Source organism: Neobacillus sp. PVCKKU3, from assembly GCF_058323225.1.
Genome location: NZ_JBLVQN010000041.1, coordinates 1 through 56,917, shown reverse-complemented (window position 1 = coordinate 56,917; position 56,917 = coordinate 1). Strand labels below are relative to the sequence as shown.

50 protein-coding genes and 1 riboswitch are annotated in these 56,917 nt (G+C 44.3%); of the genes, 42 read left to right on the top strand and 8 right to left on the bottom strand.

Translation table 11 applies throughout. The features are described from left to right. Positions 1-21: 21 nt before the first annotated feature. Positions 22-657: a nitroreductase family protein gene (locus ACNQGS_RS22900; RefSeq protein WP_378586212.1), complete on the bottom strand. Its 636-nt coding sequence runs from the start codon at positions 655-657 to the stop codon at positions 22-24. Between the two features lie 150 nt (positions 658-807). Here ACNQGS_RS22900 and ACNQGS_RS22895 point away from each other — a divergent pair, with 150 nt between their 5' ends. Then, entirely contained in the window at positions 808-1,149 is a 342-nt protein-coding gene (locus ACNQGS_RS22895) for a winged helix-turn-helix transcriptional regulator (RefSeq protein ID WP_378586209.1), read from the top strand. 114 nt (positions 1,150-1,263) lie between these two features. Here the strand turns inward: ACNQGS_RS22895 and ACNQGS_RS22890 are convergent, their stop codons facing one another. Continuing rightward, the gene (locus ACNQGS_RS22890) at positions 1,264-1,401 is read right to left on the bottom strand and encodes a hypothetical protein (protein ID WP_491489355.1); all 138 of its coding nucleotides are present in this window, start codon (positions 1,399-1,401) and stop codon (positions 1,264-1,266) included. 21 nt (positions 1,402-1,422) lie between these two features. Continuing rightward, positions 1,423-1,506, bottom strand: a riboswitch (cyclic di-GMP riboswitch). Positions 1,507-1,833: 327 nt separating this feature from the next. Between ACNQGS_RS22890 and ACNQGS_RS22885 the strand changes: the two genes are divergently transcribed. The 3 genes from ACNQGS_RS22885 (at position 1,834) to ACNQGS_RS22875 (ending at position 6,357) form a co-directional block, all read left to right on the top strand. Beyond that, positions 1,834-3,120 (top strand): LysM peptidoglycan-binding domain-containing protein, encoded by a 1,287-nt coding sequence (locus tag ACNQGS_RS22885; RefSeq protein ID WP_491489354.1) that lies wholly within the window; start codon positions 1,834-1,836, stop codon positions 3,118-3,120. Between the two features lie 178 nt (positions 3,121-3,298). Next, positions 3,299-4,048, top strand: a complete 750-nt coding sequence (locus ACNQGS_RS22880) for a cytochrome c oxidase assembly protein (protein WP_491489353.1) — start codon at positions 3,299-3,301, stop codon at positions 4,046-4,048. A gap of 113 nt (positions 4,049-4,161) precedes the next feature. Beyond that, on the top strand, positions 4,162-6,357 hold the full coding sequence (locus tag ACNQGS_RS22875) for a heavy metal translocating P-type ATPase (RefSeq protein ID WP_491489352.1): 2,196 nt from the start codon (positions 4,162-4,164) through the stop codon (positions 6,355-6,357). A 148-nt stretch (positions 6,358-6,505) separates the two neighbouring features. On the opposite strand, the gene ACNQGS_RS22870 is transcribed toward ACNQGS_RS22875, so the two are convergent. Continuing rightward, a complete protein-coding gene (locus tag ACNQGS_RS22870) occupies positions 6,506-6,658 on the bottom strand; it encodes a hypothetical protein (protein WP_491489351.1) in 153 nt (50 codons plus the stop codon). An 830-nt stretch (positions 6,659-7,488) separates the two neighbouring features. Here ACNQGS_RS22870 and ACNQGS_RS22865 point away from each other — a divergent pair. The 4 genes from ACNQGS_RS22865 (at position 7,489) to ACNQGS_RS22850 (ending at position 12,827) form a co-directional block, all read left to right on the top strand. Further along, positions 7,489-8,394 carry a LysR family transcriptional regulator gene (locus ACNQGS_RS22865; RefSeq protein WP_491489350.1) on the top strand — a complete coding sequence of 302 codons (906 nt, stop codon included), beginning with the start codon at positions 7,489-7,491 and terminating at the stop codon, positions 8,392-8,394. A 197-nt stretch (positions 8,395-8,591) separates the two neighbouring features. Next, positions 8,592-9,107: an acyl-CoA thioesterase gene (locus tag ACNQGS_RS22860; protein WP_491489357.1), complete on the top strand. Its 516-nt coding sequence runs from the start codon at positions 8,592-8,594 to the stop codon at positions 9,105-9,107. 29 nt (positions 9,108-9,136) lie between these two features. Beyond that, positions 9,137-9,499, top strand: coding sequence for a hypothetical protein (locus ACNQGS_RS22855; protein ID WP_491489349.1), 363 nt, complete (start codon positions 9,137-9,139; stop codon positions 9,497-9,499). A 268-nt stretch (positions 9,500-9,767) separates the two neighbouring features. Further along, positions 9,768-12,827, top strand: a complete 3,060-nt coding sequence (locus tag ACNQGS_RS22850; protein ID WP_491489348.1) for an efflux RND transporter permease subunit — start codon at positions 9,768-9,770, stop codon at positions 12,825-12,827. 142 nt (positions 12,828-12,969) lie between these two features. Here the strand turns inward: ACNQGS_RS22850 and ACNQGS_RS22845 are convergent, their stop codons facing one another. Next, positions 12,970-13,287 carry a hypothetical protein gene (locus ACNQGS_RS22845; RefSeq protein ID WP_491489347.1) on the bottom strand — a complete coding sequence of 106 codons (318 nt, stop codon included), beginning with the start codon at positions 13,285-13,287 and terminating at the stop codon, positions 12,970-12,972. 276 nt (positions 13,288-13,563) lie between these two features. On the opposite strand from ACNQGS_RS22845, the gene larB reads away from it, so the two are divergent. From larB to ACNQGS_RS22790, 11 genes are all read left to right on the top strand, one after another. Then, positions 13,564-14,322 carry a nickel pincer cofactor biosynthesis protein LarB gene (gene larB, locus ACNQGS_RS22840; protein ID WP_491489346.1) on the top strand — a complete coding sequence of 253 codons (759 nt, stop codon included), beginning with the start codon at positions 13,564-13,566 and terminating at the stop codon, positions 14,320-14,322. After that, entirely contained in the window at positions 14,319-15,311 is a 993-nt protein-coding gene (gene larC, locus ACNQGS_RS22835; protein ID WP_491489345.1) for a nickel pincer cofactor biosynthesis protein LarC, read from the top strand. The genes larB and larC overlap by 4 nt, the downstream gene beginning before the upstream one ends. Before the next feature lie 596 nt (positions 15,312-15,907). Next, positions 15,908-17,242, top strand: coding sequence for a gluconate:H+ symporter (locus tag ACNQGS_RS22830; protein ID WP_491489344.1), 1,335 nt, complete (start codon positions 15,908-15,910; stop codon positions 17,240-17,242). A 334-nt stretch (positions 17,243-17,576) separates the two neighbouring features. Further along, positions 17,577-18,398, top strand: coding sequence for an ATP-dependent sacrificial sulfur transferase LarE (gene larE / locus ACNQGS_RS22825; RefSeq protein WP_491489343.1), 822 nt, complete (start codon positions 17,577-17,579; stop codon positions 18,396-18,398). Positions 18,399-18,441: 43 nt separating this feature from the next. Next, entirely contained in the window at positions 18,442-20,214 is a 1,773-nt protein-coding gene (locus ACNQGS_RS22820; RefSeq protein ID WP_491489342.1) for a PrpR N-terminal domain-containing protein, read from the top strand. Between the two features lie 286 nt (positions 20,215-20,500). Next, the gene (locus ACNQGS_RS22815) at positions 20,501-21,856 is read left to right on the top strand and encodes a four-carbon acid sugar kinase family protein (RefSeq protein WP_491489341.1); all 1,356 of its coding nucleotides are present in this window, start codon (positions 20,501-20,503) and stop codon (positions 21,854-21,856) included. 53 nt (positions 21,857-21,909) lie between these two features. After that, positions 21,910-22,917, top strand: a complete 1,008-nt coding sequence (gene pdxA, locus ACNQGS_RS22810; protein ID WP_491489340.1) for a 4-hydroxythreonine-4-phosphate dehydrogenase PdxA — start codon at positions 21,910-21,912, stop codon at positions 22,915-22,917. Between the two features lie 106 nt (positions 22,918-23,023). Beyond that, positions 23,024-24,277, top strand: a complete 1,254-nt coding sequence (locus ACNQGS_RS22805; RefSeq protein WP_491489339.1) for a nickel pincer cofactor-dependent isomerase, group 22 — start codon at positions 23,024-23,026, stop codon at positions 24,275-24,277. Positions 24,278-24,422: 145 nt separating this feature from the next. After that, positions 24,423-24,908 (top strand): DUF456 domain-containing protein, encoded by a 486-nt coding sequence (locus tag ACNQGS_RS22800; protein WP_491489356.1) that lies wholly within the window; start codon positions 24,423-24,425, stop codon positions 24,906-24,908. A gap of 169 nt (positions 24,909-25,077) precedes the next feature. Further along, a complete protein-coding gene (locus ACNQGS_RS22795; protein ID WP_491489338.1) occupies positions 25,078-25,377 on the top strand; it encodes a hypothetical protein in 300 nt (99 codons plus the stop codon). Between the two features lie 129 nt (positions 25,378-25,506). Continuing rightward, positions 25,507-25,755: a hypothetical protein gene (locus tag ACNQGS_RS22790; protein WP_378586165.1), complete on the top strand. Its 249-nt coding sequence runs from the start codon at positions 25,507-25,509 to the stop codon at positions 25,753-25,755. 66 nt (positions 25,756-25,821) lie between these two features. On the opposite strand, the gene ACNQGS_RS22785 is transcribed toward ACNQGS_RS22790, so the two are convergent. Next, positions 25,822-26,532 carry a DUF421 domain-containing protein gene (locus ACNQGS_RS22785; RefSeq protein ID WP_491489337.1) on the bottom strand — a complete coding sequence of 237 codons (711 nt, stop codon included), beginning with the start codon at positions 26,530-26,532 and terminating at the stop codon, positions 25,822-25,824. A 311-nt stretch (positions 26,533-26,843) separates the two neighbouring features. Here ACNQGS_RS22785 and ACNQGS_RS22780 point away from each other — a divergent pair, with 311 nt between their 5' ends. Further along, on the top strand, positions 26,844-30,773 hold the full coding sequence (locus tag ACNQGS_RS22780; RefSeq protein ID WP_491489336.1) for a PAS domain S-box protein: 3,930 nt from the start codon (positions 26,844-26,846) through the stop codon (positions 30,771-30,773). A 12-nt stretch (positions 30,774-30,785) separates the two neighbouring features. After that, positions 30,786-31,013: a hypothetical protein gene (locus tag ACNQGS_RS22775; protein WP_491489335.1), complete on the top strand. Its 228-nt coding sequence runs from the start codon at positions 30,786-30,788 to the stop codon at positions 31,011-31,013. Positions 31,014-31,096: 83 nt separating this feature from the next. Here ACNQGS_RS22775 and ACNQGS_RS22770 read toward each other — a convergent pair whose 3' ends face one another. From ACNQGS_RS22770 to ACNQGS_RS22760, 3 genes are all read right to left on the bottom strand, one after another. Next, the gene (locus ACNQGS_RS22770) at positions 31,097-31,363 is read right to left on the bottom strand and encodes a hypothetical protein (protein ID WP_491489334.1); all 267 of its coding nucleotides are present in this window, start codon (positions 31,361-31,363) and stop codon (positions 31,097-31,099) included. A gap of 3 nt (positions 31,364-31,366) precedes the next feature. Beyond that, on the bottom strand, positions 31,367-31,561 hold the full coding sequence (locus tag ACNQGS_RS22765) for a hypothetical protein (protein WP_491489333.1): 195 nt from the start codon (positions 31,559-31,561) through the stop codon (positions 31,367-31,369). 191 nt (positions 31,562-31,752) lie between these two features. Continuing rightward, a complete protein-coding gene (locus ACNQGS_RS22760; protein WP_491489332.1) occupies positions 31,753-32,142 on the bottom strand; it encodes a hypothetical protein in 390 nt (129 codons plus the stop codon). Between the two features lie 520 nt (positions 32,143-32,662). Here ACNQGS_RS22760 and ACNQGS_RS22755 point away from each other — a divergent pair. From ACNQGS_RS22755 to ACNQGS_RS22655, 21 genes are all read left to right on the top strand, one after another. Further along, entirely contained in the window at positions 32,663-33,292 is a 630-nt protein-coding gene (locus ACNQGS_RS22755) for a 4Fe-4S single cluster domain-containing protein (protein WP_491489331.1), read from the top strand. A 5-nt stretch (positions 33,293-33,297) separates the two neighbouring features. Continuing rightward, positions 33,298-33,750 (top strand): hypothetical protein, encoded by a 453-nt coding sequence (locus tag ACNQGS_RS22750; RefSeq protein ID WP_491489330.1) that lies wholly within the window; start codon positions 33,298-33,300, stop codon positions 33,748-33,750. A gap of 15 nt (positions 33,751-33,765) precedes the next feature. Next, the gene (locus ACNQGS_RS22745; RefSeq protein ID WP_423799839.1) at positions 33,766-34,494 is read left to right on the top strand and encodes a ComEA family DNA-binding protein; all 729 of its coding nucleotides are present in this window, start codon (positions 33,766-33,768) and stop codon (positions 34,492-34,494) included. A 67-nt stretch (positions 34,495-34,561) separates the two neighbouring features. Further along, positions 34,562-36,253: an AAA family ATPase gene (locus tag ACNQGS_RS22740; RefSeq protein WP_491489329.1), complete on the top strand. Its 1,692-nt coding sequence runs from the start codon at positions 34,562-34,564 to the stop codon at positions 36,251-36,253. A gap of 20 nt (positions 36,254-36,273) precedes the next feature. Then, entirely contained in the window at positions 36,274-36,480 is a 207-nt protein-coding gene (locus ACNQGS_RS22735; protein ID WP_423799837.1) for a DUF2997 domain-containing protein, read from the top strand. Positions 36,481-36,655: 175 nt separating this feature from the next. Next, positions 36,656-36,814 carry a hypothetical protein gene (locus ACNQGS_RS22730; protein ID WP_213143942.1) on the top strand — a complete coding sequence of 53 codons (159 nt, stop codon included), beginning with the start codon at positions 36,656-36,658 and terminating at the stop codon, positions 36,812-36,814. Between the two features lie 182 nt (positions 36,815-36,996). Continuing rightward, positions 36,997-41,715, top strand: a complete 4,719-nt coding sequence (gene essC, locus ACNQGS_RS22725) for a type VII secretion protein EssC (protein WP_491489328.1) — start codon at positions 36,997-36,999, stop codon at positions 41,713-41,715. After that, positions 41,708-41,959 carry a ubiquitin family protein gene (locus tag ACNQGS_RS22720; RefSeq protein ID WP_491489327.1) on the top strand — a complete coding sequence of 84 codons (252 nt, stop codon included), beginning with the start codon at positions 41,708-41,710 and terminating at the stop codon, positions 41,957-41,959. The genes essC and ACNQGS_RS22720 overlap by 8 nt, the downstream gene beginning before the upstream one ends. A 31-nt stretch (positions 41,960-41,990) precedes the next feature. Further along, positions 41,991-42,293 carry a WXG100 family type VII secretion target gene (locus tag ACNQGS_RS22715; protein ID WP_491489326.1) on the top strand — a complete coding sequence of 101 codons (303 nt, stop codon included), beginning with the start codon at positions 41,991-41,993 and terminating at the stop codon, positions 42,291-42,293. An 18-nt stretch (positions 42,294-42,311) separates the two neighbouring features. Then, the gene (locus ACNQGS_RS22710; RefSeq protein WP_491489325.1) at positions 42,312-42,617 is read left to right on the top strand and encodes a WXG100 family type VII secretion target; all 306 of its coding nucleotides are present in this window, start codon (positions 42,312-42,314) and stop codon (positions 42,615-42,617) included. Between the two features lie 124 nt (positions 42,618-42,741). Continuing rightward, positions 42,742-43,479 (top strand): hypothetical protein, encoded by a 738-nt coding sequence (locus ACNQGS_RS22705; protein ID WP_491489324.1) that lies wholly within the window; start codon positions 42,742-42,744, stop codon positions 43,477-43,479. Positions 43,480-43,483: 4 nt separating this feature from the next. Next, complete coding sequence (locus ACNQGS_RS22700) at positions 43,484-44,788, top strand: hypothetical protein (protein ID WP_491489323.1); 1,305 nt, start codon at positions 43,484-43,486, stop codon at positions 44,786-44,788. 45 nt (positions 44,789-44,833) lie between these two features. Beyond that, positions 44,834-45,076, top strand: coding sequence for a hypothetical protein (locus ACNQGS_RS22695; RefSeq protein ID WP_491489322.1), 243 nt, complete (start codon positions 44,834-44,836; stop codon positions 45,074-45,076). Between the two features lie 26 nt (positions 45,077-45,102). Continuing rightward, the gene (locus ACNQGS_RS22690) at positions 45,103-45,408 is read left to right on the top strand and encodes a WXG100 family type VII secretion target (RefSeq protein ID WP_491489321.1); all 306 of its coding nucleotides are present in this window, start codon (positions 45,103-45,105) and stop codon (positions 45,406-45,408) included. A 13-nt stretch (positions 45,409-45,421) separates the two neighbouring features. Next, the gene (locus ACNQGS_RS22685; RefSeq protein ID WP_491489320.1) at positions 45,422-45,727 is read left to right on the top strand and encodes a WXG100 family type VII secretion target; all 306 of its coding nucleotides are present in this window, start codon (positions 45,422-45,424) and stop codon (positions 45,725-45,727) included. 34 nt (positions 45,728-45,761) lie between these two features. After that, positions 45,762-47,036, top strand: a complete 1,275-nt coding sequence (locus ACNQGS_RS22680) for an FHA domain-containing protein (protein WP_491489319.1) — start codon at positions 45,762-45,764, stop codon at positions 47,034-47,036. A 142-nt stretch (positions 47,037-47,178) separates the two neighbouring features. Next, positions 47,179-47,949 carry a PP2C family protein-serine/threonine phosphatase gene (locus ACNQGS_RS22675; protein ID WP_491489318.1) on the top strand — a complete coding sequence of 257 codons (771 nt, stop codon included), beginning with the start codon at positions 47,179-47,181 and terminating at the stop codon, positions 47,947-47,949. 15 nt (positions 47,950-47,964) lie between these two features. Next, positions 47,965-49,653 carry a serine/threonine protein kinase gene (locus tag ACNQGS_RS22670; RefSeq protein WP_491489317.1) on the top strand — a complete coding sequence of 563 codons (1,689 nt, stop codon included), beginning with the start codon at positions 47,965-47,967 and terminating at the stop codon, positions 49,651-49,653. A gap of 12 nt (positions 49,654-49,665) precedes the next feature. Then, positions 49,666-50,574 (top strand): hypothetical protein, encoded by a 909-nt coding sequence (locus ACNQGS_RS22665; RefSeq protein WP_491489316.1) that lies wholly within the window; start codon positions 49,666-49,668, stop codon positions 50,572-50,574. Between the two features lie 221 nt (positions 50,575-50,795). Continuing rightward, positions 50,796-56,531 carry an Ig-like domain repeat protein gene (locus tag ACNQGS_RS22660; RefSeq protein WP_491489315.1) on the top strand — a complete coding sequence of 1,912 codons (5,736 nt, stop codon included), beginning with the start codon at positions 50,796-50,798 and terminating at the stop codon, positions 56,529-56,531. A gap of 21 nt (positions 56,532-56,552) precedes the next feature. Next, the gene (locus tag ACNQGS_RS22655; protein ID WP_491489314.1) at positions 56,553-56,870 is read left to right on the top strand and encodes a hypothetical protein; all 318 of its coding nucleotides are present in this window, start codon (positions 56,553-56,555) and stop codon (positions 56,868-56,870) included. The last annotated feature ends 47 nt before the right edge of the window (positions 56,871-56,917 follow it).

Below are 56,917 nucleotides of genomic sequence, written 5' to 3'. Positions count from 1 at the left end.
CACGCCTTACCGTCTCACTCATTAAACAAACTCTATTAAGTCCTCCAAAGGAATCCGTGTGGTTTTGAATGCTGGTGCTGCTGCTTTTCCCAGTGATATTAGAATCATTGGCATGTAGCGGTCGGATACTTGGAACTTATCCATGAATTTTTGTTTGTCAAAGCCGCCCATTGGGACCGTGTCGTAGCCTTTTGCTTTGGCAGACAGCATTAGCTGCATCGACACTAGGCCTGTATCAAAAGCCGCGATATTTTTGCGAACTTCTTCGGGTAAGTTAGAGTACAAGCTGTTTGAACCAGTAATTAGACGGTGCATGTTGGCTTCATCCATATATCCGGCTTCATTAGCACTTCGGTACACCTTCTCAATATTTCTGTACATTTCCTTATCACCCAAAACCGCAATCACGGCTGAAGAGGTTTCGACCTGCTCTTGATTGTTTGCAATCTGCCGGAGCTCTTTCTTCATTTCTTGGTCCTCAATCACGATAAATCGCCAAGGCTGGAGATTGCTTGAAGAAGGAGCCAGGATAGCCTCATTTAAGATTTCTTCAATTTCCTCTCGGGCTATTTTAAAAGCAGGATCATATTTTCGAACAGAGTGACGTTCTCTGATTACATCGCTAAAACTTTGTGCATTCATAGTTGCAGTGGACATTCTTATTGCCTCCTTTTGAAAAATAAAACTTACTAAAAGTAAGCATTTTTTAGTTCGTGTTTTAGCTTACTATTAGTAAGTAAATGAGTCAAGCAAAAACTATTGTGATATAATGTGAAAATATTGGTGATAAGCAAATGAGGTAAGGAAATGGAAAAATCAAACTGTAGCTGTACTGAACAAGAGATAAGTAAAATCTGCAAGGATTTCCATGGGACGATTGAATTTATCGGAAAACGGTGGATGGGGATTATTATTTATCAATTGCTGAATGGGCCGAAACGTTTTCATGAGCTTGTGGAGAACATTCCTGGCATTTCTGACAGGCTTTTAACCGAACGACTGCGCGATCTTGAAAAAGAAGGCTTAGTCATCAAAAAAGTCCTTGTCCCTTCACAAAAGAAAGTCGAATATGAATTAACTCCAGCAGGCAAGGAACTTGAGGCGGTTATCACTTCCATTCTCCACTGGGTTAAAACAAGGCAGAAGTGAGGCATGGGGACGGTTCTTGTGCCTCATTAATGCACAAGAACCGTCCCCCAACTATTTTTCCAAATAAAAAAGGGCAGCAATAACATGCTGCCCGTAGCTTCGGATATCGAGTATCTACAGTTGGTTTGAGACTATCGTTAGTAATGCACTAAGAATAATCGTGGCAAAAACAATAGAGACATATACAAGGTTCTTCTTCATCTTTTTCCTTCTTAGTACTTCCTCCGGTGTAAGCCAGTAACTCTTTGACATCAAAATTCCCCCTATATATTTGATGGCAGCTGGCTGGCCTTGTTCATAACAGAGGCCCCTATAGCTTTGCGTCATCACCTTTCAGTGATTTTGCCCTTACATAGATTAATGGATTTTAAAGAATTTGTCTAGATTTGTCGAATTGAAACAGGGGAATGAAACATGGGGACGTTTCTCGTGCATCATTTCTGCTCGTTTTGACATACAAGAACCGTCCCCAAGCCTTTACCTATTCCTCTATGAATCATCCATTTTAAGAGTCCAGTTGTTAAGAAAACATGGAAACTAGTCCAATATCATCTATTTTCGACTAATTATGACAGTTTTGCGACAGAAATTGATGCTTTATGACGATTACTATAGAGGGGGGAGTTCGTTGAATGTTGTGCATTTAGTAAAAAAGGTATAGAGAAAATTCCCCAGCAAAAACGATTGATTTTACTATCTAGAGAGAGAAATGGAGACATGATGATTTTGACAAAAGAATTTGTTCTTAATGGGGAAATAGCACTTAGCAGGAAAGTAACGCATGGAAATAGCAAGAAAACACAAAACGTGCCAGCCTTCACTTCAAGGATGGAAAAACGAGCATATTATAAAAGCATTCAGTTCGATCTTCGAAATGTATTAGATGTCAAAGGGTTTCTAAAAGATATTCGGGCAAATTGGAATACATATGTATCACAGGTTAGCGAGTGGATTCAAAGAAATGTTGTAAAAAAGCTCGTCGTGACGGGCATTTTTACCGTTGTTCTTGGCTTGTATACAAGTGCGGCGAATGCGGCATTTATTCAAGAATACACCTATCAGGTGAAAACTGGGGAAAACATTGAAACGATAGCGGCAAAACATGGCGTCACCGCTCAGGAAATTTTAGATGCCAATGGGATTTCTTCTATTGAAGGCAAGAAGATTCTATTGCCAATCGTAGAAGACAGGACTGTTACCGCCACAACACTGAATGTCCGTTCCAGGCCGAACACGGAAAGCAGCATTCTTAGAACCTATAAAAGAGGGGAAGCGGTCAAGGTTGTATTCATCGAAAACGGCTGGGCGGCTATCCTGATTAACGGACGCGTTTGTTATGTGAGTGCTGCGTACCTTTCACAAAATCAAGTTGTCGCACCTCAAGCAAAAACGATGTATGTGACGGCCACATCGTTAAGAGTTAGAGAAGGGGCTTCAATGAGCAGTGCTGTAATCGGTTCGTTAAAATTTAACGAAGGAGTGTCCGTGGTCTCAACCTCATATGGCTGGGCACAAATTCAATACAATGGCAAAACAGCCTACGTAAGTGCTGCTTATTTAACTAATAACGCACCTACTATGGCAAATAATGAGCCTAGTAAACCTAACAGTTTAACGACAAGTTCATCTGTGTACGTGATTAAGAGCGGTGATACTTTTACGAAAATCGGTAAAGCACTTGGGGTTTCAGTGGCAACCATTCAGGCACTAAATCCAACAGTGGACCCAGTAAAGTTGAAAATTGGCCAAACCATCAACATCCCTGACACAACTTCCACCGCACCTAATCAAATAAGCGTCACCGCTCAAATCGGAGGGGTACACCCAAACGGAGTCTTTCGTTTCAACACCCCTGATGGCCGCACCTATAGTGCAAAAGCATCAGGCAACATGATCAATGAATTATTTAACCGCCAAGGAGAACATTCCACATCAATTGACCTTCAAGCAGCACTTCAATCAACAGAGTAAACCCTCCTCCCCCATGTTTATATATATGAGGCATGGGGAAGGTTCTTGTATTTCAAATTGGAGAATCAGCCAAAAGTTAATTGGAAAACAGGCTGAAAATGAGGCAAGAACCGTCCCTATGATTACTTAATTGCGATTAAGGTCATTTGTTGGCCTCTTTTTGCTTCGAGGGTAAGGGTTGCTTGTTTTCTACGCATTGATACTCAGCTATTTTACAGACATCAAATTGTATCATAGGCAACCGCTCGTCTTTTTCCTTGGTATGGGATTGTTATTCTTAGTCCTTGGCAGTCCTTTAGCACCCATCAGTCATCTTTCCTTTAGTTTGCACATGATTCAAATGAGCATTTTATATTTTGTTGTCCCGCCCATTCTGTTAAGAGGGATTCCAGGTCCTTTGTTTCAAATCATTTGGAAAGATACACTACCACCAAAAGTGAGCAAATGGTTTCTCTCCCCAAGACTGGCGTTAATTGTTTTTGCGGTATTATTTTTGATGTACCATTTGCCGGTTGTTTTAAACACTTTTTCAAAAAATCCCTTTATTCACAATGGATATATATCGTTCCTATTGCTGTTGTCCTTCGGTATGTGGCGGCCAATTGTGTCGCCAGATCCTAAACAGCGCTTCAGCAAGGGTGAAAAGAAGCGATATGCCGTTTTGAGTGGTTTGCTTTTAATGCCTGCGTGTTTATTATTTGTTTTTAACGCCGTCACAGATGGAATCACGAACCCTTTCCTTTCTCAGCTGACAGCTCATCTTTGCTCCCCTTCTCAAGACATTTCACAATATATACTCCCCTCTCTGTTTAATTCAAAGTACGATCAAGCGATGGCAGGATTTCTTATGCTGGGAATTCACAAAATGAGTTTAATGGTAACCTCACGGATGGCAAACGAGGAATCCAAAAACCTTGGTGATAGATGAAAAATGGCCGTACTTTAAATGAAGTTCGGCTTTTTCATTACTTTATTCTAAAGTGTCCCTATTTTTAATAGAATATATTAATTTGAGGGAATTGAAAGTGGTGAACATAGAGGATGAAGGAAACAGCCCATATAGAGATTAGTGGGATGTATTGTGCCGCCTGCTCCGCCAGAATCGAAAAAGTTGTCTCCAAAATAGATGGGGTCGAGGAAGTGCAAGTTAATTTGACAACGGAAAAGGGGCGCATCACATTCAGCAACAATCGGACAAGCATTCAGGAAATTATCAATAGAATCATTAAAATTGGGTATGATGCAAAAATAGACCGGCAGAATCATTTACAGTCCGAGTTGGAGAAACGGAAAGAGATGACGGTTCTCAAGCGGCATTTTTTTGTCTCGGCCTTGCTTACTATACCCTTGGCGTGGGCGATGTTTGCCCACTTTACATGGGCTTCTTTTATCAAAGTGCCAGAGCTGTTTCTCCATCCCCTTTTCCAATTTGCGATTACTATTCCGATACAATTTGTCATCGGGTTTAAATTTTATGAACGGGCATGGAAAGCACTGAAAAGCGGCAGTGCGAATATGGATGTTTTAGTGGTGTTGAGTACGTCAGCCGCCTTTTTTTACAGCCATTATTTAACGTTCACACATTTAGATAGTCCGGAACATCCAGTGTTGTATTATGAAACAAGCGCTTTTATCATTACATTTATTTTATTAGGAAAATTTCTTGAAGCCCGAACAAAAATGAGAACCACACAGGCGATCAAGCAGCTTTATCAATTGCAGACGAAAACGGCCACCTTGTTTTTGAACGGAAAGGAATCCCCATCCCCTGTTGACCGGCTGTCTCCGGGGCAAGTGATTATCGTGAAATCAGGCGAAAAGGTCCCGATTGACGGGCAGGTGATTGAAGGGAACTCGATGGTCGACGAGTCTTTATTAACTGGGGAAAGCATCCCTGTCGAAAAAAGCAACGGCCATCATGTCTATGCCGGGACCATCAATCAGAACGGCACTTTAAAAATAAAGGTCACAAAACGGGACTCTGAGACGACGTTGTCGCAAATCATTCGGATTGTCGAGGAGGCGCAAGGTTCTAAGGCGCCGATTCAGCATATCGCCGATAAAGTGACCGGCATTTTCGTCCCAATTATTATTTTGATTGCGCTGCTTACGTTTGTGCTGTGGTATTGGATGCTCCAGCCGGGGGTTTTAAGTGAGGCGCTAGAAAAGATGATCGCTGTTTTAATTATCGCCTGCCCATGCGCCTTGGGACTGGCAACGCCTACTTCTGTCATGGTAGGAAGTGGACGAGCCGCCCAGTCGGGGATTCTTTTTAAAGAAGGGAAGTTTCTTGAATTACTAGGGAAGAGCACTACTGTTATATTGGATAAAACCGGGACGCTCACGGAAGGTGAGCCGCATGTAACGGATGTGTATGTAAACCATGTTAGCGAGGGGGAGTTCTTTGCCATTATCGGTGCGGTGGAGGGATCTTCGGGGCACCCAATCGCGAAAGCTATCGTAAGCGAAGCACGAAGGAGGGGAGGAAGACTCCTAAATGCAAACGGGGTTGTAGCAATCCCAGGTAATGGTATTAAGGCGTATGTGGACGGAAAAGAAGTGTTGATTGCCAATCCAAGTTATTTTTTAAAAAATAAACTTTTCATCCCAGTAAGAGCGGGCCGAGAGATTGCAAGGCTTGAACAGGAAAGAAAGACGGTAATGGCAGTCGCGATTCACAATCGATTTGCCGGGCTTGTTGCCGTTGCCGATGAAGTAAAACAAGCCTCCAAAACTGTGGTTTCTGGCCTCAAAGGGATGGGACTGGAAGTCATCATGCTGACAGGCGACAACCTTGAGACCGCCAAGGCGGTTGCGAAAAAGACTGGAATTTCAAAGGTGAAAGCAACAGTCACACCGCAGGAAAAAGCGGAAATCATCCGTGCGCTGCAGAAAAAAGGACAGAAGGTAGTAATGGTGGGGGATGGAATGAATGATGCCCCGGCCTTGACCGTCTCCGATGTCGGCATCGCCATGGGGACCGGCTCCGACCTTGCCATCGAATCCGGCGACGTTACCATAATCAAAGGAGATTTGAGCAAGGTGGTCGAGGCAATCCAAATCAGCAAAGCCACCATGACCAACATCAAACAAAACTTCCTCTGGGCATTCCTATACAACATCATCAGCATCCCATTCGCCATGCTCGGCCTCCTAGCCCCATGGCTCGCCGGCGCCGTCATGGCCTTCAGCTCAGTCTCAGTAGTACTAAACGCCCTTCGACTAAACAGAATGTGAAGCATGGGGACGGTTCTCGTGCATCATTTTCAGTGCGTTTTCCTGATGAAGCATGGTGAAGCACAGAGAAGGTTCTCATGTCCTAATTTCAAAAGCAGCTTGCCTCCATAATGGGCGAGCTGCTTTGTTTATTGCATAAAGAATAAGTTTATTTTTTATTGACTTGGCGTCCGCTCTTTTTCTGGCTCTGTGAACTGGTGTTTCCGATTTGAAATTCATTACCTAATTCAATATCGTTCCTTTTATCTTGTTTCTCAATTTGTTCTCTTGTTTGATCCCGTTGCATTCCTTGACTAGACACGATTCATTCCATCTCGCTTTCCGATTAGTCTGTTTAAATTCGCAAATATTGCATGAGAAAAAGGGGGTACTGAATAAAACAATTCAGTATCCCTTTTTTGTGGAAAATACAGAAGAAATCTTGGGTGGGTCTGTTCCGAAGATCTTTCTGGTCTCACACAACTATTATTATGAACTCAAAAGTAATTTTATATTAGGTCATAGGGACGGTTCTCATGCATCATTTTGCAAGCAGCTTCCTTACATCTTAGGCAGGCGACTTTTCACCATAAAGGAAACACGAAATTTGCGAATCCAATTTCCAACAAATTTTTTATAGTGTTCTTTATGAAAACCCCTACATTACAATCATCATTACGATTCCAATCAATCGTTTGAGCAAATGACAAATATTTTAAAAGACTTTTCAGGGAAATATAGCTGTAATAGGTATCCTGAGGTTTTTAATCAATCGTCTGAGTAGATTTCGACGGAAGGATTTTAGTGAAAAATGTTTGTTTATTGAAGGCGAAAGGCAATAAGTAAACTATTTCCCAAGCAATTTTCGACGAATTTTTCAATTACATACAAGGAAGAATGTGATATCCAAGGCGGTTTGAAAGGAATTCAACCAAATGATTGGCTGAAAATGAAAATCGGGAAACCTGTAAAAGTTTCCCGGAAAGATAGAATAGATTGCATTAGATTGCTTCACTGAAAACAGCAATTTTTGTGGCACAAGAACCCGTCCCTATGCAGCACCCGTCATTTTGATGCACAAGAACCGTCCCCATGCATCAATTTGTGGTAAACTATATAATATTTTAAATTTATGTAAGGTGTTTGATGTGCTTGGAGTTTAAACAGTTGGAGTGTTTTATTGAGGTTACACGGACGGGGAGTTTTACGACGGCGGCGGAGAATTTGTTTATTACGCAGCCGGCGCTGAGCAGGATTATTAAGTCGTTGGAGGATGAGCTGGGGACGCCTCTGTTCATTCGGACGAGGAAAAAGCTGGAGCTGACGGATGCGGGGCGGGTTCTCGTCAAACATGCCGTAAAAGTCGAGGAGCAGCTGCAGCTATTAAGCGAAGAGCTTGATACCGTGCTTAAGTTAAAAACGCGTCATGTCCGCATCGGGCTTCCGACGATCACCAATTCGATTTTTTTCTCGCAGCTGATTGCATCGTTCCATCAGGAATATCCAGAGGTGACCTTCCAATTAGAAGAGGATGGGTCGAAACGGATAGAGGAGAAGATTATCAATGGTTTACTCGACTTTGGAGTCGTCGTTCTTTCTGGGGAAAATGATCTTCTGGACAAATATATGTTTGTAAAAGAAAAACTGAAACTGGTTGTTCCTCCGTCACATCGTCTGGCCGCCAAAAAAGAAGTGTCACTGCAGGAACTGAAAGAAGAAAGCTTTATCATGTTTAATAAGGATTTTGAACTGCGAAATCTCGTCATCACGGCCTGCAGGGGGGCTGGATTTCAGCCGACGATAATTTCTGAAACCTCCCAGTTGGACTTTATTCAGGAATTGGTTGCCTACAATATCGGGATTACGTTACTGCCTGAGACTACTTGTTTGGAGTTGAAAAATGATTTTAAAACCATTCCCGTCACCAATCCGATGATTGAATGGAATCTCGCGCTGATTTGGAAAAAGGATGAGCACCTATCGAAGGTTGCCAAAGAGTTTATCCGCTTTGCGAGGGTAAAACTGGCGAAGGAAAACCCCTCCACTGGCAATTATTAGAAAGCTTCCTCTTGTAAAAGGGGAAGCTTTTTTTGGTTCCACCTGACAGGAAGCGCATTCATACGGTTTTGTTATGAACACCATGTTCTATCGGCATTGTATATTACCACAGTGGCCGTATTATAATTACCATGTTAAAAATTTAATGCATAAGAGGCGCATGCTTCAAAGGCATTTTTATATATAGGGTGATGGAAATGCAAGCAAAGAAAGTGAAAGAAACACGTGTTGTTCAAACCGACCAAGTGCTCATCAATGATTTGAACAACTACCATACATTATTCGGCGGCGTTCTAATGAAGAAAATGGATGCCTGTGCAGTGCTTTCTGCCCGCAGACATACACGGATCAAGGAATGTGTGACAGCTTCCACGGACTCCGTCAATTTCATTGAACCAATTCGCGTCAGTGATTCGGTCTGCATCGAATCCTTTGTCAGCTATACAGGAAAAAGATCGATGGAGATTTTCTGCAAGGTGGTTGCTGAGGATTTGGAAACAGGAAACCGAAGAATTGCTGCTACGGCGTTCTTTACGTTTGTACCTTTAGATGAAAACAAACGGCCAACCGAAGTGCCAGCGGTAATTCCGGAAACAGAGGAAGAGAAATTTCTTTTTGAAACAGGCAAAGAACGCGAACAAATCCGCAAGCTGAAAAGACAGCAAAACAAAGAACTCGTGTCTAAACTGACAGTAGATAAGCCATGGGATTAATTTAATACGAATCAAGGGGGAGAAATAGCATGGTCATCGTTTCTAGCTATAACGAATTAAAAAATGTGCAATCGGCTATCGAAAAATTAAATGCCTCGATTTATCAAAAATTTATCAATATCATTAAACTGACTCGCCAATTTCATTATGGATATCAATATATGGGTTCATTAATCATGGACGAAGATCCAAATCAATTCCAGCCAATGTCCCAAGATGATTACGTCTTATCAGTTTACAAAAAGGAAATCGATAAACTCAAAACTGACAACAAATTCCTAGACTTAAAACAACTCCTAAAAAGCCACCAACAATTAGGCTACGTAAACATAAGCAAACTAGCCCTAGGAGAAAACCCACAAGCCCTAGTCGGCCCAACCGTCCTGCGCTAGTGATGCATGGGGACGGTTCTCGTGCCTCACCTGCCACATCCCACAATTGAAAAAAATAACCCTAGACTCCTTCAGCCTTCAGGCTGGGGGAGTTTTTTTCGTACACCGATTTGATGCAAAAGAACCGTCCCCATGCCTCATTCCCTCTAGGTCTGAGGTCTTAGTTACAATTACAGCAGCTGCCCGAGGTTGATGGAGGGTTGGAAACCCTATAATAAAAAAGGTAAATACATCCAAATGCATTTGATTATAAAGGGGAAGAGTGGTTATGAAATCGTGGATTAGGTTTTCGTTAAAGAATGCAGGGGTTATCTTTATTGCTATGCTTATGGTGTTGGCAGGGGGGATTTATTCTGTTAAAACGATGAAAATGGAGTCGATGCCGAATGTTGACATTCCGTATATCGTTGTCCAGGTTCCGTATGTTGGCGCTACTCCGGAGCAAGGATTAGAGGATATCGGCAAGCCGCTTGAAGAAACACTATCGGGAATTAAGAAGCTTGATAACTTATATATCGAAGCTCACAGTAATATGGTTGTCGGAATTCTCGAGTTTGAGATGAGCAAGGATATGGATGAAGCCGAGAAGGAAGTCACAACAGCGGCCTCAACGATCAAGCTGCCTGCCGGTGCAGAAAAACCGGAGATTCTAAAGGATGGCCCTTCCGCCATGCCGGTCTTTACCTTTGCGCTGTCGTCGGAAACCGCCAATCAATCTGATCTGACACAATATATCAACGAGCGGATCAAGCCGGCATTGACCGGAATTGACGGAGCTGGGACAATCGATATTTCCGGTGAAACCGAAAAGGAAGTCGCCATCAAGCTCGACCCGGAAAAAATGAAGCAGCACGGTGTGACCTATGAAACGGTCAAGCAAACACTGCAAGCCCACCATTTTTCATTCCCGGCGGGGCAGGTCAATATCAACGATAAAACATTCAACGTGCAGGCCAATTTCAAGCTCGATTCAGTTGAGGATGTAAAAGCAATTCAAATCTTGGCACAAGGGCCAACGGGCGCGGTCGAAAAACTGCAGCTAGCTGACATTGCCGACGTTTCTTACACAAACAAACAAGAAATGGTGTATACCCGTCTCAACGAAAAGCCAGCTGTCCTTGTGGAAATGAAAGCACTGCCTGGCGCCAATACTGTTGAAGTCGTTTCGCAGGCAAAGGAAAAGCTGGATGCATTGGATCCTCCAGATGGCTACACCTTAACGAAGTTATTTGATACATCAAAAGAAGTGAAAACATCTGTTGATGGCATGCTTCGTGAGGTATTGCTGGGAACGTTGTTCGCCGTGATTGTCACGTTCTTATTCTTGCGTAACATCAGAGCAACGCTGGTGGCCGTGCTTTCCATCCCACTGTCCATCCTGGCCTCGATGATTACGCTGAAGTATTTTGATTATAGCTTAAACATGATGACACTCGCCGGAATCGCCGTGGCGGTCGGCCGCGTCATTGATGACTCGATTGTAGTCATCGAAAATGTGTACCGCCGCACATTAACTAGCCCGAACCGAAATGAAAAGCTAGTGCTGACAGCGGCAAAGGAAGTCGGCGGAGCCATCACTTCGTCGACACTGACGACGATTGCCGTCTTTGGCCCGCTTTCCTTTGTCCCTGGAATCATCGGCCGGTTCTTTGCCCCGTTCGGCATTACGGTCATCGTGGCACTCGCGTTCTCACTGATCGTGTCATTAACCGTCGTGCCGCTGTTGGCAAAATTGTTTTTACTCGGGATCAAACACAAAGAGGTCAAGGAATCGATTTTTGAAAAAGCCTACCGGCATACGCTTACATGGGTGTTAAATAAACGGGCAGTCACCATTATTCTGGCTGTTGTCCTGTTTGCCGGGTCACTTGTCTTGGTTCCGCTGATTCCAAAGAACTTCCTGCCGCAGGAAAAAGCGGTATCGTACCGTTTGACAGGAGATTTACCGGCTGGAACTTCGCTGGAAAAATCAAACCAAATAGCTGTAAAGATGGAAGAAATCCTTAAGCAGGAAAAACAGGTTAAACATGTTCAAGTTGTTGTGAATGGGGAATATGTCCGTTTATCGATTGACCTGAAGGATGGCACTACAAAGAATCAAACAACTGATTTTGAGAAAAAGGTCAGGGACGAAGTAGAAAAACTGGACCCCCAAATGCTTGTCGCGCTTAGTCCTGTTGGCCTTGTCGGAACAAGCGGTTTGGCGTTAATGGTTGAAGGCGGGAACGCCGAGGATTTAGAGAAGGCTGGAAACTTGATCACAGAAAAGCTTAAAGGAATCGACGGGTTGGAAAATGTCGAATCGAACCTTTCGGGGGTGAAGGAACAGCTGCAACTGGAAATCGATGACGCAAAAGCTGCGGAAAAGGGGTTAAACCCAATCATGGTGGCAGGTTATGTTAGGGAGTTGATTTCCGGAGATACGGTCACCAACATGCAGGTGGAAGGGAAAACGACAAACATTCATTTGTCATTGGCAGGGGACGCATTAAACTCCATAGATAAAATCATGAGCCAAGGTATGGCAAATCCGCTGGGGCAGCAAGTCACCCTATCTGAAGTGGCAACGTTGAAAAAAGTACCAAGTCCGTCGGCTTTATACCGGTTAAATCAGCAGCAATATGTGCAGGTGACGGGCCGCATTACCACTGATAATGCTTCTGGTGTGCAGGCCGAGGTTGATAAACGGATGTCCGAGTTGGATTTGCCGGCAGGAATTACCTATCATTCCGAAGGCCAGGCGCAAGCAATGAATGAAGGCTTCACGAATATGATGATTGCCATGGCAGTCGCGGTTGTGCTGGTGTTTATTGTGATGCTTGTTGCATTTGGCAACACATTAATGCCAGTTGCGATTCTCTCATCGCTGCCATTCTTATTCTCTGGGGGATTGCTTGGATTGTATTTGACGAACCAGGCACTAGGAATGCCGGCGTTAGTAGGATTTTTAATGTTAATCGGAATCGTGGTCACCAATGCAATTGTGCTGATGGACCGGGTGAAGCAAAATGAACAGAAGGGCATGGAACTAAAAGCCGCCCTGCTTGAGGCTGGAAAAACCCGCCTTCGTCCTATCCTGTTGACTGCACTCGCAACAATCGGCGCCTTATTGCCATTAGCCCTATCCGACGAAGGTGGACTCATCTCCAAATCACTCGCCATCGTCGTCATATCCGGCCTGCTCACATCCACCCTGCTCACACTCGTCATCGTCCCAACCATGTACCACCTACTAAGTGGTGCACGGGGACGGTTCTTGCGCATCATAACCAAGGGTGAAAAACGAAACACGGGGACGGTTCTCGCGTTTCATCGGCAAAAACAGTAAAAAAGATCGAATCCCTATCAGGGGAAACGGACGAAATTACTTTCTAATAGGTTGTCTTTATTGAAGGTGCCAATAAAAAATGCACATGCGGTTTGCATCCAAACCCCATGTGCATTTTTTGTAACATAAAGCTTACAGGTGCTTATTTCTTTTCAACTTTCACTAACCCTTTTCCAAAATTATGCTTATCAAAATAGCAAATGACCGTATCGTGAACTTGAACCCGTTGACCCTCGCTGATTTTATCCGCGGAAAATTCGATTTTTGTCCCGTCGGTACCCTTACCGTAGTATTGCTCACCTTTAATATCGGTAATCTCGTATTCTATAGTAGTGAACCCAGCGGAATCGCTGCTTGCCGTTGTCGTATTGTTCACAGGAGAAGGTGTATTATTTTTCAGCAAAACCAATGCCAATAAAACTGATAAAAGAATAACCAAGATAATTAGTCTTTTGAACATATTGCTAACCCCCATATATGTATTTTATGAAATGAAAGGCAAAAGTAATATCCCTCTAAATTCCCTCGGACTTTATACCCATAAATGGCTCACTTTAAACTTTTATTGAGGCACAAGAATCGTCCCCATGCCTCACATGTGCTTTTTAAAGGAGATTATTCTATAATTGGATGGGCCGGCAAATGGCGGCTTTCAAAGTATGTTTGGACCAGCCGAGGAAAATAATAGATGATATGGTTTGGGTTCGAACAAGTTTGTTTAAGGTGTGTGAAAAATATGTTAGAAGAGATATTGTCGCAAGTCCAAAGTGGCAAATTAACGGTTTCTGAAGCAAAAGAAAAGTTAGCTACCTATGAGAATTTGGGGTTTGCAAAGGTCGACCATCACCGGAAGAATCGGCAGGGGTTCCCGGAAGTGATTTATGGGGAAGGAAAGACGCAAGAGCAGATCCTTTCCATTATCCATGCAATCCGGTCAAAAGATAACGATGTATTAGTGACACGAATTTCAAAAGATAAGGTGGATTATATCCTTCGGGAACATCCGGAATTTATTTATAATGAAACAGCGCAAATTCTCTTTTGGAAAAAGAACACCACTAAAGTGGATGATTATCAAGGCTACATTGCCATTGTTTGCGCAGGCACGTCCGATCTGAAAGTGGCAGAAGAGGCTGCTGTTACGGCCGAAGCGCTGGGCAGTAACGTCCGCCGCTTTTATGATGTAGGTGTTGCAGGAATCCACCGCTTATTTGATAATATTGAACAAATCCAACAGGCGACCGTCTCCGTCGTTGTTGCAGGCATGGAAGGGGCACTGCCGAGTGTGGTTGGCGGTCTTGTCTCTCATCCGGTCATCGCCGTTCCGACGAGCATTGGATATGGTGCAAATTTCAACGGTTTGTCCGCCCTGCTGACGATGTTGAATTCCTGCGCCTCAGGTATCAGTGTAGTCAATATTGATAATGGTTTTGGTGGAGCATACAACGCTGTCCTGATTGATAACATCGCAAAAAAAGGAGCAAACAAGGGATGAGAACACTTTATATTGACTGCTTTTCAGGGGTCAGCGGGGATATGTTTATCGGCGCCCTCCTGGATGCAGGTGCAGATCCAGCTTTTTTAGAAAAAGAATTAAACAAACTTCATTTTGAAGATGAATATCAATTAACCTGGAAGAAAATCGTGAAGAACGGCATTACTAGTACAAAGTTTGATGTGTTGTTGACACAAGCTGACCATCATCATCATGAGCACGACCACCATCATGAACACGATCATCATCATGAGCACGACCACCATCATGAACACGATCATCATCATGAGCACGACCACCATCATGAACACGATCATCATCATGAGCATGACCATCATCATGAACATGACCACCATCATGAGCATGATCATCATCACGAGCATGACCACCATCACGAGCACGACCATCATCACGAGCACGACCACCATCACGAGCACGACCATCATCACGAGCATGATCATCATCATGACCATGGACATCATCACCGCTCATACAGTGATATCGTAAAAATGATTGAATCATCTGATTTGGCAGCTGAAGTAAAAGCGATTTCGTTAAAAATCTTTCGAAAAATTGGTGAGGCAGAAGGGCATATTCATGGTGTGCCATTAGAAAAGGTTCATTTTCATGAAGTAGGTGCCGTCGACTCCATCATTGATATTGTTGGTGCAGCAATCTTACTTCATCAACTAGATATACAGAAAGTAAAGTCCTCACCTATTCCTGTCGGTACAGGAAGAATTCATATCGACCATGGTATTTATCCAGTCCCTGCACCAGCCACATTAGAAATTTTAAAAGGTGTGCCAATCGAACAAAGCGATGTCAGATTTGAACTCACAACCCCAACAGGTGCAGCGATTGCAGCCGTACTGGCAGAAGAATTTTGCACCATTCCATCATTTGAAGTAAAAGCTATTGGCTATGGGGCCGGCACAAAAACCTTCAAAGACAGTCCAAATGTCCTTCGGGTCATTATTGGAGAGTAAGCGATAGGATTAAAAATAAATATTCAAAAAACGGATAAAGGTGTCAGCCCTTTATCCGTTTTTTTTGAAAAACTATTTTTCTTTTAAGAGAGAATAATCGAAACAGAATGGGAAAAATAGAATGTAAACCTTGTTGTCGAGGGCTGAGAATGCGTGGTTTATTAAGGTGTTGCAAGTGAAAGTTTGTATTTTTCCATTCTATTGTGGTGACTGTTGAAAAAATAAACAAAATCAATCTATTTTATTCTATTGACAAGATTATTCGAAACAGTATAAAATGATAACGTTCACAACGTGATGCAAATACCAACGATTTTTAATTTTTGGTATTATTGAAATCATAAAGTGGATTAATGTGTTGCAAATATTATCTATTTACCATGTTTTAGGTAAAATGCTCCAAAGTTTAATTAACTGAACAATTCTATCAAGTCTTTATTTTTTTCTTCTATTTGTAAGCACTATCATGTGTGATAAAGAGTATTCGGTGAATGTAAATTAAACGTTGAGGCAGGGCAAATCCAAAAGCATCATGTGTAAAACGATATATTGCAGCATTAAAAAAATAAAAAAAATACTACATGGGGGATGACATTATGCCTTTAGTCATAATTGCTATCGGGGTACTATTATTACTTCTTTTAATTATGCGATTCAAATTGAACACATTTGTATCCTTAATCATTGTGTCATTTATTGTCGCGCTTTTACTGGGCATTCCGGTGAAAGATGTTGTTCATTCAATTGAAACCGGTTTAGGCGGAACGCTTGGCCATATCGGAATCATTTTTGGTCTGGGTGCTATGCTTGGCCGCTTGATCGCCGATGCAGGTGGTGCACATCGCATTGCCACAACGTTAATTGACAAATTTGGTGAAAAACGAATTCAATGGGCTGTTTTAATCGCTTCATTCATATGCGGTATTGCCTTATTCCTTGAGGTTACCATTGTATTATTGATTCCGATTATCTTCTCAATCGCAAAAGAAGCAAAAGTTTCGGTTGTTAAATTAGGTCTTCCAATGGTTACGGCTGCATTGGCAGCACATGCTTTCTTGCCGCCGCATCCAGGTCCAATTGCTGTTGCTGCTGAATATCATGCAAATGTTGGTCTAATGTTACTGTACGGAATCATTGTTGCGATACCAACTGTTATTATTGCAGGTATTTGGTATCCAAAATTGGCTCAAAAAATTGTTCCATCTGCATTCAATAGAGAAGTCAGTTCGTCCTTTGGTGTGGCGAAATCATTTAAATTAGAAGAAACACCTGGTTTTGGAATCAGCGTTTTCACTGCCTTATTCCCTGTTATTTTAATGGCGATTGGTGCGATTGTCGATATTATGGGATTAAAAGAAAATGCGTTCATCACCGGAATTCGCTTTATCACGAACTCTGACACCGCTATGATTCTTTCCGTTCTGTTCGCTGTTTACACAATGGGCATAGCAAGAAAAATTCCGATGGGCAAGTTGATGGATTCCTGTGGTTCAGCTGTCAATGCATTAGGGATGCTGCTATTGATTATCGGCGGCGGCGGTGCCTTAAAACAGGTTATTGTTGATGGCGGCGTTGGTGATTATGTTGCTAAATTATTTGAAGGTTCTCATATGTCACCGGTTCTGTTTGCTTGGATTGTCGCAGCATTACTTCGTGTTTGTCTCGGGTCAGGAACTGTTGCAACCTTAACAACTCCTGGCTTGGTTCTTCCGTTACTTGCAACTATGCCGAATGTTAACTTAGAGTTAGTTGCACTTGCAACTGGTGCAGGTAGTGCCATCGCATCTCACGTTAACGACGCGGGATTCTGGATGGTTAAAGAATCTATGGGCATGACTTTGAAAGAAGCATTCGGAACCTATACCGTTCTTTCCACAATCGTTGCTGTTTCCGGATTAGTATTTACTTTAATATTAGATATGTTCTTATAAAAAACAAAAGGGGGCCGTTTTATAGAGATTCTATAAAATGGCTCTTTTTTTTGGCTAATTACGAAAGGATAAATTTTTTCCGGAATTTATCCTTTCCTAACGCATAAGTGCAACTACGCCTCTGTCTTCGCCCTTAGGGGCTCGCCAATCGGCGAGTTTTCTTTATAAAAAATATATTCTTGAAATCGCTTTAGTTATTACTTTTACTTTGGAAGAAATTCGCTTATAATTGTAATGTGTTGCAAAATGCAAAAAAAAAGAAAAAGTTTTATAAAAATGGTTTGTTTTGCATCAATAAAATATATATGAAAAATATAGATAAGGGGAAGTCTGTATGAACGAGAAATACGAGCGTTTGAAAGATATCTTAAAAGAGATGGGCAATGTGGTCGTTGCTTTTTCCGGCGGCGTTGACAGTACGTTTTTGTTAAAAGTAGCAGTGGATGTTTTAGGTGTTGAAAACGTTTTGGCTGTGACCGCTGATTCGGAAACCTACCCTTCAAGTGAACTAGAAGAAGCGAAAAAGCTCGCCAAGCTGATCGGGGCCACACATCAAGTGATAGAAACCTCTGAATTGAGTATTCCTGGCTACGCGGAAAATGACCGGAACCGCTGTTATTTTTGCAAAAACGGACTGTTCGAAGAAATTGTTCCCATCATGCGCGAGAAAGGATTCCAAAACGTGGTCTATGGCTTAATTGCCGATGATATGAGTGAACATCGTCCTGGCGTCCGCGCAGCGAGAGAGCATGGTGTCCGCGGGCCGCTACAAGAGGCAAATCTTTTTAAAGAAGAAATTCGTGAGCTTTCCAAGCAATTAAACCTGCCTACCTGGGAAAAACCATCGTTGGCCTGTTTATCCTCCCGCATTGCTTACGGTGAAAGGATCACGCAGGAAAAATTAACAAAGGTTGAAAAGTCTGAGGCATATCTAAAATTACTGGGAATCCGGCAGGTGCGCGTCAGGACACATGACGAGATTGCCCGGATTGAAGTGGAGCCTCAAGATATGCAGTTAGTTTTAGCAAACCACCAAGAAATCCAAGAAAACCTTCGAGCGTTTGGCTATAAATATGTCACCCTTGATCTTCAAGGCTATATGAGCGGAAGTATGAATAAAGTACTAACACCGAGCTTTACTAAAGGTGAGTCCTAATGGAAAATAGAAGAATAGAGGATGTTTAGTAGGTGAGGGGAAAATGATTAAAGCATTGGTTATTGTCCCTTATGAGGGACTATATGAAATGATGAAAGATATCCAACAAGAGGTGGAAGATTTTCAATTCGATATCGAGTTAGGGAATCTTTATGAAGGAGTGGCCATTGCCAAGGAAGCCGAAAATAATGGCTATCATGTTATCATCAGCCGCGGCGGTACAGCGTCCTTGATTCAGGAAGCGGTATCCATACCGGTAATAGATATTCAAGTGTCCGGTTATGATGTATTACGCATTATCACCCTCGTAAAGGGATTTTCGCGTAAAGCGGCCATCGTTGGCTTCTCGAATATTACACAAGGTGCAGGGACAATCTGCAAGATTCTTGATTTGGATATTAAAACTTTAACCATTACAAAAGATACTGAGGTTAAAGAAATCTTAACGAATTTAAAGAAGCATGGCTATGAAGTGATTATCGGTGACGTGGTCACGGTCCAAGCTGCCAAACAGTTGGGATTGACCGGAGTACTGATCACTTCCGGCAAGGAAGCGATTATGGAAGCATTGGAAGAAGCGAAAAGATCCCATCGCATCTTCTCACAGCTGCAGCAGGACGTTTCATTATTTCAATCCATTCTTGATTGTAACGAACAACCAATCGGTATTTTTAACAAAGAGGAGAAACTCATTTACGGGAATGAACGTTTTAATCGCGAATTTCATTGGATGATTGTTGAAAATTCCAACGATATAAAAAAGCTTATTCAAGAAACGGTGTTAATGAAGGAAAAGCAAACAAGAACCATTCACATTAATCAGTCATTCTGGAATATCACTGCTTGTCCGCAAAATGGTGCGATTGCTTTGTTTTTCGAAAAAAATATTCAGAACCAAGCAGCCTTGCAGGATGGGGAGAGGGAAGCAAAAAATGCTATCGAATTCCATACGTCCGCATCGTATGTCCCGATTTCCGGAAAAAGCGAGCCGATTCAGAAGGTGTTAAAACAGATTGATCAATACAGTTCAAACGATGAACCTGTATGGATTTCCGGTGGGAAGGGTAATGGCAAAGAATTAGCGGCTCACACCATTTATGTGAAAAGGAATAACGTGTACGACCCGTTTGTTGTACTCCTTGGTGATTTATTAAGCACAGAGCAGCTGAGGAATTTCATGAGTGACTTTTTTGAAAAATATGCTCATGGAGTCATTTACGTAAAAAACATTGACCAATTGAGCGCAGAGATGCAAAAAGAGTTATACCATTTCGTCAAGAATGCTCATCACACAAAAGTAAAGTGGCTGGTGTCATCCGAAAACAATATGGAAGAAAAGATAAAAACCGGCACGTTTGATCGTGACCTATACTCTACACTCGGTCAGCAAAAAATTTACATCCCGCTACTCCGGGAACGCCGGGAGGATATAGAGGATTTAGTTCATGTTTTTATATCTGACCTTCATCCGAAATATGGAAACGCTGTCGTTGGAATTCGCACCGATGCTTTGGCCGAGCTTGCCCGTTATGATTGGCCGGGTAATGTGGAGCAGCTAAAGCAAGTAATCGAACAATTGTTTAAACAAACAAGTTCTTATTACATTGAAAAAGAAGATGTAGCGGCGGTTTTAGCAAAATCCGAGCAGCCGGAGAAAAAGGATGAAGCCTTAACTCCTATCGATTTAACCGGTACATTAGAGGAAATTGAAAAAAAAGTCATCACCAAAGTTCTTGAAGAAGAAGGCTTAAACCAATCAAAAGCAGCCAAACGCCTTGGCATAAACCGCTCCACACTGTGGCGCAAGCTTAAATAATAGCTTGCGTCTTTTTTGTGTTGGTTATGTTGCAAAATGCAATAAAATAAAAGTTTTTGTGACATTTTTTCTATAGATATTGCCAAATGCAACATTTTGTTTTAATATTAATAATGCTGAAAGCGTTTTTAGATGAAAAATAAAACAGCATCTAGAGCCTTTAATTAAAAATCAACTGATCTGTTGCAGAACTTATCATACCAGTATGTATAGGAGATTTAAGTCAGTTGAAAAATAATAAAACTCGATACAAGACAAACTAGAAATAGCATAGAAGGGGGTCGGGATGCAGGTGAAACTAGCGGTAATAGCAGATGATTTAACAGGTGCCAATGATACGGGTGTTCAATTTGCCAAACAAGGGTTAAACACGACAGTGCTATTTGCCGAGACACAATTACAGCCAGCACATTTAAGTGCAGATGTGATTGTCTTAAATTCAGATAGCCGTGCCTTAAGCGCAGAAAAGGCTTATGAAGCAGTGTTTAATCTAGCGGCACAATTGAATAAATTGTCTGCTTCAAAAGTTTTCAAGAAGATTGATTCTACCATGAGGGGAAATATTGGCCCAGAGATTGATGCCGTCATGGATGCATATAAGTTAAAAACCTCGTTTGTGGTTCCGGCTTTTCCGAAAAGCAATCGAGTGACCACGAATGGGTATCATTATGTGAATGGTGTTCTTTTAGAGGAAACGCCTATTGCTCAGGATCCTGTCTGCCCAGTAACAGAAAGCTACCTGCCTAAATTGCTGCAGGGGCAAAGTAAGCGGGAAGTCACCTTCATTTCCATTTCGGATGTGCAAAAAGGTAAAAGTCATCTATCAGAAAAAATAAAAGATCTATCCTCGGGTGATAGCTCAAAAATTATCGTTGTGGATGCAACGACTGATGAAGAATTAAAAATGATTGTCGAAGCGGCGGAAATTTTAGAAGAGAATTTCCTTTGGGTAGGTTCAGCCGGAATTGCTTATCATCTTTTCAACACAGGCAAGCGTGAAGAGGTATTGCGTCATCAACAATCGGATGACCGGCTTCCGGTGTTGGTCATAGCGGGTAGTGTAAATCCTGTCATTGACCGGCAAATTCAAGTCCTGAAAGACAACTATCATGTCAAAGAAATTGTCATTTCCCCGGAAGAATTCTTTTATGAAGATAGAAGAAAACGGGAAATCGAACGGATTGTAAAAGCTGGCCAGGCGTTGCTGGAAAAAGGCGATTTAGTGGTCACGACCAATCGCGAACGCGAGGCTATTAATGGGGTGAAGGACCTGCAGCAGAAGCTGGGGTTATCGAACTTTGATGTAGGTTACACCATTGCAGAATCGATGGGCGTGATCGCCGGCCAATTAATTGACAGCAAGCCTATCTGCGGGGCAGTTTTAACCGGCGGGGATATTGCAGGAGCCACCTGTAAGGTATTGAACGGTGAAGGGATTCGCGTCATTGGTGAAGTGGAGGCCGGGATTCCTTATGGGAAACTGTTCGGCGGCTTCTTTGATGGTTTGCCGCTTGTGACAAAAGCGGGTGCCTTTGGAACGGACCAAGCCCTCGCCAATGCTTTACAAACTATTACGGATGTAAATGCTCATGTTAAAAACCGCGATTGGCGTCATACTGATCCGTCTTATGTGTGTGGCTAATTACGCTTTTATATGAAGGTATTTTAAAAAAAGAATAACTGGAGGAAACGAAAATGGCAGCAAATAAACCAATTATTGCAATTACAATGGGAGACCCCTCAGGTGTCGGACCGGAAATTATCGTGAAGTCCTTAAATGACAAAGACGTTTACGAAAATTGCCGTCCGTTTGTTGTTGGCGATTTAAAAATTTTAAAAAGAGCTTTAGGTGTTACCAATGTTGATCTTCAATTAAACAGCATTGCAAATCCTGAAGATGCTAAGTACGAATACGGAACCATTGATATTATCGATTTAGATCTAGTTTCCGAAGACCTACCTTGGGGCCAGGTTTCTTCAGAGGCTGGAAATGCAGCATTCCGTTACTTGGAAAAATCCATTTCTTTTGCGAACGAACAAAGAATTCACGGCATTTGTACCGCTCCTTTAAATAAAGAAGCGCTTCACAAAGCCGGTCATATGTACCCTGGCCACACTGAAATCTTGGCGGAATTAACAGGCACAAAAGATTTTGCAATGATGCTTTCTGCACCAAACTTACGGGTAATCCACGTGACTACTCATATCGGCCTTCTTGACGCCATCAATACAATTAATGCTGAGCGTCAATATACGGTCATCAAACTTGCTCATGATACATTGCAAAAAGCAGGGATCAAGTCTCCACGTATTGCAGTTTGCGGCATCAACCCACATGCCGGTGAAAATGGCCTGTTTGGACATGGTGAAGAAGAAGAAAAAATTATTCCAGCTGTAGAAAAGGCAAAGGCAGAAGGCATTAATGTACAAGGTCCGCTTCCTGCTGATACCTTGTTCTTTAGAGCAAGACGCGGTGATTTTGATATTGTTGTCGCACAATATCATGACCAAGGCCATGGACCAATTAAAGTATTGGGTCTGGAAGCAGGCGTAAATATTACTGTTGGTCTGCCAACAATCCGTACCAGCGTTGACCATGGAACCGCATTTGATATCGCTGGAAAAAATATTGCCGATGAGCAATCATTAAAAGAAGCGATTCGGATGGCGATTGAATTGGCTCCTGAGAACTTGGCAATATAATATGATTAAATAGAAGCAAGAGGTCTTAATCGGATCTCTTGCTACCTTTGTATGTGTGAAATTCTTTTATGAATAAGGTGTTTATTTTTGAAAGGGGAGTAGTACTATGTCTTTTCCTAAAATGGCGAAAATAAGACAAAAGTTTCAAGTTGAAAGCTTACAGGATATCCCTGGAACGATTGCTGAGCAATTCACGGCTGTCAAGGCCGATGAAAAAATTAAGCCGGGCATGGAGATTGCCATTACCGTCGGCAGCCGGGGGATTAACAATATCCCGTTAATCGTGAAGAGCGTGGCGGATGAAATTAGGAAGAGAGGCGCAACTCCATTTGTCTTTCCGGCAATGGGAAGCCACGGCGGCGCTACAGCTGAAGGGCAAAAAGAGATGGTGGAAAGCTTAGGTGTAACCGAAGAATACACGGGCTGCGAAATCCGTTCCTCCATGGATGTCGTGGAAGTTGGCGTCACGTCAGAGGGAATCCCTGTTTATGTAGACAAGATTGCTTACAATGCAGATGGCATCATCGTGATGGGCCGCATTAAGCCGCATACAGATTTTAAAAATAAAATTGAAAGCGGCATCTTAAAAATGGCGTCCATCGGAATGGGTAAGCATAAACAAGCCCTGGCTTTACATACTTATGGCATTAAAGGAATCAGCGAAATGATGCCTGAAGTAGGGAAAGTGGCGATTGCCAAGTCCAACACTCTATTTGGAATTGGGATTGTGGAAAATGCTCATGAAAAAACAGCGATTATCGAAGCCATTGAACCGGACCAAATCGAAGAACGTGAAAGAGAATTATTGAAAAAGGCATTTACCTTGATGCCAAGCCTGCCAGTCGACGAAATGGATATTTTGCTCGTCGATGAAATCGGCAAAAACTATAGCGGTACCGGCTTTGATACAAACATTATCGGCCGGATTCGGGTGTTGGGCGTAGAAGAGCCGAAAAAGCCAAGCATCAAATATATCATAGCCTCCAATTTAAGCGAGGTCAGCCACGGCAACGCTTTAGGAATCGGCTTAGCGGATTTAACTACCAAGCGTTTATTTGAAAAAATCGATATCAAAACCATGAACGAAAATGTCGTCACCAGTACCTTCTTGGCACGTGCAAGTATTCCGATTGTCCTGGATAATGACCAAGAAGCATTGAAAGCAGCGCTACGCGCTACCTGGGGAGTGGCACCGGAACAAGCAAGAATCGTACGGATTCCAAACACCCTCCACATCGGCGAACTATACGTATCAGAAGTCATTTTCAACGAACTAAAAGACAAAGAAAACATCGAAGTACTAGAAGACCTCCAAGAAATGAAATTCGACGCAGACGGATATTTCTTGCCAATGCACTGATGCATGGGGACGGTTCTTCTGCATCATTATTAAAAGCAGCTTTCAAGTTGGAAGCTGTTTTTTTATATGTATTGGAAAGAGGAATATTTTTTCATAATATAGAAATGATGTTGATAGAATTTAATATAGAAGAGAGGTAATCATTATTCTCGGTTTTGTATTCTGGATTATTATCATTGCCTGCTTTGTGTTTAGTTTTGTCGGTCTTGTATACCCGATTATCCCGTCAGTGCTGCTTATTTGGGCAGGGGTAGTGCTGTATCACTTTGGAATTAACCCAAACGAACTTTCTTGGCTTTCATGGACCATGCTTGCCTTATTGACAATTGTTTTATTTTTGGCGGATTATTTGGCAAATCTACACTTTGTCGATAAAGCTGGCGGTTCTAAATGGGGGATGCGGGCGGCAACACTAGGGTTAATCATCGGAAGCTTTGTGATTCCACCTTTTGGCGTCATTATTGTTCCGTTTGTTTTGGTATTAATCACGGAAATACTGCAAAAAAAATCCTTCCTAGAATCCACGAAGGTGGCGTTTGCTACCTTGATTGCCTTTTTAAGCGGGACGGTTGCAAAGGGCGTTATCCAGCTGATTATGATTGGTGTGTTTGCTTTTGATGTAATTTTCTAATAGTCCTCCTTGGGTGGGTTTCGTCGCCATCCCTTTTCGCTGTATAACTATTTTACATGGCAATCAAAATAGTATTTTCATCATCTGAAACTATTCCACTTTTATTTATTTTTTATTTAGTTCCATTATCACTTTTTAAACATAAGGATATGATAAGGAGTGGAATGTGATGAAAAAGGAACAGGAACAGTTTGATATCGAAACGCTTCAGCTTATTCAAAATAGACTTGATTATATTTACTCCATCGCCAAGAGGTATAACAGTGATCACCCTGAATTAATGGACACGATTGAAAGTTTAGCAAACGTAGCAAGCATGTTTGCGAAGAATAAATATGAAGAGTTGAAGGGTAAGGAAGTAACAGCGAGCCAACAAGGGAACATTGTAAGAAGGCTGGGAAACTCATACTCCAGAATGAGAGAGTATGAAAAACAAAAAGATACAGACTTTCCGGAATGGAAGCTTTGAAACATGGGTGATACATGGGGACGGTTCTTGTGCATCATTTTCGTTATTCTGAGGTACAAGAACCGGAAACATAGGGCCGGTCGCCGAACGCGGTCTGCTACAGGAAATGTGATACATGGGGACGGTTTTGTGCATCATTTTGGTGGTGCACAAGAACCGTCCCTATTTATCATTTCCAGTAAAAACCAGGGGACAAAATGTAACCGCTTCCACTATAATAGAGATAGAAAGAGGAAAGGGGATGCAGCGATGGAACTATTAATGGAACTACTAGCCAACAACCCGTCGGAGGAGCCTTGTGAAGACAATTCCCCAACAATAGAAGAAGAGAATTACGATGTGTCTGACTATGATTATAATAAGAGGATATGGTTTTAATAGATGGAACGCGGGGACGGTTCTCGTGCATAAATGATGCATGAGAACCGTCCCTTTGCTTCACCTTTAGTGAACAAAATGGTCGGTATTTTTATCAATATATAAAGTGCCATCCTTTTGCAGTTCTGCGTAAAAGACTTCTGATAGGTCTGTTCCTGCTTGGGCTAATTGTTCATGGACCCAGGCAATATTTAGGTTAACTGGCTGAAGGTTCTCATCAATGATTTTCCCGTCCGCTATCACCTGTATGGGAATCGGGATCTGCGCAGCTTGAGTTCCTCCCACGCCCATTGCCTGTGCCGGCGGTAAATCCCCTCGCCTCAATGGCTGCTTTTGTTCCTTCAGCAAAACAGACAATTCCCCATTTGTCTCCAATATCGCGTAATCTACCTCCTCAATCGAAAAAACATCTTTGTTCCTTAACAGGACCTGCAGTTCATCCATGTCGAGGCGCTGTTTTTTCAAGACACGCTCAAGTATTTTTCCTTGTTTGATAACAATGACCGGTTCCCCTTCAATAACCTTGCGGAAGGATCTTGATTTGACATCGAAAAACGCCACCAGCAGGGTCAGTCCGCACCATGTTAAAAGGCTGATAAAGCCTGAGGTAACCTTTAAGGTTGGGTCAACCGACAACGACCCGGCAATCGCTCCAATGGAAATGCCGGTGATATAATTAAAAAAGGTAAGCTGTGAAACCTGCTTTCGGCCCATCAGCCTTGTTAAAAGAAAAAGTACCACAAAGGCACCGACTGTCCTCGCGAAAATCTCTACCACGAATCTCTCACCACCTAAATTGATTATAAGCAATAGAAGTTTTTTTATTTTCACCAAATACTATCATAAATATGCGAGAAAACCTGGCAGGAACGTGGTGGCGGTTCTTGTCTAAATGATGCATAAGAACCGTCCCCGTGCCTCACCCGTGCCTCACTCCTGCCTCGCTATGACCTTTTTCCTATGTTTCTTCCATTTCTCTTTATTGGCAGAAATAGTATAATGAGAGGAGAGTATTTTGAATATTTGTAAATAAACGGAAAACACAAAACCTACTAAGGGATATGTCTTGAAGGAGCGGGGTTTTACATATGAAGGTCATGTCGATTGCTGCCCTTTTTGATGAGCATATGGGGATGAATGAAGCGTTAGGAAAATTAGTTGAGAGTCCGGAATTAACGATTTGGTATAGGGATTTGGCAATGGACACGTTATGGGTTTCGAAGGGAAATGCCGCGATCTATGGGTATACACAGGATGATTTTATGAATAAACCATTTCTGTGGCGGAACTCTGTATACCCGGACGACCGCTGGATTCTTGACGATGCGATCGCCCGGCAGCTGGAGGGCAGCCCGACGACCGTGGAATATCGCATTATTCGATCGGATGGCGAAGTAAGGTGGATCGAGAATCGCACCCATTCGATTTTGGATTCGAATGGAAAGGTCATCGCTATTAGCGGGTCGATCTACGACATAACCGAACAAAAAAGAGAGTCCTTACAATTGCAGGAACAGCTCATCATGAACGAAAAAAGATATAAGTCACTCTTTAACTACAACCATGATTTAGTATGTTCCCTGGATTTAAACGGGAGAGTGACGAGTGTCAATAAAAGCTGTGAAGCTTTAACTGGATATAGTGAAGCAGAGTTGATGAGTAAGTCTTTTAGAGATTGGGTCTATGAAGATGATCTGCCTAAAACCTATCAGGCTTATAAACTTGCGAAAAATGGGCATTCCGAGCGGATGGAATTAAGAATTGTCCATAAAAGCGGAGACATTCTCTTCACTAGTACAACCACCATTCCGATTATGATTGATGAGAAAATGGTCGGTGTGTATTGTATTGTCAAAGACATTACCAAACATAAAAAACTGCAGGAGGAATTAGAGGGCAATAACCTGCGTTACAAATCGCTGTTTGAACATAATGCTAACTGTGTTTACTCTTTTGATTTAAATGGGTATTTTACAAGCTGTAATTCCGTGTGTGAACAACTTACGGGATATCGAAGAGAAGAATTACTTAAGCCGGTCTCTTTTCATTCGTTCATTGCTTCGGAAAAACTGCCAGATACCATCTATCATTTTGAACAATGTAAAAATGGAACACCGCAAAATTTCCGAACATCCATTAAAAATAGAAATGGCTTGATTGTTCATGCCAACGTGACCATTGTTCCCGTCGTTCAGGATGGGCAAATTAATGGCGTCTTTGGCATTGCACAGGACATTACGAAACAGGTGAAAATTGAAGAAACCAATGAGCATATGGCCTACCATGATTATTTAACTGGCCTGCCCAATCGAAATAAGTTAAATACTACCCTTTCGAAGGAATTGGCTTTTGCCCAAAATCGAAGCCAGCAGGTAGCTATTCTCTTTTTAGACCTTGATCGCTTCAAACTTATCAACGATACACTTGGTCATACAACAGGAGATCAATTGTTAAAGGAAGTAGCCGAACGGATGAAATCTTCCCTCTATGATAAGGACATTGTTTTCAGACAGGGTGGGGACGAATTTATCATTATCTTAAAAAATGCCGATCGGGATGTCGCTTCCATCGTATCGAGAAGAATACTTGATATTCTGAGTGAGCCTTTCCAAATCGAAAACTATGATATTTTTACCTCCCCAAGTATTGGTATCAGTATGTACCCGGAGGATGGCGAAAACGTGGAAATCCTCATCAAAAAAGCCGATTTCGCCATGTACCATGCCAAGAATGACGGAAAAAATAATTTTAAATTTTATTCCCAAAAAGAACGTAAATCCAACATGAATCCATTGAAAATTGAGATGGATCTCCATAAGGCGCTGGAAAAAGAAGAGCTGCTTCTGCATTACCAGCCAAAGGTGAATTTAAAAACAGGGAAAATAACCGGGGTGGAGGCGTTAATCCGCTGGAACCATTCGGAATTTGGGATGATTGCTCCCGGTACCTTTATCCCGATTGCAGAAGAAACAGGGTTGATCACTCCGATTGGCGAGTGGGCCTTGTTTACCGCCTGCAAACAATGCAAGGACTGGCAGCGCAAAGGCTTTTCCACCACGGTCTCTGTCAATCTCTCGGCCCGGCAGTTTACGCAATCCAATTTACATGAAACCGTTGCGATTGTTCTGTATGAGACGCAGCTGGAGCCGCAATTTTTAGAGCTTGAGATCACGGAAAGCATGACGGCCAGCATTGAACGGACTATTTATACGTTACAAAAGCTAAAAAAGCTGGGTGTGCGGATCAGTATTGACGATTTTGGAAAGGGATTTAGTTCGTTAAATTACCTGCAAAAATTCCCGGTCGATACGTTGAAAATTGATCAGGAGTTTGTCCAGCGTGTGCACAAAAACCCAAATGACGAGACGATTGTCAAAACGATCATTTCGATGGCGCACAATTTAAACTTGAGTGTGGTAGCGGAAGGAATCGAGACAAAGGAACAGTTATTGTTCCTGCAGCAACATCTTTGTGACGAAGGGCAGGGTTACTTTTTTACAAAACCTGTAGCGGCCGAAGAGGTTGAAAACAATTGGTTTGCCATTCAGCAGATGGTGAAGGAATTCGGCTTATCTCAAGACGTCAACGAACGCAAGTGGGCGGAAGAATTCGTCCGGATTGCGAGAAAAGAATTAGATGAAACCATCCGCCTTCAGCAAGGGATGACCTTTAAGTATAAAAAAATTAATGGCCGTTTCATTCATACCCTGTGTGATGGGGAGCTGCTGTATCGGCTTGGTCTTATCCCTAGTCTTGTGGTAGGAAAGAGTTTAGCAGAGTTTTTACCTGAGGAGTTTACCGAAGACAAGGAAGTTTATTATCAAAGGGCTTGGGACGGGGAAGAACATGTTTCCTATGAAGGGGAAATCAATGGGGTCACCTATCTGGCGGCGTTAAGTCCGATAAGGCGGGGCGGAGAAGTCGTCGAGGTCATCGCTTCGTGCGTGGATATTACCGAAAGAAGAAAAGTGGAAAAAGCCTTGCATGAAAGTGAAAATAAGTACCGGTTGATAACGGAGAACATGACCGATTTGATTATATTATTTGATCGAGATGGAACCTGTACTTACGCCTCTCCATCCCATCAAACCGTCCTAGGTTATGGACCTGAATTGTTCCTTGGAAACAACACGATCCATCTGGTTCATCCTGAAGATGCTGCTGCTATCATGAAGATATTTGCCGAGGTAATAAACACCAAATCTACTATGAAAGTGGAGCTGCGCATGTTACATGCGAACGGGGATTGGAGACTGCTGGAATGTAATGGCACGCCGGTTATTGGTGAGAATGGAGAAGTGGAACATATCATGGTGGTCAGCAATGATATTACCGAGAAGAGAAGAGCTGAGGAGCTGCTATCGAAATCGGAAAAATTATCATTGGTGGGTGAGCTAGCGGCCGGTGTTGCCCATGAAATCAGAAATCCAATGACCTCGATTAAAGGGTTTATTCAGCTATTCCAGCAGGGAATCATCAGGGACGAATACTTTGATGTGGTACTTGGCGAGTTCGACCGGGTGGAGGACATTATTAAGGAGTTTCTTTCCCTGGCAAGACCTCAGGAAATCCAGCTGAAGCAAGTGAATATTCCAGTTTTGTTAAAAGAGGTGGAGACCTTAATCAAATCGGAGGCGCACTTGAAGGATGTGGAAATTCTGCTGGAAATAGAGCCAGATCTCCCGACGATAATGTGCGACACTAACCAAATCAAACAGGTGCTGTTGAATCTCTGCAAAAATAGTATGGATGCGCTGGATACCAAACGAAAAGGTCTCATTAAAATCACGGTAGGGGTTGAGTGTAACCAGCTTCTGCTTCAGGTCATCGATAACGGGATTGGAATCAGTGAAGAGCGCATTAAAAGACTTGGTGAGCCATTCTACAGCAACAAGGAAAAGGGGACAGGCCTTGGCCTGATGATCTGCTTTAGAATCATCAAGCAGCACAATGGAACGATCACCTTCCAAAGCAAAGGAAACCACGGCACCACCGCGCAAGTGAGGCTGCCGTTATAGGAGATAACGCGTATGACAACATTGCAAAACCAAAAACTATCAGAACGATTCGAAGTGGCCTTCAACCAAATACATGCCTGGCTGCAACGGAATATAGTAGAGGAACGATCCGATAAGTTTACCGACCTGCTCCGGTCAGGGTTTGAGGCCGTCATCATTACGGAAACTGGAGAACAGCAGCAAAAACCGCTCGCTATTGTTACCTCATGGGATTTGGTAGAAATTGATGCGATAGAATAAAGGTTTTTTGATGGGGTCATGTTCGACCGCGACATCAAGCCGAATTTTGCCGGGAAAATATAAAACAAAAAGGCCCTTAACCATTAAGGGTCTTTTTGTTTTGCTGCTGCGTCCGGCTGTTCAGGTTCCGCTTTTGACCTCGAGTCTTCCTCGTAATTGGTCAGCCCTGCACTGGTATGGGCAAAGTTGTTGCGGTCGCCGTGGATATTGCCCAGGCCCTGATTGTGTTTTTTATTACTTTTAAAATCCTCGATGAAGTTGTTGCCGATACTGAACACGGAGGCGGCCTGAATACTGCCAATCTTGATGTTGCCGATATGAAAGGTCGGCGATAAGATGGGGGATGCCACTGATTACTCATCCTTCCTGTCTTTTGTTTTGATCCAATAGCCGTGAGTTAGTGTGTTCTCATTTCCTGATAAAGTCCCGATTACTTCATTTACCGTCGTGTCGCTGTGAAACTGTTTATGGGTATTCTTTTTTCCAAAGAACACCCCCGATGTGTCGCTGATATTGGTAATGCTAATCTTTCCCAACGAAAGTTTCATCCGAATTCAGCCCATTTCTTTTTTCGTTATCATATTCAGGGTGTGGGCGAATGACACAACTTTTCCGGAGGTTGGGCGAAATTCACCCATACGCGCACTGTTCATTTGAATTCAAATTTAAGAGGAGTAGTACCGTCCAAACGAAGAACCTGCTGGACGGGATTTTTAGCGGGGGAAGCGGGGACCTGCCTTTAGCCGCCATTGCGGAAACGGAAGCCTTTAGAGGTTTTGGTAATGTTTTTGTTTGAAGGCGCGGCTTCTTCTTCTGACATGGCCTCTGTCTTTAGCTCCTGCTTGTCAATCTTTTGGATAATCGAAGCGGCGAAATCATCAGAGCTGGTAATATTCGTGCCAATCAGCAGCTTCCCGCTTAACTCATCAATTTCGATGTTATCTAATTGAAAGGTGATGTTCTCCAGATAATCGATTTGTACTTTATCGATATGGATGCTCTTTCCATTTGGATCCTGCTGCTGCTTTTCGAGGAGCTCAATCATCCGGTCCAGCTTATCTAAAAGAAGGGAGTTTATTCCGTCATCGTTTTTTGTCTGCTTCTTCTTCCGAGAAAAAAACTTGAACATAAACTCCCCCCTTTGTTACGAATTTAAAAGGCTCGCCCAAAAACTTCCTACTTCTAACTATATGACTTTGTTGGAGCGGTTATTCAGTGGCCTGCCCCACACTGCTCTGGGAAAGGATTGTGGAAATTTCACGGCAATTTTTGGCTGTTACTGTCCATATCGGCGGGTCCTACGGATATTTCGGGTTAATATTTTGCTGATTTTGTCCGAAGAAGCGGCACATTCGGACAATTTGTGTTAATTTGCCCCCGATTTTGTCCGAAGAGCTCGGTCATTCGGACAATTCGTGTTAAAATTTTCCCAGTTTTGTCCGAAGAGACCAGTACTTCGGACAATTCGTGTTAATATTTTGCTGGTTTTGTCCGAAGAAGCCCGTCATTCGGACATTCTGCATTCATTTGCCCCTCGTTTTGTCCGAAGTAACACCTCCTCCGCCAAAAGACCCATTCCTACCCCCAGCCCTTCTCCCCCTTAACGGTCTTGTGGTAAAATAAACCTGAATTTTCCTTTTAAGTGGGTGATGGCATTGCCTGTGTTAAGGCTGTCGAGAATAGAAAAAAGAACGAAGGTGGAGGGCCCTGGCTTAAGGTACTGTATCTGGGTTCAAGGCTGCCCCATCCACTGCGAGGGGTGCTTTAACCCGCATACGTGGGATCCTAACGGCGGCATCTTAATGGATATTGACGAAATCCACGAAGATATCAGATGTACCTTGGAAGCATCACCTAAACTAGAAGGCGTCACTTTTTTAGGCGGCGAGCCGTTTAGCCAATCCCAGGTGCTCACCATCCTTGCGCAAAAAATAAAAGCTTTGAAGCTATCGGTTGTGACGTTTACCGGCTATGAATATGAAACGATTTTGAAGTCGCCTAATTCAAGCTGGCACAGCCTATTAAAAGAAACAGATTTATTAATAGACGGCCCCTACATCCAAAGCCAGCATGACCTGAGCCGTCCGTGGGTTGGTTCGAAAAACCAGCAGTACCGCTTTTTGACGGATGCATATAAGCATCTTGAAACCAAACTGGCGCAGATTCCCAACAAATTAGAAATAAGGCTCCATCCCGACGGAACGATATCCGCCAACGGAATGGCGGAGCCAATCGATTTACATATGTTACTAGAACTAGATTACGAAAGAAGGAGATAGATAACATGAGTCTTGAAATTGTGCTCGTTCCGTTGGCCATTGCAGTCACAAAAGAGGTTGTCGAAGGAATCGCCAACCGTTCGCAAAAAAACAATCAGGACTACGCCGTCCTTCCGACCAGAATGAAGGATGAGTCCCTGCTTCAGCAGGCGCTGGAGGAGTGGAGCTGTTCGTTCCGCAAAGCAGAGACACTCGATTCACTAAAAACAAACAATGAGAACGAAGTGACGTTTATCGTCAACGAAGAGGGCTGCTACTCGCTTGTCCTCCCGAAATCAGCCGACATCAAGGCATTCGAGGAATGGATTGAGAAGGTAGAGGGTTCCTACACCCATTACCTGCAGAAGCGAGTCTATCAACATTTACTAGAAAAGGCGAAGGAACAGGGAATGGTTTTAGAAAAAGAAGAACTGCTCGAAGATCATTCCATCCAGCTCACCTATTTGGTGAATCGATAAAAGGGGGAGCACGACTTGGCGAAAGTATATACAGACAGGGGCAGGAAATGGGAGATGTTGAACAGCTGGTGGATCATCTTCACGTTTCTGCCGATTGGCATGACCAGTTATATTGCATTTTTCTATGCCGGCACCAAAGTGAAAAACAAGCGCTGGCGAATCTATGGGCTTGTTTATCTGGCAATCTTCCTTCTGGCATTTATCCCAACCTACACTGAATTTGAAGCGATGATTTTTCTGGCATTGTGGATTGTTCCGATTATCCATGCCTTTAAAATCCGCCCGGCCTATCTGGTTCAATTGGATGTGTTAAAGGCTAATGAAAGATTGTATTTGGACCAAGAGGTTTCGAAGCTTAGGCGGGAGGCGGAAGCGAAGTTTGGCAAGACGCAAAAGCCGCCGCAGCCGAAAAGGGAGGCCTACGTGAACCAGCAGGAGGCAAGCACTGCACCAATGTCCCCTCCAATCCAGCCGCTTTTTTCCGAAAAACAAGAAATCAAGAAACTCAATATTAATCTAGCATCGGAAAAGGAAATTGCCGCTATCCCTGAGATTGGGATTATTTTAGCAAAAAAAGTCGTCGTCAAACGTGAGGAACTTGGCGGCTTCGAATCGTTTGAACAGTTCGCGCAAATCATGGGATTGAAGGAGCACACGCTGGAAAAAATGAAACATCGTCTGATTTTCTCCGAAATGGACCATACTGATACACATATCCATTCTGGAAGAGTCATTGATTATTAAGTAAGTAGACAAGCCGGCTTAAGTTCCGGCTTCCTATTTTTACATAGGGGAAAAAAGGAGGAGAAAAATGGCTATCGTCAAACAAAAAGGAACGAGAACACTTCTGGCCAACCTGCTGAAGGCCAGATTTCCTTATTTATATATCCAAACCTGGGAGGAAGACCGCGTCCTATCCCTAATTCGCTCGGTAGCACAGGATTCGGAACTGATTAAAACAACACGCGAGGTGTTTACCTGGAGCATCACAAAGGGGATTCAGGACCATAACCGGCAGTCGGTCGGCATCGGTGACAGCAAACAGCCGATGAAGGTGCTCGAGTTTATTGAAAAGTATGATAAACCGAGCATCATTGTGCTGCAGGACTTTCATATCTATTTCGGCGGCCAGGGGCGGCATGCCGACTTCCAGGTGATCCGGAAGCTAAGGGATATTTTATTAAAAATAAAGCAAAGCCCGAGCCCAATTAATGTCATCTTTACGTCCCCGTTTCTCGTGATTCCAGATGATTTGCAAAAAGACATCACGATTGTCGATTTTGACCTGCCGAACTTTCAGGAAATCCAGGCAGTACTCGACGAGATGATTCGCGTCAATCAGCAAACGGGCAGAATCCAAATCTCCTTAACCACAGAAGAAAAGGAACGTCTCGCAAAAGCAGCACTCGGGCTGACATTGTCAGAGGCAGAGAATGCCTTTGCCCGCGCAATGGTCGAAGATGGCCGGCTGGACATCAATGATTTAAATGTAATCTTGCAAGAGAAGGAACAAATCATCAAGAAAACAGGTATTCTCGAATTCATCGCCAGTGATTTAAAAATTGAGGACGTAGGTGGATTAGAAAACCTCAAACGCTGGCTTTCAAAGCGGAACAAGTCATGGCTCGATTCTGCCCGCAAATATGGCCTGCCCGCGCCAAAAGGGGTACTGATTACGGGCGTTCCTGGCTGCGGTAAAAGCTTAATCAGTAAAGCAATCAGCTCAATGTGGCAGCTGCCTTTGCTAAGACTCGATATGGGGAAAATCTTCAGCGGGCTGGTTGGCAGCAGTGAAGAGAATATGAGAAAGGCGATTAAGACCGCCGAAGCGATATCTCCGTCTATCCTCTGGATTGATGAAATTGAAAAGGGATTCAGCGGCATCACAAGCGGCGGGGACAGTGGGACCTCATCACGGATCTTCGGACAGTTTTTAACATGGATGCAGGAAAAAACAAGCCCTGTATTTGTCATCGCCACAGCTAACAACATTTCCGGACTGCCGCCGGAATTAATGCGGAAAGGACGCTTTGATGAGATCTTCTTTGTCGACCTGCCGACGCTCAGGGAGAGAAAGGAAATTCTCAAGGTGCACATCCAGAAGCGCATCAGGGATGAGGAAGTAAAGGGAGATTTCCGATTAACGGACGAGGTGCTTGATAGGCTTGCAAGAAACTGCGACGGCTTTGTTGGTGCCGAAATCGAACATCTGGTTATTGATGCTTTGTTTGAGGCTTATTCTAATGACCGGCCGATTCGTCTGGAGGATTTCGAACGGGCGATTGCCAATACGGTGCCATTGTCAGTGACCCAGGCCGAGCAAATCCGCGGAATCCGCGAGTGGGCCAACGTCCGTGCTGTTGCAGCAACACCGCAGGAGGACCTCAAAGAATATGGAAAAGATCCCGTGCTTGTACCAGGCGGCGGATTAGAAAAGGCAGATAGCCCAAGTTATGCGGATGATGTCCGCTTTAACCGCGGCGGCAGGACAATCGATTTCTAAAAGGGGAGTGAAGAGGGCAGATGGAGGAAAAACTTCAAATCCGCATTTTTCCCGATGGCCGGATTGAGGCGGAAACATTGGGCATTAAAGGGGAAAAATGTACAGATTATATATTGATATTAGAAAACATTCTTAACGCCCAAGCCGTCCAAGCGGAATATACGAAGGAATTCTACGAAACCGAACAAGTCGACCTGCAGCAAACTCAGCAGAATACTTTAAAATAAAACCTACTATTTATCAATAATAAGCGAAACTCGCCGCTGTAATGGCGAGTTTTTTTTATCGTGCTTCAACCGTAAAGACAAATCTGCCTTAATCCCCAAAAAATGGAGTCTCGGACATACCCAACTGTTTTTTGCAAATAATAAAATAGCCAAATAATAATCGAGGAGGACTAGTATGCAGCAGAATCAACAAGCTAAACCAAATACAGCTTCTGTTATGAAACCAGAATTTGCCGGAACGGATGCTCAACAAGTTAAACAGCAAATTCAAAAGGATGTAAGCGCAGGACAAGGTGCCATGACTTCCCGTGAGGCAGGAGCAATGCGCGATTAAAAAACCACTCTAAGTGGTTTTTTATTTTTATTCAGCTAACGCAAGGGAAACGCTTTCCTATAAAATGGTAATTTAGTCTCTTTTTGTAGGACATTAGTTATGTGAGAATAAGATTATGGATAATTATGGCGAATCGCAAGCTGGTTTTGCAGCGTTAGAGATAGCATGCAAGGAGAAGAATGATGAATGTTACGTTAATTAATAAGGAGAGGATTCACTCGATATCCTTGCCGGAAAAGGTGCGGGGACAGTATTGGATATACGATTCCAATGGCAAATCCTCCAGAAAACTGATCGGCATTGAAGGAATCAATGGAGAGTGGATTTTAAAATCGAATAAGGATGTGAAGGTTCTCGACAATACCGGGAAGCCGATCCGAAATACGGTCTTGCAGCCGTTAAGTATATATAATTTAGGTCTTTATACCCATGACCAAAAAACGATCATTTTCACAGAGCCGAGCACGGACGACCGACAAATTTTTACAAAATACTTGGTTGACCGAGATATCGAGATTACTATCGGCCGGACCGAGCAGAACGACATTATGCTGGCCAATCGTTTTGTCTCGGCATCCCATGCAAAGTTGTCGTTTCATAACGGCCAGTGGCGTATCGAGGATCAAAACAGTTCAAACGGAACCTTCGTCGCTGGGGAAAGAGTGAAAAACAAAGCCTTAAAGATTGGCGACACCATATACATAATGGGTTATAAAATAATCATCGGCAGCTATTTTGTTGCTTTTAACAATCCCGATGGAACACTCTCAATCCGGACCAATGCCTTAAAGCCGTTCATACCGCAAACGGTCGAAACCCCGGATGAAGAGGAAGAGTACGAAGTACCGGAAACCGACTATTTCTACCGTTCGCCCCGCTTTAAACGCGATGTCGAAAAAGCGGTTATCAAGATCGATTCCCCGCCGCCGAATGCGATTGGCGAAGAGATGCCGATGATGCTGGTGATTGGACCGTCGATGACGATGGGGATGGCCTCAATGGCGACTGCGCTTTTTGCTGTCAACAACGCGATGGCGACCGGCGATATTTCAAGGGCGATTCCGTCGATTGTCATGTCGTGCAGCATGCTGCTTGGAACCATCCTCTGGCCAATCCTAACTAAGAAGTTCGATATGCGGCGCAGACGGAAAAAAGAGAAAATCCGCCAGGGAAAATACAAGGATTATCTCGACCGAATCGCTATCGTCTTTAATGAAGAAGCGGAAAAGCAGGAGGAAATTCTTCGGGAAAATCATGTTCCCATCAGCGATTGCATCAACCGGATTGAAAATGTCCAGCGCAATCTATGGGAGCGCGGGCCCGGCCAAAACGACTTTCTGAAATTGCGGGTCGGCACAGGCAGCGGCCTGCTTGCAGCAGACCTTACTTATTCGGAGAAAAAATTCTCGATTGACGATGATAACCTGCAGGAAGAATTGTACACCTTGGTGGAATCCCCAAAGGTTTTAAAAAATATTCCAATCACTCTATCTTTATATGAAAATCATATTTCCGGCGTCATCGGCACCCGCAAGCAGACAATCGAGTTTGCCAAAGGGCTGATTTTTCAATTGGCTGCTTTATATAGCTACGATGAAGTGAAAATGATTTTCGTCTATGACCAGGAGGAGGAAGCACAATTCGGCTTTACAAAATGGCTCCCTCATGTGTGGAGCAACGATAATAAATTCCGCTTCATTGCCACCAACAACAATGAGGTGAAGGAAGTTTCGGCGTATATCGAAAAAGAAATCGAAATCCGTGCGAATACCAATGACAGCGAGATGGAGGATGTCAAGCCGTACTACATCGTGTTTGCCCTAAGCAAAGAGCTCGCCTTCAAAGCCGAGATGCTGAAGCAGGTGTATGCCAAGAAAGAAAACCTGCATATCAGCGTCGTCACTTTTTATGATGAACTGAAAAACCTGCCAAAAGAGTGCTCGATGGTGGTGGAGCTGGAAGAAAACAGCGGGAAGCTATTCGACAAAAACGATATTACTGGGAAGACGACTTCTTTTACACCGGATATCTTCCTAAACGGTGCCGACCCTTGCCAGTTGAGCGTGAAGCTGGCCAATGTTCCACTTGATGAGCTGGCCAATTCCTTTAACCTGCCGCAAATGGTCACGTTCCTGGAATTATACGGTGTGGGCAAGGTGGAGCACTTAAACGCTTTGACCCGCTGGAAGGATAACGACCCGACGAAGTCACTGGAAGCGCCGGTTGGCGTCGACACTCTCGGAGAATTGTTCAAGCTTGACCTGCATGAAAAATTCCACGGCCCGCACGGCCTAGTCGCCGGTATGACGGGTTCGGGTAAAAGTGAATTTATCATTTCCTATATCCTGTCATTGGCGGTAAATTACCACCCGCATGAGGTGGCGTTTATTCTAATCGACTACAAAGGCGGCGGGATGGCGAAATCGTTTGAAAAATTGCCGCACACAGCCGGCATCATCACGAACCTGGACGGCGCGGCGATCAAACGCTCGCTGGTGTCCATCGAAAGTGAATTGAAGCGCCGCCAGGCTATTTTTGCCGAGGCCAGCAAGCTGGTTGGCGAGAGCAATATCGATATCTATAAATATCAAAAATTATATCGCGAAGGAGTCGTCCGCGAGCCGCTTCAGCATTTGTTTATCATTTCCGATGAGTTTGCCGAACTGAAAACGCAGCAGCCGGAGTTCATGACGCAGTTAGTGAGCGCCGCGCGGATTGGCCGGAGCCTGGGCGTCCACTTGATTTTGGCTACCCAGAAGCCGAGCGGTGTCGTCGATGACCAGATTTGGAGTAACAGTAAATTCCGGGTCAGCCTGAAGGTGCAGGAGCGGGCCGACAGTATGGATATGCTGAAGCGTCCGGATGCAGCCGAGCTTACCAATACAGGGCGTTTTTACCTGCAGGTCGGATATAACGAATTGTTTGAAATGGGGCAGTCCGCTTGGGCTGGAGCACCATATTATCCATCTGATAAAGTGGTTGTTGAAAAAGATAACAGCGTTGTCGTCATCGACCGAAACGGCCGCCCGATGAAGCAGGCGAAAATCGATAAACGGAAGAGCTTGTTTGCGAATCCGAAAAAGCAGCTTGATGTGATTACTGAATACTTAAGTAATATCGCGGATGAGGAACAAATCAAAATCCGTCCGCTCTGGCTTGAGCCAATTCCAGCGCTAATCCTCTTGGATGATATTCGGAAAAAATACAAAGCGGACCATGGTAAGTGGATGCCGCCAGAAAATAAGCTAGCTGATCTCCAAGAGGCCGTCAGTGAAATTGCGGCAGCATCGGAAACCGTTCAGGCTGACTTACGGAAAACGGTCCAGGCCGTTAGCCGAGCGGAATCCTATAAGCTTAATCCGGTCATCGGCGAATACGACGATCCGGTCCACCAGCAGCAATGCCTGCTTCGCCTGCCGCTCACCGACGAAGGCAACACGATCATTTACGGAGCAGCTGGTACCGGCAAGACGACCTTCTTAAATACGATGGTTTATTCGCTCATTCATGAGCATACTCCGGACGAAGTTAATCTCTATCTATTAGACTTTGCTTCGGAAACATTGAGGGCTTTTTCCAAAGCGCCGCATGTCGGCGATGTCATCCTTTCGTATGAAAGCGAAAAAGTCAGCAACCTGTTTAAAATGCTGCAAAGTGAAGTGGAAAAACGGAAGAAGCTGTTTGCTGATTACGGCGGCGATCACCGGTCCTATATCGAGGCAACGGGCCAGAAGGTTCCAGCGATTGTCGTTGCCATTCATAACTTCTCAGCATTCACTGAGATTTACGATGAAAAGGAAGAGGCGGTTTCATACCTGTCACGTGAAGGCACCAAGTACGGAATCTATTTCGTCCTCACCGCACTTGGAACCGGCGCTGTCCGCTTCAGGCTGCTGCAGAACTTTAAGCAGCTAGTAACCTTGCAATTAAATGATGAGGCCGATTATGCAACGGTCGTTGGCAAGACGGATGGCTTATTCCCATCGAAATTCAAAGGCCGCGGCCTCGTCAAGCGGGATGCTATTTATGAATTTCAGGTCGCGCAAGTTACCGCCGAACCCGTGCCATATCCAACTATTAAAGCAGAATGCGAGAAGCTGCAGGAAGCCTGGAAAGGAACAGCCGCTAAGAGGATTCCGATTTTGCCAGAAAAAGTGGACCACGAATTCCTGGCTGAATATTGCGGTTCAAAGGGGAGTCTGAGCATTCCAATTGGTGTGGAAAAGAACTCGCTGCAAATTCACTATTATCCGTTCGGCAAATCCTATCTCCATATGATTCTATCAGCTGGAAGGGAGCATGAGTTGTTCGTCCATGACCTATCCCAGTTCATGGCGCAACAGGCAGGCTTAGATGTAACTGTGATTGACGCTGAGCAAAGTTTTATTGAGAAAAACAATGCCGGTTTCAAATATTATTCAACAACCAAAGAGTTTGAGGAGATAATGGCCGATCTGTTTGATCTCGTCGTCTACCGCAACAACACCTTCAAAGAGGCATTGGAAGAGGGCCGGGAAGTAGCGCAATTTGAACAAAAGGTGATTATCATCAATTCTGTTGCTGCTTTAAAAAATGCTCTTTCGAATCTGGGGGCTGAGAAACTTGGCTTAATTCTGGAAAAGGGCGACGCAAAGTATAACGTGACCGTTATTTTTGCTGAACAATCCAAGAATCTGTCCGGGCTGACCTTTGACAAATGGTACAAACAACATATTCACAGTGGAAATGGTATCTGGGTTGGCAGCGGCATTTCCGAGCAATTCCAGCTCAAGCCGGCCAAGACCACTTCCGAAATGCGCGAGGAGATGCCGGCAGAATTTGCTTACTCCCTTCAAAACGGGAAGGCCGTCAAGGTTAAGCTATTAAACTCGCAAAAGGAGGATGATGACAGCGATGAATAAAGTACTCGTGGAAATTATCCTTCCGGCAGCAAGCAAAAGCTTTGATGTGTACATTCCATTAGAAAGCCAAATGAGTGAAGTCCTCACATTGGTGTCATCCCTGATCAGCGACCTGTCCGATGGCAAATACAAAGCCATGGGCAGCGAGGTTTTATGCGACGCAGAAACAGGAATTATTTTCAATATTAACATGCCGGTTGCCGAGCTGGGCATCAAGAACGGTTCGAAACTCATGTTGATATAAATTTTTACAAAAAGAGAAAGGAGCAACAAAAATGGGGAAAAGAATTAGAGTCACACCTCAAGAGCTTGAGGCGGCATCCAAAAAATTAGCCGAACTATCCGAAACCTATACAGGTATTTATACCCAGCTTATGCAAGCAGCAAACACGATGGGTGAAGCGTGGGAGGGCGAGGATAACCTTGCTTTCGTTGACCAGATCAACGGCTTCAACGAAGATTTGAAACAGATGGCTGACAAGCTTGGTACGGCAAGCCGGACGCTTGATACACAGCGCGCCAACTACGCCGCAACTCAAGAAAATAACATGGTTCAAGTTCGAAAACTAACAAACTAGGAAGGAGTGACGAACACAATGGCAGGTTCCATTAAAGTAAGCACGGCCCAGGTGGCAGATATTGCGAATACGATTGAAAGGCTGAACCAACAGCTGTTGGAAGAATTAAAAAACAGCCAAAGCACGATCAAAAATCTTACCAATACATGGGAAGGGGAAGCAGCTCAAGCAACTGTTTCCGCTTATGACGAGTTTTCTGCGAAGTACTTCCAAACGTATTACGAAATTCTAGATAACTATGTGAAATTCTTACGTGTCAATGTTGACCAAGGCTACTTTGAAACAGAATCAGCTAACGTTAACTTGGCTGACGCATTTAAATAAGTAATTTTTGAAGAAATAATGACGCTGAAGGTGATGGGTTTCCCCATCGCCTTTAGCCCTAAATTTGAAAATTAGTCCATTTGGGTAGAAATAGATTAAACTAGCAAAGTTTGGAGAAGTGACCATGAAAAGAATCCTTTGCAGCCTTCTTTTAATCATTTTAGCACTGGGAGTGAGCGGGTGTATGAAGCAAGATTCAACTGAAAAAAAAGAAATCAAATCAAGTGAACAGGCAATGCTTAAGTATTTAAATGATACGTATGGACAGGAATTTACGAAGGTTGAGTATATTCCGGCGAAACGCGGTTTTAATGATAGTCTCAATAAAAATATTCTAATTGCTAAATCGGAGGACGGTGTTTTGGTCAATGTTCAAGAAACATTGGAGAGCAAGGGAGAGTTTTATGATAATTATCCCAATGCTTATGCCAGTAAACTGTTTGATGCAAAAATGGATTACCCGTCTATCAAAAACCTACGGGCAGCGAAAACCTATGCCAATCTGAATAATGAAGATCTTACAATCGAGGATATGCAAAAGAAGGAATTTACGTTTGCCCGGGGTGATGTTTACAGCTTGGACAGCATCATTTCCATTTCAGGTGAAGCTGACGATGAAGTGTTAAAGGAATTGTATCAAGTCTACCAAACTTTGCAGACATTTGATTCGGAAAATATTAGTTTCATAGTTGCTTTTTCCGGAGACGAAGCTAAATCGAAAAAATATGTGGAAAATTTCTATCTCTACGGAGTCCAAGATTGGGAGGAATTTGACAAATCTGTAAAACAGACGCTGACGGTTGTAGATAAAGGATTATCGTTTGAAGAGTTCAAGAGTCAGCTAAAGACAGTAGGAGGTTGAAAGCATGGCTGAACAAGTCTCTTTAGATCAGTTAAAAGATCGTCAAATCGCTGTGCTAAATAAGATTGCTTATACAGATATGCCAACAAAAAACTGGCATGCGGGAGATTCTCTTTATAAAAGGGTTCAGGCGGCCGACCCAAAGCTGGCAAAAGAGCTTAAAGCCGCTGGGCTGGATCATTTGGTGATCAAGGACTATACGAACCGAAATGATAAATCCGGCTTTTGTGCGATTGCCTATGTAGACCCGAAAACCGGGGCGACCGGCATGTCCTTCAGGGGAACGGAAGGAATGGATGACCTGCTCCACAATCCGAAGGATATGGCGGACAATACGATGACTGCCTCTATCGGTGTGTCCCCACAGTCGCTCGAGGCCATTGCTTTTTTTGAAAAAAATGAGGATAAGAGCGGGAACAATTATTTGTTCGGCCATTCCAAGGGCGGCGAGCTCGCTGCTGAAGTGTATGTGACCAACTATAACAATGTCAAAGAGGTCCACACGATTAATCCGCAGCCAATTAATCCTTACAAATTAAGCCCTGATCAGCTTGCGGCGCTGCAGCGCGATAAGTTTGACGCTATTGTGGTCAATGGTGACATTGTTGCCTGGCTAGGGACCACCTTGTATCCAGTCAGATATGTGAAGAACAATGGTTCACAGGATGGTTTTTTCGGTCCGCATGCCGTTGATGCCATGTACATTGACAAGGACGGGAACGCTGTTATTGAGAGAAATCCTTTTTCAGGCTATTTCGGCCAGGGAATTGCCGCATTGCTAGCCACGAAAATATTAGGCGGGGTTCAGCGCCATTTGATGCTGTACTCCTTTACCATCAACTTGATGGTAAGGGTCGGGAACTTTCTTGTTAATGATCTGCCGGATTTGGTCCATAAGTTCGTCGACCATGTGAAGAAGGCGATCGATCGGATTGTTGAATTTACCCATGAAGTGAAGAATGCCCTGAAGGAATTTGTTGGCGAAGTGGTCAATAGTGTTTCTTCCTGGTTTAAAAAGCATTTCAACTCCGGCTATAAATACGCGACGGCGCATCCACATATCGAGGTCGACACGTATAAACTGCGCAACTATGCCCAGCGTTTGGAAAGTATCAATAGAAGGTTAGGCCAGATTGACCGGAGAATGGACTCCCTTTATACCAAAGTGGGATTTTTGGATTTATGGAATCTGATTCAGGCTGATTTGTTCACGGGAGAAAGCTATAAATTGAGAAAATGTGCTGCCTACCTGGAGGATACGGCTGACGACTTTGAAACGGTAGAGCGGAAAATAATGGGCAGCCTGTAAGCTGGCTTTTTGGAATATAAATCGCTTGTAATGGGGGAAATGGTGATGGATGTACATGCACAGCAGGAGCTTTATTTAATTAAAAGAGAGCTTCAGCAGATTATAAACGAATTGGAAAGTATCGCTTCAGGAATCGGCGGGGGCTTTGAAGGAATTGGCCAAGAAAAATGCGCCTCAAGAATCTATCAAATTGCCGACCACTATCGCTACGTTTCTGGAAAGCTAAACAATATTGATACGTCGAAGGTGACCGAGTCATTTGCCAAAGCCCATGGCGGGGCGAGTTAATTTTTTATAAGGAAGGGGTTTGACCAATGGCTGACTTTATTAAAGTCGATACAGCCCGGGTGTCTGGGACTGCTAAAAACATTGCTAACTATAATAGTAGAATCAGAGATGACTTCTCGTCTGTGGAATCTGCGATGCGGGCATTAAACAATGCATGGGACGGAGCGGCCGCATCGAGGGCGATGAGTGCATTTCACGAAATCAAAAACGCCTTTCATGAGCCGCGTTATCAAGTGTTGCAAAATTATGTAACCTATTTGCATCAAACTGTCGACCCTGGTTACACTCAAACGGAAACCACAAATACGTCACTTAGCAAACAGTTTTTATAAGGAGGAAAATAGCTTGAGCTACCATATAAAAGTGAACCACAGTCAATTTGAAGCGGCTGCGGATGCGATTGACACTTACGTTTCCAGACACAATAAAAACATGTCCGCTGCCGGCAAAGAGGTAACCGTGCTTGCCGCGTCCTGGCAGGGCAAAGACGCAGCGAAATTCCAGCAGCAGTGGAACCGGGTGGATGACTCGGATTCTACCTCGAAAAATATGACCAAGGCGCTCGAACAGTACGCTGATTTTTTGCGTTTTGCCGCAAAAGAGTATAAAGATGCGCAGGCGAAGGCCGTCAACAAGGCGAACCGGCTGTAAAAGTAGATTTAGATTTTGATAGCAGGAGATAGTTATGGGAAAAACAACCGTTGAACAGCAGGCGAATAAATATATGGTCGTAAATAAGCTGATGGACCCCGAAGCAATCAATGAACGGGAGCTGAAGGCGATTGCTGCCGGGTTTGTAAGGTGCCTTTTGCCAGTAGTCACCGAGAAGACGAAAAAAGGCCTTGTCCTGAGGTGTCCAGTCGACGGGATGATGACGCTGCAATCCTACTTTAATGGGATTGTGACGAAGAAAATGTTCTTGGGGACAATGGCGAGGGTGGCGGAGGCTGTCAAGGTATGCGAGAAGAATTTGCTAAACGTCAGCAATCTGATGCTGAATTGGGAAACGATTTTTCTCGACCCGCGGACGAAAGAGGTCAAATGCATTTACTGGCCGATTGTCAACAACCAGAATTCCAGCGCGGCACCCGACTTTTTTCAAGATTTGCCGTTTCGAGTGGTATTTAATAAGCACGAAGACAATAGCTATATGTCGTCCTACCTGTCTTATTTCCGCAGCCACAGCCCTTTTTCGATTAATGGTTTTGAAAAATTATTGTTTGAACTGCTGGGAAAAACAGTCGATAACAAGGGGTATCTACCCTCCGGTTCGACGGGCAGTGTTGGCGAGGGTACCCGGGAGACCGTAAGGACCGGGGATATGGCAGGAAAGACAGGCGGCGGTGCGGCGGGCACGAAGGGGCGCCCTGCGAGCATTGCCTATAATCCGTTCGGTACTCAATATGATTTTTCAAAAAAATTTAAGACATGTCCGCGGTGCGGGGCTGACAGTTTGGCGGATGCCCGGTTTTGTTCGGCATGCGGAGTAGCTTTGACGGGACTGGCTGGGATATCGGAGAAGGCGGTCTCTGAGGAGGCTGTGGAAACCAGAGAGCCGGCTGCTGCGCTGCCTTCGGGGACGGAGCATTTCAGCGAAACGACGGTCTTGGGGGTTGAGGATGTTGGCGGTACGACGGTGCTCGGTGCCGATGTATATGATGAACCTAGTTTCCCCTATTTGGTAAGGGAAAAAACGCAGGAGGAGATTAGCGTCAACAAGCCTTCGTTTCGGATTGGCAAGGAGAGGAACTATTGCGACTATTTCATTTCCAACAATAACGCAATCAGCCGCAGCCATGCCGACATTATCACTAAGGGAGGCCGCTACTACATCATCGACAATAACTCTACCAACAAGACTTATGTCGATGGCCGGGTGATTCCGGTTATGAAGGAAATTGAAATCTTCTCGGGCACCAAATTGCGCCTCGCTAATGAGGAATTTACGTTTTTTATATAGACTGTTAGCGTCTACGGACAAAACAGGTTTAAAAAGCAGAGGAAGTGTCCGTGGGAGTGGGTTCTACGGACAAAACCGTTGGAAAAATCAGAGGAAATGTCCGAAGGCAAGGCACCGATTATTTAGGCAAGGAGTTTAGAGAATGGAAGTGTTATCCACGGCAGTTACAGATAAGGGGATTAAGAAACCGACGAATCAGGACAGCCTGCTTATAAAGGTTGCCGAAACATCGATGGGCGAGGTCGTTTTAGCTGTCATTTGCGATGGGATGGGCGGACTTTCCAAAGGGGAAGTGGCCAGTGCCAGTGTGATTCAAGCTTTTTCGGAATGGTTTGAAAGTGAACTTCCAGAACAGCTTGCCCGGAAAGATTGGGACAATATCCAGTATCGCTGGGAGCGGATCATTAAAGAGCAAAACCAACGGATTGCCGAATATGGGCGCAGCGTGAGAATCCAACTGGGGACGACGATTACAGCGCTGCTTCTCATCGATACCACGTTCATGCTGATTGGCCATGTCGGCGACTCGCGCGTCTATCGAATCGGGGAGAGGCAGCTTGAAATCCTGACAGAGGACCAGACGGTGGTCGCTAGAGACCTGAAGCGGGGTACGATTACGCCGGAGCAGGCTAAAACTGACCCTCGGCGAAATGTCCTCCTACAGTGCATCGGGGCATCAAAGCTGGTTGAGCCTGAATTTATCCATGGCCGCGCAACCCCTGGCGAAGTCTATATGCTTTGTTCCGACGGGTTCCGTCACATGCTTACCGAGGAGGAAATTTTTCGAGCATTCTCCCCTCAGGTATTGACGGACGAAGCGGTAATGGAAACACACGCAATCACTTTAGTGGAGCTTAATAAGCAAAGACAGGAAACAGACAATATCACTGTGCTGCTTGTAAAAATTCAGTAGGGATGGGGATTTCACGTGGCAGCAATTGGATCCGTTATAGATGGAAAATATGAAATACTGAAGCAGATCGGCCAAGGCGGGATGTCCAAGGTGTACCTGGCCATGGACAAACGCCTCAACAAGCAGTGGGCCGTGAAAGAGATTGAAAAAAGAGGCAGGGACAAAAACAACGAGGTCATTATCCAGAGTGCCATCGCCGAAGCGAACATGATTAAACGCCTCGACCACCCTTCATTGCCTCGGATTGTCGACATCATCGACAACGGCAAAGTTATTTTTGTCATCATGGATTATATCGAAGGGGAGCCTCTGAGCAAGATTATGGAGGAGTATGGCGCCCAGCCCCAGGATCTAGTGATTGAATGGGCGAAGCAGCTTTGTGAGGTGCTCGATTATTTACATACCTGCAATCCGCCGATTATTTATCGGGATATGAAGCCGGCGAACGTGATGCTGAAGCCGGATGGCAATCTGAAGCTAATTGACTTTGGGATTGCCCGTGAGTACAAGGAGCAGAATCTTGCAGATACAGTCAGCTTAGGAACGAAGGGTTACGCGGCTCCGGAGCAGTTCGGCGGGAAGGGTCAGACCGACCCACGGACCGATGTTTACTGTTTGGGCGTGACGCTCTATCATCTGGTGACCGGGCACAACCCATCCGAGCCTCCTTATGAGCTTTACCCCATCCGCCAATGGAACCCGTCGTTGTCGGGCGGTTTGGAACGGATTATTGAAAAATGCACCCAGCTGAATCCGGATGATCGTTATCAATCGTGTGCCGAACTGATGTATGCGCTGAACCATTACGAAGAGGCTGATGACCTTTATCGCTCCAAGCAAAAAAAGAAGCTGCGCGGTTTTTATGCGCTGGCGGGGGCTGCTGTGTTGAGCCTGGGCATTGGCATTCTTGGACAGGTGATGAACATTCAAACGAATAATGCCGATTACAATAAAACGGTTCAGATGGCGGAAAAAGCTGCCACCGATCAGGCCAAAATTGATTATTTTTTAAAAGCGATTGATATTAAGCCGGTTGAAACGAAGGCCTATTTGGGATTGCTCGGCGCATTTAAAGGGGATGCCGCTTTTTCAGTCGAGGAGGAGGAGCAGTTTAAGAAAAAAATCAACTCCCACCTTATCGAGTTTCGCGACAATCCAGAGTATCCTGACCTCGCTTTTGAAGTCGGTAAGATGTATTGGTATTACTACGACTATGGAAAGAGTGAAAATAGCGACAACCAGATTACGAGAATGAAAAGCTCCATCCAATGGTTCGAGGATGCCGTCCAGTACGGCTCGAAAAAAAGCGATTATTACGAGATGGCCTTGATTTACCGCGATATCGGCCAGTTTAATCAGAATATCACTCTCCATATTGAAGAGGCATCCGACAAAGGCAAATACAAGCCGTATTGGGAAAACATCAAGGGGCTGATAAAAATGGTTGATAAAAGCCCTGATGAGAGTGAAATTGTTAAACTCGAACTCTATAAATTGACGATGTATTCGATAGAAACTTATGCCAGGAAGTTTAAATTGGATGGCGTGAAGGAAAGCGACCTTCGTGCAGTGACAGAGGCCGTCAAGCAGAGCACCAAGGATGTCGAGGTCACCGCTGAGAAGACGGAAACCATTAAAAAGGATGTTGTCGACCGCTTTGCCCTCACCGAAAAAGCCGTTGATAACGCCTTTCGGAAGGAATAGGGGGTGACGAGCATGGGAGCAACAGCTTGGCAGATCATTTCCATCGTTGGATATTCCCTCGCCGCCGTATTGTTCATTGTGACCGTGTTTTTATTTTTCAAAATGAACATTTTGGCCATCATCGGCGATTTGTCTGGTCGGACCGCCGCCCGACAGATTGAGGAAATCCGCGAACGAAACAAAATGACGGGCAGCAAGCGCCACCAGCCAGATGCCTTTAATCTCGACCGCGGGTCGCTGACCGAGCCAGTCGGGGTTCGCAGGATGTGGACGGGGCGGACTGGAAATACGGGAAATACGGTCATGAACGGGAACACGTCTGGGGCCGGGAAACTGGCCGGAGCTACAGCAAGACCGGGGGATACTGTTGGAAGAACTGGGAATATGGGGAATGCGGCATATTCTGTTGTGAACACAGGGAACATGGCTGACACAGCTGCCCCGGGATTTACTGGTACTAGAGGGAATACGGTAAGTACAGGGGACGAGTTTAATACTATAAACACGGGTTTTACTGGAAAAGTAGATGCTAGAGCTTTCGAGAGCGGCTCCTCTGAGGCAACCGAAGTGCTGGCGAATGACGGGACTGAGGTGCTTTACCAGGCTGATGAACACCTATCAGAAGGTAGGGCTGTCCTTTTAAATGAAATCGAGGTCCTTCTTGAGAGCAGTACGGAGGTGCTGTACGAAAGTACAGAGGCATTTGCGCCTGGGGTAGTGTTGCTGGATTCAGGAACCGAAGTATTGGATTCGGGGACCGAAGTCTTGGAAAGCGGCACGGAGGTTTTAATAGAAACAAATGAAACAACCGTATTAAACCCTGCCGTTGAATTGGAAGATGAAGAAGATGCCCCAATTGCAAAGATAGAATTTAGGATAATTAGAGATATCAAGATTACCCATACGGATGAAGTGATCTAGAAAGATTCATAGGACCACAACCCGTACGAAGGGGAGCTCAAATGGTCTTATAAAAGGTTCATAGGACCAAAACCCGTGTGAAAAAACGGTTAAGTGGTCTTATAAAAGGTTCATAAGACCAAAAACCATATGAGAAAGCGGTTAAGTAGTCTTATGAACCACCGGAAAGGGTATCCAATAGGTATTTTAGTAAAATTGTATTTTTCTAAGGGAGGAGAACAATGTTTACCAAGAGGAAATCAAGGGCGACACGCATTCTGACGGTCATCCTTGCCATTTTGCTGGTCGCCTATAACATACCAGCCAGCGCCATCATGCCAGTGTTTGCAGAAACAACAACAAACACAACAGACTTTGGAACTGATCAAACTTCAGCAACAGTCGGGGCAACGACGGAATCAGGGGAGGCAACCACCTCACAGACCGATCCAAGTGGAACAACGACTTCAGGAGGGACAACCGAAACGGGAACGCCAACCGAATCCCAGAGCCCAACCGATCAGCCTGAAATAGCTACCTATAAAGTCTCAGTTAAGGTCGAGTCCGGATCTGGTAAAGTAATCGTTCATGAGCAGGAATTTAAGAAGGAGCCAGTTGAGGTACCAGCAAACGAAGATATATCAGTCGATATCGTCCCGGACGACAATTACGAAATTGAGTCTGTCTCCATTGGTGATACAACCCAAACGGTGTCAGATAAGCAGAAATTTACAGGCACAATCCCATCGATTTCTGCAGATACGACCGTAACTGTCAAATTTGTGTTAAAAACATACACCGTCACCTTCCAATACAATGCACTTGAAGGGACGGTAAAGGACGACGCAAACAAAACCATTAGCTCTCTCGGCGGAACGATTAACGTCCAGCATGGCAATGATTCCTTTTTCACGGTAACTCCGTTAACAGGTTTTCATGTCGAAAGCATCAATGTCGATGGCGACAACAAAGACCTGACAAAAGATGTGACGCCAATCCAGCCAGACAGCTATAAGTACACCTTCACAAATGTCACAGCTAATCACGACGTAAAGGTCGAGTTTGCCATTAACACCTACGCCGTTACGGCTAGTGTCAGCGGTGGCAACGGAGATGTGAAGCTGGATAAATCCACCGTCGATTATGACGGCGCAGCAACAGCCACGATGACACCAAACCAGGACTACCGGGTAGCTTCCATTAAGGTAAACGGAACGGCTGTGGATCTCGCCGCTGATGCGAATTTTACAGAAAATGAGGACGGGACTTATTCTTACACGGTTAAAAACATTAAAGAGCCAATTTCAATCGAAGTAACCTTTGAGAAAATCCCGACACTAGACGGAACTTGGTCGCAATTCGTTTCGATTACACCAACCTCCGGTGAATTACTCGACTCGTATAAAGAAGGCGGCAAAGAAATCCGCGTCTATTCCAAGGATGCTGTGGTGAAGGTTGCACTAATTGGAAGTTACAACCTTATCAATCTGCAAACCTCCGCGAGCTCCAGCAAAAAGTGGCAAACGGAGTACACCTTCAATAAATCCACTTCAATTAAAGACATGAAGGTGAAGATTGCAGGCACGAAAAAGAGCGAGCAAACGGTTAACTTGGATGGCGATATCCTGCTGGTATTCGATAACCAAGGTCCAGCCGTCAAAGAGCCTGCACTGGATGGAAAAAACAAAACCACCATCAATAACGTGACATGGTTCAGTGACACCGTGACCGTTTCCGGCGAAATCGATAACGGAACTCAAAGCTTTGACGGCGTCGCCTACTCTACTTCTATTGAAAAAGTTTTTTACAGCAATGCTGCGGATGCAGCGGCTGCTCCAAGCGAGGCAGCATTCGATGCAAAAACCAACCGCTACACCTTTGGCCCAGTTGAAAAAGGCCAATACAAAGTTTGGGCTGTTGACAAGGCGGGTAACCAATCCCCCGAAAAACTAATTAATATTAACATTGACCAGACGAACCCGACACTAGCTGATGGAAAATCTGTAAAAGTGGAACAAATCAACGACGATACATGGTCCCAGGTTTTAAACATCCTTACATTTGGAATGTTTTTTAATAAAGGAATTCAGGTAACAGTGAAAGCCATGGATGGAGAATCTGGCGTTCAGAAGATTACGTTGTATGCAAAATCAACTAATTCAACTGATAAAAAGGTTGTTCCATTAGTTTCCGACACCTTCAGCAAAGATACTCGGACAGCAGAGGCCGTGTTCGTCCTTGATGACGAAAGTTTCGAAGGGACATTTGCGGTTGAGGTAACCGACAATGTCAATAACAAACAAACCTATGATGTCAACAAAGATAACATTGAACCTGAAGGCAACGGATTATTCATGATTGACCGGAAGGCGCCGTCTGCGGCCTTAACAGTTGACTCAAACAAAACACCATATGTTGTAGACGATACTGACTTCTACAGCGGAGATGTGAAATTGAACGTCAAAGCCGAGGACCAGGAATCCGGCGTCAACAAGGTGACGATTAACTTAAACGACAAGAAATATAAAGAATATGATTTTTCGCAAGAAAAGCAGGCCAGTCCTTCGATTGATGCTATTGACACAAGCACATTAGACAAGGAAAACCGCTTATACGATTTTTCTGTCACGGTAAAGGATAATGCCGGAAATACAAGTGATGCAGCACAGAAGAAGATTTATATCGATGAAAACGCACCAGTGCTTGCAGACGGAGAGGCAGTCACTTTTGCTGTCATCAACGACAGCACGATTGCCAAGGTGTTAAACTACCTTAGCTTTGGAACATTTTTTAATAAAAAAATTGAAGTGACTGTGAAGGTTAAGGATGACGCTTCCGGAATCAAGGACTTAAAACTAAATGCTGTTCCAGAGAACGCGGGCGAAGAGGCACCGGCGTTAACACGGGAAAGCTTTGAAAAACAAGGCCTGACCGCTGAAGCCACCTACACGCTGGATGTGGACCGCTTCAAGGGAACGTTCCAAGTCGAAGTCACGGACAATGTGAACAACAAGAATCAGACTCCTTATCTGGTGAACTCAAGCAATTCGAACATCAAGGCCAAGGATAGCGGTGTTGTGATGATTGAAAAAACAGCACCTGCTGCAGCTATCAATATTACCGCTAAAGACGGCGTTTCATCCTATGTGGCTGATGATACAAAAGAGTTTTACAACGGCGAAGTCACGTACGATGTTGATGTACAGGATGCCGATTCCGGTGTCAATACGGTCAAAATCAACGTGAACGACCAGCCTGTTGATGAGTATTTTTACCATGAAGAGTCGACGGTCCAGCATCGCCCAGATTTGGCGGCGACGGATACCGGCGATTCCAGGATTACCAGAAATGAAGATGGTTCCTACCAAATTGCTGTTGAAACAGTTGATAACGCAGGAAATGCGGCACAGGTTGAAAAAACTATTTTCATAGACCAATCGAGCCCGATGATTACCGATTTTCATTTTTCGACAGATGACCGTCAGGAGGACGCAACCGAGAGTCTTCAGGAAGCAGTTGAACTCACGGAATATGGCTTCTTTTTCAAAAAGCCGATTCGGGTGACGGTGAAAGCCGAGGACCCAGTGATTGGCTTTGAAGCGACAAGTGAAGTTCAATCGATGGTGATTTATCTGCAAGATTATGAGAATGGCAAATTCTATGCGGTGCTTGCGGATGGTTCGCTGCAGGAAATCACGTCAACAGCCGTTGACAGCATTGCTGCTGTTCCGACATCAGGTGAATTCAGCTTTAATGTCCCGGCGGCATTTAAAGGACAGATTTTTGCTAAAGCGACGGATCATGTCAATAACACAAGTGCTTTTGCCACACCGGACGGCACGGTCATTGAGGATGAAGCTCAGCACGCCAAAGAGGCACATATTACGCTTGAAAAAGCAGAAACATCCTATCGTGACAATCAGGGTCTCGAGCTTTACCCGAATAACGTGGATGTGAAGCTAACCGTGACTGACACTTACTCAGGCTTGAATGAGGTAGAATGGTCGGTGGTAGCACCTTATGATACGGCGAATAACCAAGGCGGACGCCTGCAGATTAATAATGACGGCTCGTTTGCGGATGGCAGCAATCCAGACGGCTGGCAGGTAGCGAAGACTGATAAAAACCTCGTTACCGAGATGACTAAAACGATTGCGGTCAGCAACAATAGCAACGCCATTGTGGTCAAGGCGAAGGTGACAGACCGGGCTGGCAACACGTCAGAAAAAGAGCTGACGTTCAGCATTGACAAGACCGCGCCGCAGATTAAAGTGACCTATGACAATAATTCGCCGGATCAGGATTATCCTAATTTTTACAAAGCGGACCGGACGGCAACCGTTGTGGTGACGGAGCGGAACTTTAATCCAAAAGATGTCGAACATTTGATTACAAATACAGATGGGGCTGTACCTTCGTTGGTTGGCTGGAGTACCGCTTATAATACGGCCGACCCGGATAAAACAACACATACAGCAACAGTGAAATTCAGCGCGGATGGCGATTATACCTTTGATATCAAGTATAAGGATAATGCCGGAAATGCGGCACCAGCAGTGCCGCAGCAGAAGTTTACGATTGATAAAACCATTCCTGTTATAAAAGTTTCCTATAATAATGGCTCGGCGACCAACGGCAACTATTATCGCGCCAGCCGGACAGCAACGATCTCGATTACCGAGCATAACTTTGATGCCGGGCGCGTAAGGGTGATAGGTACGGCCAGCGATAATGGGGCAGCCGCGGCATTCCCGAAAGTGAGCGGCTGGAGTTCGAAGGGTGACGTCCACACAGCGACGATTCAATATGCTGCGGATGGCAAGTACAGCTTTGATATCGATTTTACCGATAAGGCTGGGAATATTGCGGCCGATTATAAGGCAGAGGAGTTCATCGTTGACCAAACGGCACCTGAACTGACCATTTCCGGCGTTCAGGATCAGTCGGCCAATAACGGCGACGTGATTCCGGTGATAACTTATTCCGATACGAACTTTAATCAGAAGGCAGTAAGCACTAAGCTGACAGGGGCTAACCGCGGACCAGTGACGCTCGACGGCATTTATGCCGACGGCCCGAACGGTCAGGTGTTTACGTTTAAAAACTTCGAGAAGAAAAAGGAAGTCGATGACCTTTATACGTTAACGGCAACGCTTGTGGACTTTGCCGGAAATGAAACCTCCAAGACGATTCGTTTCTCTGTGAACCGCTTTGGTTCGGTTTATGTGTTCGATGATGCGCTGAAGGCGATTGACGGAAAATATGTGCAGATGGAAACGGATGTCATTGTGACCGAGACGAACGTTGACAGCCTGAAAGCTGATACGATTCAAGTCAAAATGACGAAGAACGGTACGCCTTCGGACTTGGCGGAGGGTAAGGATTATACCGTCACTGAAACCGGCGGCGCCGGGCAGTGGAGCCAGTACAAGTATGTGGTGAAAAAATCGCTATTTACTGGCGATGGCAAATATACCGTTGCGCTTTATTCCGAAGATGCAGCAGGAAACATCAATGAAAATATCGATGAGAAGAAGCAGGCTGAAATCTCCTTTGGTATCGACAAGACCGCACCGGTGATTGTGCCGATTGATATTGAGAGCGGGGAGCAATATCCTGTTGATGTTAAAAAGGTAACGGTTTCGGTGAAGGATAACCTTGTTCTCGAGGGTGCCGAGATCTATTTAAACGGTAAAAAAGTGGAGCACAAGGCGGAAGGTGAAAACTATACGTTTGACATCCAAAGCTTAAACTCCAAGCAGAATGTGAAGATTATTGCGGTGGATGCAGCCGGGAACGAGCTAAGTAAAAAGGTCAATGGCATTCTCGTTTCCACCAACCCGATTGTCCGCTGGTATAACAATAAGACCTTGTTTATGGGATCGATTGGCGGTGTCGGCAGCCTGGCAGCTGTAATTACAGCACTAGTCCTTGTTCGGAAGAGGAAAACTTATGGAACCGAGACTATTGAAAAGTAATGAGAGGAGGAAGACGTAATCATGCTTAAAGATACATCACTTCTCGTTTTGATCATTGCGGCCGCCGGATTGGTTGTGAATATTATTACGTTGATCGTAGTCATTGGGGTTTTAAAGAGGTTTAAAAAGGAGGCGGTGATGTTGGATGCGGGGCAAGCCGCTGCAGTGGAGGTCTCGGTGCAAAAAGAAAAGCCGGCTGGCGGGCAGTCAAAGCCTGCCGCTGCTGCTGGTGCAGGAGTAGTCTTTTGCCGTAACTGCGGGAGCCCATTCGACTCTAACAACGCTGCCTGTCCACAATGCAACACACCGCGCGGCTACAGAAAAGAAGAAGGGACCTGATTCCTTATTTGAGGTCATATGTTTAGAGGCTTGCCGTTTTGGCAAGC

Excerpts from the sequence above, each read along its gene's own strand:
- ACNQGS_RS22900 (WP_378586212.1), bottom strand. The coding sequence starts at position 657 with ATGTCCACTGCAACTATGAATGCACAAAGTTTTAGCGATGTAATCAGA.
- ACNQGS_RS22895 (WP_378586209.1), top strand. The coding sequence starts at position 808 with ATGGAAAAATCAAACTGTAGCTGTACTGAACAAGAGATAAGTAAAATC.
- ACNQGS_RS22890 (WP_491489355.1), bottom strand. The coding sequence starts at position 1,401 with ATGTCAAAGAGTTACTGGCTTACACCGGAGGAAGTACTAAGAAGGAAA.
- ACNQGS_RS22875 (WP_491489352.1), top strand. The coding sequence starts at position 4,162 with ATGAAGGAAACAGCCCATATAGAGATTAGTGGGATGTATTGTGCCGCC.
- ACNQGS_RS22860 (WP_491489357.1), top strand. The coding sequence starts at position 8,592 with ATGCAAGCAAAGAAAGTGAAAGAAACACGTGTTGTTCAAACCGACCAA.
- ACNQGS_RS22855 (WP_491489349.1), top strand. The coding sequence starts at position 9,137 with ATGGTCATCGTTTCTAGCTATAACGAATTAAAAAATGTGCAATCGGCT.
- ACNQGS_RS22850 (WP_491489348.1), top strand. The coding sequence starts at position 9,768 with ATGAAATCGTGGATTAGGTTTTCGTTAAAGAATGCAGGGGTTATCTTT.
- ACNQGS_RS22845 (WP_491489347.1), bottom strand. The coding sequence starts at position 13,287 with ATGTTCAAAAGACTAATTATCTTGGTTATTCTTTTATCAGTTTTATTG.
- larB (WP_491489346.1), top strand. The coding sequence starts at position 13,564 with ATGTTAGAAGAGATATTGTCGCAAGTCCAAAGTGGCAAATTAACGGTT.
- larC (WP_491489345.1), top strand. The coding sequence starts at position 14,319 with ATGAGAACACTTTATATTGACTGCTTTTCAGGGGTCAGCGGGGATATG.
- ACNQGS_RS22830 (WP_491489344.1), top strand. The coding sequence starts at position 15,908 with ATGCCTTTAGTCATAATTGCTATCGGGGTACTATTATTACTTCTTTTA.
- larE (WP_491489343.1), top strand. The coding sequence starts at position 17,577 with ATGAACGAGAAATACGAGCGTTTGAAAGATATCTTAAAAGAGATGGGC.
- ACNQGS_RS22820 (WP_491489342.1), top strand. The coding sequence starts at position 18,442 with ATGATTAAAGCATTGGTTATTGTCCCTTATGAGGGACTATATGAAATG.
- ACNQGS_RS22815 (WP_491489341.1), top strand. The coding sequence starts at position 20,501 with ATGCAGGTGAAACTAGCGGTAATAGCAGATGATTTAACAGGTGCCAAT.
- pdxA (WP_491489340.1), top strand. The coding sequence starts at position 21,910 with ATGGCAGCAAATAAACCAATTATTGCAATTACAATGGGAGACCCCTCA.
- ACNQGS_RS22805 (WP_491489339.1), top strand. The coding sequence starts at position 23,024 with ATGTCTTTTCCTAAAATGGCGAAAATAAGACAAAAGTTTCAAGTTGAA.
- ACNQGS_RS22795 (WP_491489338.1), top strand. The coding sequence starts at position 25,078 with ATGAAAAAGGAACAGGAACAGTTTGATATCGAAACGCTTCAGCTTATT.
- ACNQGS_RS22780 (WP_491489336.1), top strand. The coding sequence starts at position 26,844 with ATGAAGGTCATGTCGATTGCTGCCCTTTTTGATGAGCATATGGGGATG.
- ACNQGS_RS22775 (WP_491489335.1), top strand. The coding sequence starts at position 30,786 with ATGACAACATTGCAAAACCAAAAACTATCAGAACGATTCGAAGTGGCC.
- ACNQGS_RS22765 (WP_491489333.1), bottom strand. The coding sequence starts at position 31,561 with ATGAAACTTTCGTTGGGAAAGATTAGCATTACCAATATCAGCGACACA.
- ACNQGS_RS22760 (WP_491489332.1), bottom strand. The coding sequence starts at position 32,142 with ATGTTCAAGTTTTTTTCTCGGAAGAAGAAGCAGACAAAAAACGATGAC.
- ACNQGS_RS22755 (WP_491489331.1), top strand. The coding sequence starts at position 32,663 with ATGGCATTGCCTGTGTTAAGGCTGTCGAGAATAGAAAAAAGAACGAAG.
- ACNQGS_RS22750 (WP_491489330.1), top strand. The coding sequence starts at position 33,298 with ATGAGTCTTGAAATTGTGCTCGTTCCGTTGGCCATTGCAGTCACAAAA.
- ACNQGS_RS22740 (WP_491489329.1), top strand. The coding sequence starts at position 34,562 with ATGGCTATCGTCAAACAAAAAGGAACGAGAACACTTCTGGCCAACCTG.
- ACNQGS_RS22735 (WP_423799837.1), top strand. The coding sequence starts at position 36,274 with ATGGAGGAAAAACTTCAAATCCGCATTTTTCCCGATGGCCGGATTGAG.
- ACNQGS_RS22730 (WP_213143942.1), top strand. The coding sequence starts at position 36,656 with ATGCAGCAGAATCAACAAGCTAAACCAAATACAGCTTCTGTTATGAAA.
- essC (WP_491489328.1), top strand. The coding sequence starts at position 36,997 with ATGAATGTTACGTTAATTAATAAGGAGAGGATTCACTCGATATCCTTG.
- ACNQGS_RS22720 (WP_491489327.1), top strand. The coding sequence starts at position 41,708 with ATGAATAAAGTACTCGTGGAAATTATCCTTCCGGCAGCAAGCAAAAGC.
- ACNQGS_RS22715 (WP_491489326.1), top strand. The coding sequence starts at position 41,991 with ATGGGGAAAAGAATTAGAGTCACACCTCAAGAGCTTGAGGCGGCATCC.
- ACNQGS_RS22710 (WP_491489325.1), top strand. The coding sequence starts at position 42,312 with ATGGCAGGTTCCATTAAAGTAAGCACGGCCCAGGTGGCAGATATTGCG.
- ACNQGS_RS22705 (WP_491489324.1), top strand. The coding sequence starts at position 42,742 with ATGAAAAGAATCCTTTGCAGCCTTCTTTTAATCATTTTAGCACTGGGA.
- ACNQGS_RS22700 (WP_491489323.1), top strand. The coding sequence starts at position 43,484 with ATGGCTGAACAAGTCTCTTTAGATCAGTTAAAAGATCGTCAAATCGCT.
- ACNQGS_RS22695 (WP_491489322.1), top strand. The coding sequence starts at position 44,834 with ATGGATGTACATGCACAGCAGGAGCTTTATTTAATTAAAAGAGAGCTT.
- ACNQGS_RS22690 (WP_491489321.1), top strand. The coding sequence starts at position 45,103 with ATGGCTGACTTTATTAAAGTCGATACAGCCCGGGTGTCTGGGACTGCT.
- ACNQGS_RS22680 (WP_491489319.1), top strand. The coding sequence starts at position 45,762 with ATGGGAAAAACAACCGTTGAACAGCAGGCGAATAAATATATGGTCGTA.
- ACNQGS_RS22675 (WP_491489318.1), top strand. The coding sequence starts at position 47,179 with ATGGAAGTGTTATCCACGGCAGTTACAGATAAGGGGATTAAGAAACCG.
- ACNQGS_RS22665 (WP_491489316.1), top strand. The coding sequence starts at position 49,666 with ATGGGAGCAACAGCTTGGCAGATCATTTCCATCGTTGGATATTCCCTC.
- ACNQGS_RS22660 (WP_491489315.1), top strand. The coding sequence starts at position 50,796 with ATGTTTACCAAGAGGAAATCAAGGGCGACACGCATTCTGACGGTCATC.
- ACNQGS_RS22655 (WP_491489314.1), top strand. The coding sequence starts at position 56,553 with ATGCTTAAAGATACATCACTTCTCGTTTTGATCATTGCGGCCGCCGGA.